48 protein-coding genes, 1 tRNA gene and 2 pseudogenes are annotated in these 50,256 nt (G+C 69.8%); 25 read left to right on the plus strand and 26 right to left on the minus strand.

Annotated features, from left to right (window positions below; all coding sequences use genetic code 11):
• Both J7E96_RS10195 and murJ read left to right on the plus strand, forming a co-directional pair.
• A partial coding sequence (locus J7E96_RS10195) for a transposase (protein ID WP_215129732.1) occupies positions 1-1,430 on the plus strand: 1,430 nt, incomplete at its 5' end.
• Between the two features lie 244 nt (positions 1,431-1,674).
• On the plus strand, positions 1,675-3,387 hold the full coding sequence (gene murJ / locus J7E96_RS10200; RefSeq protein WP_215129735.1) for a murein biosynthesis integral membrane protein MurJ: 1,713 nt from the start codon (positions 1,675-1,677) through the stop codon (positions 3,385-3,387).
• A gap of 31 nt (positions 3,388-3,418) precedes the next feature.
• On the opposite strand, the gene J7E96_RS10205 is transcribed toward murJ, so the two are convergent.
• A complete protein-coding gene (locus J7E96_RS10205) occupies positions 3,419-3,688 on the minus strand; it encodes a DUF397 domain-containing protein (RefSeq protein ID WP_215129737.1) in 270 nt (89 codons plus the stop codon).
• Positions 3,648-4,496, minus strand: a complete 849-nt coding sequence (locus tag J7E96_RS10210) for a helix-turn-helix transcriptional regulator (protein ID WP_215129739.1) — start codon at positions 4,494-4,496, stop codon at positions 3,648-3,650. Before J7E96_RS10210 ends, J7E96_RS10205 begins: the two co-directional genes overlap by 41 nt.
• An 84-nt stretch (positions 4,497-4,580) precedes the next feature.
• Between J7E96_RS10210 and J7E96_RS10215 the strand changes: the two genes are divergently transcribed.
• Positions 4,581-5,012, plus strand: a complete 432-nt coding sequence (locus J7E96_RS10215; protein ID WP_251069686.1) for an ATP-binding protein — start codon at positions 4,581-4,583, stop codon at positions 5,010-5,012.
• Positions 5,013-5,021: 9 nt separating this feature from the next.
• Here the strand turns inward: J7E96_RS10215 and J7E96_RS10220 are convergent, their stop codons facing one another.
• Both J7E96_RS10220 and J7E96_RS10225 read right to left on the minus strand, forming a co-directional pair.
• Positions 5,022-5,846 carry a serine hydrolase gene (locus tag J7E96_RS10220; protein WP_215129741.1) on the minus strand — a complete coding sequence of 275 codons (825 nt, stop codon included), beginning with the start codon at positions 5,844-5,846 and terminating at the stop codon, positions 5,022-5,024.
• Between the two features lie 19 nt (positions 5,847-5,865).
• Positions 5,866-6,336, minus strand: coding sequence for a GNAT family N-acetyltransferase (locus tag J7E96_RS10225; RefSeq protein WP_215129743.1), 471 nt, complete (start codon positions 6,334-6,336; stop codon positions 5,866-5,868).
• A gap of 87 nt (positions 6,337-6,423) precedes the next feature.
• Between J7E96_RS10225 and J7E96_RS10230 the strand changes: the two genes are divergently transcribed.
• Both J7E96_RS10230 and J7E96_RS10235 read left to right on the plus strand, forming a co-directional pair.
• Positions 6,424-6,879, plus strand: coding sequence for a MerR family transcriptional regulator (locus J7E96_RS10230; RefSeq protein WP_215129745.1), 456 nt, complete (start codon positions 6,424-6,426; stop codon positions 6,877-6,879).
• A gap of 13 nt (positions 6,880-6,892) precedes the next feature.
• Positions 6,893-7,915, plus strand: a complete 1,023-nt coding sequence (locus tag J7E96_RS10235) for an aldo/keto reductase (protein ID WP_215129747.1) — start codon at positions 6,893-6,895, stop codon at positions 7,913-7,915.
• A gap of 54 nt (positions 7,916-7,969) precedes the next feature.
• Here J7E96_RS10235 and J7E96_RS10240 read toward each other — a convergent pair whose 3' ends face one another.
• The 7 genes from J7E96_RS10240 to J7E96_RS10270 all read right to left on the minus strand — a co-directional run bounded on the left by J7E96_RS10240 (position 7,970) and on the right by J7E96_RS10270 (position 15,549).
• On the minus strand, positions 7,970-9,172 hold the full coding sequence (locus tag J7E96_RS10240) for an acyltransferase (RefSeq protein ID WP_215129749.1): 1,203 nt from the start codon (positions 9,170-9,172) through the stop codon (positions 7,970-7,972).
• On the minus strand, positions 9,172-10,191 hold the full coding sequence (locus J7E96_RS10245; protein ID WP_215129751.1) for an alpha/beta hydrolase: 1,020 nt from the start codon (positions 10,189-10,191) through the stop codon (positions 9,172-9,174). Before J7E96_RS10245 ends, J7E96_RS10240 begins: the two co-directional genes overlap by 1 nt.
• A gap of 128 nt (positions 10,192-10,319) precedes the next feature.
• Positions 10,320-10,994: a response regulator transcription factor gene (locus J7E96_RS10250; protein WP_215129753.1), complete on the minus strand. Its 675-nt coding sequence runs from the start codon at positions 10,992-10,994 to the stop codon at positions 10,320-10,322.
• On the minus strand, positions 10,991-12,331 hold the full coding sequence (locus J7E96_RS10255) for a sensor histidine kinase (RefSeq protein WP_215129755.1): 1,341 nt from the start codon (positions 12,329-12,331) through the stop codon (positions 10,991-10,993). The genes J7E96_RS10250 and J7E96_RS10255 overlap by 4 nt, the downstream gene beginning before the upstream one ends.
• Before the next feature lie 151 nt (positions 12,332-12,482).
• On the minus strand, positions 12,483-13,406 hold the full coding sequence (locus tag J7E96_RS10260; RefSeq protein WP_215129757.1) for a DUF4429 domain-containing protein: 924 nt from the start codon (positions 13,404-13,406) through the stop codon (positions 12,483-12,485).
• A 128-nt stretch (positions 13,407-13,534) separates the two neighbouring features.
• Positions 13,535-14,746 carry an alpha/beta hydrolase gene (locus J7E96_RS10265; RefSeq protein ID WP_215129759.1) on the minus strand — a complete coding sequence of 404 codons (1,212 nt, stop codon included), beginning with the start codon at positions 14,744-14,746 and terminating at the stop codon, positions 13,535-13,537.
• Between the two features lie 113 nt (positions 14,747-14,859).
• Complete coding sequence (locus tag J7E96_RS10270) at positions 14,860-15,549, minus strand: TetR family transcriptional regulator (protein ID WP_215129761.1); 690 nt, start codon at positions 15,547-15,549, stop codon at positions 14,860-14,862.
• 118 nt (positions 15,550-15,667) lie between these two features.
• On the opposite strand from J7E96_RS10270, the gene J7E96_RS10275 reads away from it, so the two are divergent.
• From J7E96_RS10275 to J7E96_RS10285, 3 genes are all read left to right on the plus strand, one after another.
• Positions 15,668-17,275 (plus strand): MFS transporter, encoded by a 1,608-nt coding sequence (locus tag J7E96_RS10275; RefSeq protein ID WP_215129763.1) that lies wholly within the window; start codon positions 15,668-15,670, stop codon positions 17,273-17,275.
• 153 nt (positions 17,276-17,428) lie between these two features.
• On the plus strand, positions 17,429-17,791 hold the full coding sequence (locus tag J7E96_RS10280; protein ID WP_215129827.1) for a peptidase inhibitor family I36 protein: 363 nt from the start codon (positions 17,429-17,431) through the stop codon (positions 17,789-17,791).
• 82 nt (positions 17,792-17,873) lie between these two features.
• The gene (locus J7E96_RS10285) at positions 17,874-18,137 is read left to right on the plus strand and encodes a DUF4190 domain-containing protein (protein ID WP_215129765.1); all 264 of its coding nucleotides are present in this window, start codon (positions 17,874-17,876) and stop codon (positions 18,135-18,137) included.
• Here the strand turns inward: J7E96_RS10285 and J7E96_RS10290 are convergent.
• Entirely contained in the window at positions 18,119-18,940 is an 822-nt protein-coding gene (locus tag J7E96_RS10290; RefSeq protein ID WP_215129767.1) for a potassium channel family protein, read from the minus strand. The genes J7E96_RS10285 and J7E96_RS10290 overlap by 19 nt on opposite strands.
• 95 nt (positions 18,941-19,035) lie before the next feature.
• The gene (gene aceE, locus J7E96_RS10295) at positions 19,036-21,777 is read right to left on the minus strand and encodes a pyruvate dehydrogenase (acetyl-transferring), homodimeric type (protein ID WP_215129769.1); all 2,742 of its coding nucleotides are present in this window, start codon (positions 21,775-21,777) and stop codon (positions 19,036-19,038) included.
• 424 nt (positions 21,778-22,201) lie between these two features.
• Between aceE and J7E96_RS10300 the strand changes: the two genes are divergently transcribed.
• The 6 genes from J7E96_RS10300 (at position 22,202) to J7E96_RS10325 (ending at position 26,709) form a co-directional block, all read left to right on the plus strand.
• A complete protein-coding gene (locus J7E96_RS10300; protein WP_215129771.1) occupies positions 22,202-22,633 on the plus strand; it encodes a DUF3052 domain-containing protein in 432 nt (143 codons plus the stop codon).
• A 140-nt stretch (positions 22,634-22,773) separates the two neighbouring features.
• The gene (locus J7E96_RS10305) at positions 22,774-23,250 is read left to right on the plus strand and encodes a peroxiredoxin (RefSeq protein ID WP_215129773.1); all 477 of its coding nucleotides are present in this window, start codon (positions 22,774-22,776) and stop codon (positions 23,248-23,250) included.
• 148 nt (positions 23,251-23,398) lie between these two features.
• On the plus strand, positions 23,399-23,974 hold the full coding sequence (locus J7E96_RS10310) for a TerD family protein (protein ID WP_215129775.1): 576 nt from the start codon (positions 23,399-23,401) through the stop codon (positions 23,972-23,974).
• A gap of 100 nt (positions 23,975-24,074) precedes the next feature.
• Positions 24,075-24,650 (plus strand): TerD family protein, encoded by a 576-nt coding sequence (locus J7E96_RS10315; RefSeq protein WP_215129777.1) that lies wholly within the window; start codon positions 24,075-24,077, stop codon positions 24,648-24,650.
• Between the two features lie 49 nt (positions 24,651-24,699).
• Positions 24,700-25,848 (plus strand): DUF475 domain-containing protein, encoded by a 1,149-nt coding sequence (locus J7E96_RS10320; RefSeq protein WP_215129779.1) that lies wholly within the window; start codon positions 24,700-24,702, stop codon positions 25,846-25,848.
• A gap of 117 nt (positions 25,849-25,965) precedes the next feature.
• Positions 25,966-26,709 carry a Tellurium resistance gene (locus tag J7E96_RS10325; protein WP_215129781.1) on the plus strand — a complete coding sequence of 248 codons (744 nt, stop codon included), beginning with the start codon at positions 25,966-25,968 and terminating at the stop codon, positions 26,707-26,709.
• 26 nt (positions 26,710-26,735) lie between these two features.
• On the opposite strand, the gene J7E96_RS10330 is transcribed toward J7E96_RS10325, so the two are convergent.
• The gene (locus tag J7E96_RS10330; protein ID WP_215129783.1) at positions 26,736-27,536 is read right to left on the minus strand and encodes a TerD family protein; all 801 of its coding nucleotides are present in this window, start codon (positions 27,534-27,536) and stop codon (positions 26,736-26,738) included.
• Positions 27,537-27,703: 167 nt separating this feature from the next.
• On the opposite strand from J7E96_RS10330, the gene J7E96_RS10335 reads away from it, so the two are divergent.
• The 6 genes from J7E96_RS10335 (at position 27,704) to J7E96_RS10360 (ending at position 35,277) form a co-directional block, all read left to right on the plus strand.
• Positions 27,704-28,873 (plus strand): HpcH/HpaI aldolase/citrate lyase family protein, encoded by a 1,170-nt coding sequence (locus J7E96_RS10335; RefSeq protein WP_215129785.1) that lies wholly within the window; start codon positions 27,704-27,706, stop codon positions 28,871-28,873.
• A 1-nt stretch (position 28,874) separates the two neighbouring features.
• Entirely contained in the window at positions 28,875-31,436 is a 2,562-nt protein-coding gene (locus tag J7E96_RS10340; protein ID WP_215129787.1) for a phosphoribosyltransferase, read from the plus strand.
• Positions 31,433-32,260, plus strand: a complete 828-nt coding sequence (locus J7E96_RS10345; protein ID WP_215129789.1) for an HAD family hydrolase — start codon at positions 31,433-31,435, stop codon at positions 32,258-32,260. Before J7E96_RS10340 ends, J7E96_RS10345 begins: the two co-directional genes overlap by 4 nt.
• 135 nt (positions 32,261-32,395) lie before the next feature.
• Positions 32,396-32,971, plus strand: a complete 576-nt coding sequence (locus J7E96_RS10350; protein WP_215129791.1) for an IS607 family transposase — start codon at positions 32,396-32,398, stop codon at positions 32,969-32,971.
• Entirely contained in the window at positions 32,964-34,595 is a 1,632-nt protein-coding gene (locus J7E96_RS10355) for a transposase (protein ID WP_215129793.1), read from the plus strand. The genes J7E96_RS10350 and J7E96_RS10355 overlap by 8 nt, the downstream gene beginning before the upstream one ends.
• Positions 34,596-34,617: 22 nt before the next feature.
• A complete protein-coding gene (locus J7E96_RS10360; protein ID WP_215129795.1) occupies positions 34,618-35,277 on the plus strand; it encodes an O-methyltransferase in 660 nt (219 codons plus the stop codon).
• A gap of 31 nt (positions 35,278-35,308) precedes the next feature.
• Here the strand turns inward: J7E96_RS10360 and J7E96_RS10365 are convergent, their stop codons facing one another.
• The 3 genes from J7E96_RS10365 to J7E96_RS10375 form a co-directional block, all read right to left on the minus strand.
• Positions 35,309-35,530 carry a zinc ribbon domain-containing protein gene (locus tag J7E96_RS10365; RefSeq protein ID WP_215129797.1) on the minus strand — a complete coding sequence of 74 codons (222 nt, stop codon included), beginning with the start codon at positions 35,528-35,530 and terminating at the stop codon, positions 35,309-35,311.
• A gap of 39 nt (positions 35,531-35,569) precedes the next feature.
• Entirely contained in the window at positions 35,570-36,928 is a 1,359-nt protein-coding gene (locus tag J7E96_RS10370) for a hypothetical protein (RefSeq protein WP_215129799.1), read from the minus strand.
• A 72-nt stretch (positions 36,929-37,000) separates the two neighbouring features.
• Positions 37,001-37,756, minus strand: a complete 756-nt coding sequence (locus J7E96_RS10375; protein WP_374196653.1) for a DUF4097 family beta strand repeat-containing protein — start codon at positions 37,754-37,756, stop codon at positions 37,001-37,003.
• A 196-nt stretch (positions 37,757-37,952) separates the two neighbouring features.
• On the opposite strand from J7E96_RS10375, the gene J7E96_RS10380 reads away from it, so the two are divergent.
• A tRNA-Val gene (locus tag J7E96_RS10380) sits at positions 37,953-38,027 on the plus strand.
• A 263-nt stretch (positions 38,028-38,290) separates the two neighbouring features.
• Here J7E96_RS10380 and J7E96_RS38415 read toward each other — a convergent pair.
• Positions 38,291-38,356, minus strand: a pseudogene (locus J7E96_RS38415) (integrase); the annotation flags it as partial.
• A gap of 213 nt (positions 38,357-38,569) precedes the next feature.
• Positions 38,570-39,172 (minus strand): hypothetical protein, encoded by a 603-nt coding sequence (locus J7E96_RS10390; RefSeq protein WP_215129803.1) that lies wholly within the window; start codon positions 39,170-39,172, stop codon positions 38,570-38,572.
• A gap of 513 nt (positions 39,173-39,685) precedes the next feature.
• On the opposite strand from J7E96_RS10390, the gene J7E96_RS10395 reads away from it, so the two are divergent.
• Entirely contained in the window at positions 39,686-40,003 is a 318-nt protein-coding gene (locus tag J7E96_RS10395) for a 4a-hydroxytetrahydrobiopterin dehydratase (RefSeq protein WP_215129805.1), read from the plus strand.
• 260 nt (positions 40,004-40,263) lie between these two features.
• Here J7E96_RS10395 and J7E96_RS10400 read toward each other — a convergent pair whose 3' ends face one another.
• The 3 genes and pseudogenes from J7E96_RS10400 to J7E96_RS10410 form a co-directional block, all read right to left on the minus strand.
• Entirely contained in the window at positions 40,264-40,476 is a 213-nt protein-coding gene (locus J7E96_RS10400; RefSeq protein WP_215129807.1) for a hypothetical protein, read from the minus strand.
• Positions 40,477-40,563: 87 nt separating this feature from the next.
• Entirely contained in the window at positions 40,564-41,406 is an 843-nt protein-coding gene (locus J7E96_RS10405) for a helix-turn-helix transcriptional regulator (RefSeq protein ID WP_215129809.1), read from the minus strand.
• Positions 41,403-42,143: pseudogene (locus tag J7E96_RS10410) on the minus strand (DUF6879 family protein). The gene J7E96_RS10405 and the pseudogene J7E96_RS10410 overlap by 4 nt, the downstream one beginning before the upstream one ends.
• Before the next feature lie 603 nt (positions 42,144-42,746).
• Between J7E96_RS10410 and J7E96_RS10415 the strand changes: the two are divergent.
• The 3 genes from J7E96_RS10415 to J7E96_RS10425 all read left to right on the plus strand — a co-directional run bounded on the left by J7E96_RS10415 (position 42,747) and on the right by J7E96_RS10425 (position 44,622).
• Positions 42,747-43,673: a MurR/RpiR family transcriptional regulator gene (locus J7E96_RS10415; RefSeq protein ID WP_215129811.1), complete on the plus strand. Its 927-nt coding sequence runs from the start codon at positions 42,747-42,749 to the stop codon at positions 43,671-43,673.
• Between the two features lie 315 nt (positions 43,674-43,988).
• Positions 43,989-44,357, plus strand: a complete 369-nt coding sequence (locus J7E96_RS10420) for a hypothetical protein (protein WP_215129813.1) — start codon at positions 43,989-43,991, stop codon at positions 44,355-44,357.
• A 19-nt stretch (positions 44,358-44,376) separates the two neighbouring features.
• Positions 44,377-44,622 carry a DUF2277 domain-containing protein gene (locus J7E96_RS10425; protein ID WP_215129815.1) on the plus strand — a complete coding sequence of 82 codons (246 nt, stop codon included), beginning with the start codon at positions 44,377-44,379 and terminating at the stop codon, positions 44,620-44,622.
• Here the strand turns inward: J7E96_RS10425 and J7E96_RS10430 are convergent.
• From J7E96_RS10430 to J7E96_RS10445, 4 genes are all read right to left on the minus strand, one after another.
• Complete coding sequence (locus J7E96_RS10430) at positions 44,619-45,260, minus strand: DedA family protein (protein ID WP_215129817.1); 642 nt, start codon at positions 45,258-45,260, stop codon at positions 44,619-44,621. The two genes, J7E96_RS10425 and J7E96_RS10430, sit on opposite strands and share 4 nt — an antisense overlap.
• Before the next feature lie 183 nt (positions 45,261-45,443).
• Positions 45,444-47,390, minus strand: coding sequence for an FAD/NAD(P)-binding domain-containing protein (locus tag J7E96_RS10435; RefSeq protein WP_215129819.1), 1,947 nt, complete (start codon positions 47,388-47,390; stop codon positions 45,444-45,446).
• A gap of 176 nt (positions 47,391-47,566) precedes the next feature.
• The gene (locus tag J7E96_RS10440) at positions 47,567-49,267 is read right to left on the minus strand and encodes an alkaline phosphatase D family protein (RefSeq protein ID WP_215129821.1); all 1,701 of its coding nucleotides are present in this window, start codon (positions 49,265-49,267) and stop codon (positions 47,567-47,569) included.
• Positions 49,268-49,340: 73 nt separating this feature from the next.
• On the minus strand, positions 49,341-49,997 hold the full coding sequence (locus J7E96_RS10445; RefSeq protein ID WP_215129823.1) for an HNH endonuclease family protein: 657 nt from the start codon (positions 49,995-49,997) through the stop codon (positions 49,341-49,343).
• Positions 49,998-50,256: the final 259 nt, after the last annotated feature.

Here is a 50,256-nt window from a genome sequence, read left to right on the forward strand (position 1 = left end):
GGCGCAAGCGAGCGCTGACGGGGGTGTCGTCGTCTCGGTGGGCGGGGGCGGTGACGAAGGCTTCGCATGATCAGTGGGCGTTGGCCCGGCGCTGCCAGGCCGCGCACATCCGGGGTCTTGAGGCGGGGATCGGGATGCTTCGGCACCGCCTGTCACTGCCGGTGGGTGAGCGCGGCTCGAAGAAGGCGCCGGGAGGTTACCGGTCGCGGCGGGAGTGGCATGCGAAGTCCCGGCGCCTGGCCGCCTTGGAGGCCCGGCATACTGCCGCCGTCTCGGACTGGCGTGCGGGCCGGGTGCGGGTGGTGCGGGGTGGCAAACGTCTGCTGCACACCCGCCACCATCTCGCCGATGCCCAGCTCACCGAGGCGCAGTGGCGGGAGCGTTGGGAGGCGGCGCGCTGGTTCCTGTCGGCTGATGGTGAGTCGGGGAAGCGGTACGGCAACGAGACCATCCGCGTCAGCCCCGACGGCCAGGTGTCGATCAAGCTCCCGGCGCCGCTGGCCGGGCTGGCGAATGCCCCGCACGGCCGGTACGTGCTCGCCGCGAAGGTGCGGTTCGCGCACCGGGGTACCGAGTGGGCTGATCGTGTTGAGGCGAACCGGGCGGTCGCCTACCGCATCCACCACGACACCCAGCGCGGCCGCTGGTACCTGACAGCGTCCTGGCAGATCCCGCCCGCCCCCACGCTCCCGCTGGAGGCGGCGCTCGCGCACGGGGTGATCGGTGTCGATACCAACGCCGACCATCTCGCCGCCTGGCGCCTCGATGTCCATGGCAACCCCATCGGCCGGCCCCGCCGCTTCTTCTACGACCTGTCCGGCAACGCCCAGCACCGTGACGCGCAGGTACGTCACGCCCTGTCCCGGCTGCTGAACTGGGCGAAATCCTGCCAGGTGGCCGCGATCGCGGTGGAGGACTTAGACTTCCAGGCGGAGAAGACCCGCGAGAAGCACGGACGCAAGCGCCGCTTCCGGCAGCTGATCTCCGGCATGCCCACCGGAAAGCTCCGCGCCCGCCTCACCTCCATGGCCGACCAAACAGCTATCGCCATCATCGCCGTCGACCCGGCCTACACCAGCAAGTGGGGCGCGCAGCACTGGCAGAAGCCCCTCACCAGCAAGGCACGTAAGACCACTCGCCACGACGCTGCCGCCGTGGCGATCGGAAGGCGCGCCCAAGGACACCCGGTCCGGCGACGGACGGCACCGCCCCACAACGACCAGAGTGATCGTCGTGGGCATCGGACCGTCCAGGCCCCATCGGGCACCCTCGGGCGTGAGGAAACCCGCCCCCGCATTCCCGGACCACGGACACGATCCGTGCCGCCCGGACGCGGAGCGAACGCGGGAGACCAGAACGCCCAAAACCGTTCGGGGCGTTCGGCTGAGCATGCGTTCTGGCAACAGGACTCACTCCCGCTCAGTCTCTAGGCCCGGACTTCGCGGGTCGCTGAAAAGGTTCGCCGCAGCGGCTCTTCGGCGTCCGAACCCGACCGGATCGGACCGGCATTGCGATCGCCGTTGCGGACCGGACTGAGCGGCGATCGGTCGTGACCAGTTGATCTTCACGATCGGGTGACCTGCGAAGTACGGGTCTAGGAACGGTACCCTCCACGTCTTGATCCAGACGACCGCGGGTACGGGTTGCCGCGCTGGAAGCTCGGGGGGATCACCAATGACCGGGACCACCAACGACACGCACGCTGAACCGCGCCTCCCAGGCGTACCTGGCCCGCCGATTAGCGCCACGACCACGCCCACCGCGCCCAAGTCGTCGTCCGTGCTGCGCAGCGGCGCCCTCATGGCCGCGGGCTCGGTGGTCTCGCGCGCCACCGGGTTCGTACGGTCCGCGATCGTCGCGGCGGCCCTCGGTATCGGCCTGACCGCCGACGGCTACGCGGTCGGCAACTCCGTTCCCACCATTGTCTACATGCTGCTCCTCGGCGGCGCCCTCAACGCCGTCTTCGTACCCGAGCTGGTCAAGGCAGCCAAGGAGCACGAGGACGGCGGGGCCGCCTACACCGACCGGCTGCTCACCGTCTGCGTCGTGGCGCTGCTGCTGATCACCGCCGGGGCGGTGCTCGCGGCGCCCGCCATCGTCGCGGCGTACACCGACTACACGGACGCGCAGGCCACCATGACGGTCGCCTTCGCCCGCTACTGCCTGCCGCAGATCTTCTTCCTCGGGCTGTTCACGCTGCTCGGCCAGATCCTCAACGCGCGCGGCCGGTTCGGCGCGATGATGTGGACGCCCGTCCTCAACAACGCCGTCGTCATAGCGGTGTTCGCGCTCTACCTCGCGACGAGCACCCACGGAGCGCTCACCCCGGCGCAGACCGCCCTCCTCGGGTGGGGCACCACGGCCGGCATCGCCGTCCAGGCGCTCGCGCTCGTCCCCGCCCTGCGCGCGGCCCGTTTCCGGTGGCGGCCCCGGTTCGACTGGCGGGGCAGCGGACTGACCAGGCCGATGCGCGCGGCCGGCTGGCTCGTCCTGCTGGTCCTCACCAACCAGGCCGCGTACTGGGTCGTGACCCGGCTGGCCACGGCGGCGGGTCAGCGCGCGGCGGCCCAGGGCATCGACGGCGGCGTCGGCTTCAGCGCGTACAACAACGCCTACCTCCTGTGGGCCGTGCCGCACGGGATCGTGACCGTGTCGCTGGTCACCGCGCTGATGCCGCGCATGAGCGGGTCGGCGGCCGACGGGGACAAGGCGGCCGTACGCCGCGACGTCTCGTACGCGCTGCGCACCAGCGCCGCCGCCGTCGTCCCGGCGGCCTGCGCGCTCCTCGCCCTGGCCCAGCCACTGATGGCGGTCGTCTTCCAGTACGGCAAAACCGGCGCCGACGACATCGCCGCGATGGCGGGCATCCTGATGGCCTTCGCGCCGGGCCTGGTCGCCTTCTCGGGCCAGTACGTCCTCTCCCGCGCCTTCTACGCGCTGCGCGACACCCGCACGCCCTTCCTCCTCAACCTGCTTATCGCCGGACTCAACGCGGGCCTGTCCACGGCCGCGTATCTGCTGCTGCCGGCGCGCTGGGCGGTGACGGGCATGGCGGGGGCGTACTCGCTGGCGCTCTGCGCGGGCTGGGCGCTCACGGCGTACACCCTGCACCGCCGCCTGCGGACCCCGGCCGCCCCGGCCACGGGCCTCTGGCGCTCGTCCGCCGCCGCCGCGCAGGCCCGGCTGCTGACCGCCGCCGTACCCGCCGCGACCCTCGGCCACCTCACGGCCGGATGGGCGGCCGGCGCGGGAGCCGTCGCCGGGGCGGCGGCGGGCTCGGCCGCGATCCTCGCGGTGTTCGCCGTACTGGCAAAGCCCCTGCGCCTCGCGGAAGTCGAAGCCCTGCTCGCCGGCTCGGCCCGGCGGCTGCGCCGGACGCGGCGATGAACGGCCCGGCCGTATCGAGCCGGCCTGTGGGCTAGCGGAGTCCGTCCACGAAGGCTCGCCAGGCGTCCGCTCCTACGACCAGGACGGGGCCGGTCGGATTCTTGCTGTCGCGGACCGGGACGGCGCCGACGGGGCAGCCGTCGGCAACCTCGACGCAGTCGCCACCGGTGTTTCCGCTGTACGACGACTTACGCCAGGCCGCGCCGCCAGTCACCGTGCACTCGACGCATTCGCCGCCGGTGCTTCCGCTGTAGCTGGACTTACGCCACCGCGCGTTCTTCAGGTCGGGACGGGTCTCCATAACGCTCCTCCATCACGCGGGTGATCAGTGCCGCCGAATCCTCAACGGAGAGGGCGGCGGCCTGCAAGTGAGCGTAACGGAGCGCGGCTTCCCTGACGGTCTCGGGGTTGGCGGTCATATGGCCGGAGATGAGGTCCTCTGTGTAGATGATGTCCGGGTCGTCTTCGAAGCGCATGGTGGTGAAAGAGCCATCCAGGCTGGTGTGTTCACCAGCCGCGAAGGGCAGCACCTGGATGCGCATCCACCGATGTCCGACGAACTCCAACAGGCGTGCCAGTTGCCTCCGCATGACCTCGCGGCCGCCGATCGGCCTGTGCAGCACAGCCTCGTCCAGGATCGCCCAGGCGAGCGGCGGGCGTTCCCGATCCAAGATGCGTTGGCGCTCCATCCGTGCGGCGACCAGGCCTTGGAGGTCGCCCGGCATACCGGTGGCCAGCACCGCCCGCGCGTACTCCTCCGTCTGCAACAGTCCGTACACCAACTGCGCCTGGTACGTCGAGATGTACGCGGCGCGTGACTCCATCTCCGCATACGGCTGGAACCAGGTCGGCAGTTGGCTGCGCAGGACCAAACCGACCAGCCGCGAGAAGATCCCGTCCGTGCCCAGTGCCGCGTCCACGCGCTCCGAGAAATCGCGGGTGGGTACTTTCTTCGTGGTCTCGATCTGGCCGACCAGGGAGCCCGTGCAGAAGATGATGTCGCCGAGCTGGCCCTGCTTGAGGCCGTGGGCCTCTCTCTGGCGGCGAAGCTCCCAGCCGTAGTAGTCCAACGGGGAAGCGCTGGGGTCGAGTGAGTGGACGTTGGCCACGGCGGGCACCTCCGGCCTGCAACGCCTCGCGGCGTTCGGTTCTTTACGTAGCCGAGCGTAACCGTACCGTCGCAGGCTGGTGGCATGAATCACACAACCGATCCGCAGGCGCCGGACGTTGGGGCGGGATACCGTGCCGAAATCGCCATGGGCGAGCACTCGGCGAGGCATCTGCGCCGCATTCTGCGTGTGTACCTCACCGGCTGGGACCTGCTCGATGTGGCCGACGCGGCCGAGCTTGCGCTGACCGAGCTGATCGCGAATGTCGTACGGCATGTCCCCAGCCGCCGCTGCCGCACCTGCATCCTGCTCCAGCCGGGTGGCGTGCGCGTGGAGGTCGCCGACGACTGTCCCCACCTACCCGCGCCGGCCGCCCGGGACGAACTCGCCGAGGGCGGGCGGGGGCTGCTTCTGGTCGATGCGGTCACCGACAGGTGGGGTGTGGAGCCGCACCCCGGCGGGGGCGGCAAGACGGTGTGGTTCGAGTGCGTGGCCAAGGTGGCCGACGCGCGGTAGGCGGCCCGCTCAGTGTCCGGCGGCGAACTCCGCGAGTACCGCGTCCGTGAACGGCGGCCACACCTCGGCCGCCCACGGGCCGAACGCCCGGTCCGTCAGGGCCACGCACGCCAGGCCCGCGTCCGGGTCCACCCACAGGAACGTACCGGACTGGCCGAAGTGCCCGAAGGCGCGCGGTGAGGACGAACTGCCCGTCCAGTGAGGGGACTTGGAGTCGCGGATCTCGAATCCGAGGCCCCAGTCGTTCGGGTTCTGGTGGCCGTATCCGGGCAGTACGCCCTTCAGCCCCGGATGGACGACGGCGGTGGCCTCGGCGACCGTGCGCGGGTCCAGCAGGCGCGGCGCCTGGAGCTCGGCGGCGAATCGCGCCAGGTCGTCGACGGTCGAGACGCCGTCCTTGGCGGGCGAGCCGTCCAGCGAGGTGGCCGCCATGCCCAGCGGTTCGAGCACCGCCTGGCGCAGATAGTCGGCGAAGAGAATGTCCGTCGCCTTCGCGATGTGGTCGCCGAGGACCTCGAAGCCCGCGTTCGAGTAGAGCCTGCGCTCGCCGGGCGGCGCCATCACGCGGTGCTCGTCGAAGGCGAGACCGCTGGTGTGGGCGAGGAGGTGGCGGACCGTGGACCCGGCGGGACCGGCCGGCTCGTCGAGTTCGACGGCCCCCTCCTCGTACGCGACGAGCGCGGCATACGCGGCGAGCGGCTTGGTGACCGACGCCAGTGGGAAGCGATGCCCGGCCGGGCCGTGGGCGAACGCGACGGTGCCGTCCGCCCGTACGACGGCGGCAGCCGGGGTGGGTACCGGCCAGTTCTCGATCAGCGACGCCAGGCTCTGCATGCGTACGAGCGTAAAGGCTCTAGAGGTTCAGCCGCATCCAGGGGTCGGGCTTGCGTATGAAGCCCATCGAGGCGTAGAGCGGCTCCGCCTCGGCGGACGCGGTGAGGTCGACGCTCACCACGCCCCGCCCGCGGAACCAGTCGAGCAGCGCCTCCATGCACGCGCGGGCGTGACCGCGGCGGCGCTGATCCGGGTCGGTGGCGACGCTGAACACGTAACCGATCGCGCCGTGCGGATTGCCGGAGCGCCCGATGCGGTACTCGACCGAGCCGACGACGAGCGCGGCCAGCGCGCCGGGCCGGTCGGGGTGGTCGACGACGAACGCGGCGAAGCCGTCGCCCTGCTCGGCGAGCTTCTTGCGCAGGACCGGGATGGACTCGGCGTGCCAGTCGGTGGACGTATCGGTGGTGAAGACGGAGTCGATCATCACTTGACGCAGGCGGATCAGTTCCGCGGCGTCGGAGGCGTGGGCGCGGCGTGCGGGGCTCATGACGCCGGAGGCTAGCCAGTCCGGTCGCGAAATATCTTCCCGTTTACGGTTGCTTGGAGTGCACTCCAAGGTCCTAGCGTGGAGCCCATGACCGTGACGGAAACCCCACCCGCACGCACCGATTCCTGCGCCGCCCGACCCCGGCCGCACCCGCGCCCGGAAGGCCGGGACCACTACACGATCAGCGAGGTCGCGGCGCACACCGGGCTCACGGCGTACACCCTGCGCTGGTACGAGCGGATCGGGCTGATGCCGCACGTCGACCGCTCGCACACCGGCCAGCGGCGCTTTCGCAACAGCGACCTGGACTGGCTGGCCTTCGTCGGCAAGCTGCGGCTGACCGGGATGCCGGTCGCGGACATGGTGAGGTACGCCGAACTGCTGCGGGAGGGCGAGCACACCTTCGAGGAGCGGCAGGAGCTGCTGGAGTCGACGCGCCGGGACGTGTGCGCGCGCATCGCCGAGCTCCAGGACACGCTCGCCGTGCTGGACCACAAGATCGACTTTTACGCGGACGCCCGGCGGGCGTCGGAGAGGGTCTGAAACCCACATGAGCATGAGCGGCGAAATGAACAAGATCGAAAAAGTGCGGCTCGGGACCGACGGTCCGGAGGTCGGCGTACAGGGCCTCGGCTGCATGGGCATGAGCTTCGCGTACGGGCCCACGGACGCCGACGAGGCGCGGGCGACGCTGGAGCGGGCGCTGGAACTGGGCATCACCCTGTACGACACGGCGGACGCGTATGCCGCCGGCGAGAACGAGAAGTTCCTGGCCCCGTTCTTCAAGGCGCACCGGGACGAGGTCGTCATCGCGACGAAGTTCGCGCTGGCCGTGGACCCCCGCGACCCGGCGAAGCGGATCATCAACAATGACCCCGCGTACATCCGCCAGTGCATCGAGGGCAGCCTCCAGCGTTTGGGCGTCGACGAGATCGACCTTTACTACATGCACCGGCGTGATGTGAACGTCCCCATCGAGGAGACGGTCGGCGTGATGGCCGAGTTCGTGCGCGAGGGCAAGGTCAAGCACCTCGGGCTGAGCGAGGTGACCGGGGGTGAACTGCGGGCCGCGCAGGCTGTGCACCCGATCGCGGCCGTGCAGTCGGAATGGTCACTGTTCAGCCGCGACATCGAGGCGGGCGTAGTACCGGCGGCCCGCGAACTCGGCGTCGCCCTGGTCCCGTACTCCCCGCTGGGCCGAGGCTTCCTCACCGGCTCCTTCACGAGCGCCGAAAAGGACCTGACCGAGGACGACTTCCGTCGCAACCAGCCGCGCTTCAACGGCGACAACGCGGCTGCGAACGCCTCGCTGCTCGACCCGGTACGCAAGCTGGCCGAGGGCCGCAACGCCACGCTCGGGCAGGTCGCGCTCGCCTGGGTGCAGCAGCAGGCGCAGGTGCACGGCCTGGCCGTCGTACCGATCCCCGGAACCCGCAAGCCCACCCGCGTCGAGGAGAACGCGGCGGCGACCCGGCTCCTGCTGACCGACACCGAGATGGAGCTGCTGGAGCCGATCGCAAGCCAGGTCGCTGGCGGCCGGTACGCGGACATGACGTTTACGTCGGCGGGGCGCGAGTAGGGGGCACGAGGGGTACGGGGGCACGCCGGCTGCGCCGCGCAGCGGTCGGCGGGGTCACGTCAGGCCCAGCGCGAACACCGTGAACCCCGCCGCCAGCACCCCCGCCACCGCCCGACGCCCCCTCGTCGTCTTCTCCCACGGCGTCTCGAACCCCCGCGCGTGACGCCCGATGAGAATCAGCAGCCCCGCGAACACCGGCAGCCACGCCACCCGCACCACAACCCACCCCAGCGAATCCGGCGCCGCCGTCAGCCCCGGAACCGTACCCAGGAACGAACCGGGGACGGCCGCCGCGAGCATCGCCGTCTGGTGCCAGCACAGGATCGTCATCGCCGACAGGTTGATCACGACGACCGCCGCCCACAGCGCCGGCCTGCGCAGCAGCCTCCCGATCCGCTCCCGCAGCAGGATCGCCGCCCCGCTCTGCGCCGCGGCGAGAGCGAGAACCAGCAGCGAAGGCGGGTGGGAGTTGGTGCGGGCCTCTCCCGGCACGCCGACCATAGACGCGGGGTAGTGGAAGACCACCAGCAGCGCCGCGAACAGCACGGCGCCGCCGGTCAGCAGCACCGCCCCACCGCGCCCGCCCACACGCTTCTCGCCCCAGCAGACGCCGAGTTGGTACGCGAAGAGCCAGCCCGGCAGCAGGTTCAGCACGCCCAGCCAGGACGGCATGGCCTCGGCGTACGGCCCGTACCGCAGAAAGTCGACCACAGCCACCGAGCCGACGAGAGGCGCGGCGGCCCACGCGCCCATCTTCCGGGCGGCGCGGACGCAGTACGGGGTCAGGGCGGTCACCACCATGTACACCCCCACGAACCACAGCGGCTGGATCACCAGCGTCGACCCGGTCCGCAGCGTCGCCCCCGGCACCCCCACGGCGTACAGCACCACAAGCAGCACCGCCCACACGGCGGTCACGCCGAGCACCGGCCGGCCGAGCCGCACGAGCCGCACGAGCCGGCCGCGCAGCCACGTCCCGGCCGGACCCTGGTGGCGGCGGTACGACAGGACCGACGCGTAGCCGCCGACCAGGAAGAAGATGCCCAGCATCTGGAGCACCCAGCTCACCGGCGCGAAGAAGCCGAACGAGGTGAGCGGACTGGCATTGTGCAGGGCCCCGCCGCCGTCCAGCGTGAAACCGCCGAGCATCCAGTGGCCGGTGGGGACGGCGAGGAGGGCGAGCGCGCGCAGACCGTCGATGGCGCGGTCGCGGTGGGCGGGGGTCCGCGCGTCGATCTTCGCCGCCAGAGCGCTCATCACGACTTCCCGACCGTGATCGAGGCAAAGGTACGGAGCGACTCCGTGCCCGGCGCGAAGTAACCGGTGTGGCCGTCCGCGTCACCAGCCGGTACGCGGCGGGCCCCGAAGGCCGGGTCCGTGGGGTCGGCGCCGTGGCCGAGCCCGGCGAACTCCACATTCGGGATGTTGTCGATCCAGTCGGCCGGGTCCTTGGCGGCCCACACGCGCGCGTCGGTGCGCAGGTCCGCGACGCTGTCCGCCCGCATCCCGGGGGAGCCGAGCGCGACGACGTCGGCGGCGTCCAGGCGCGGGGCGGCCAGGCCGCAGACCACGGAGCCGTAGCTGTGGCAGAAGAGGGCAGGGTCCGGGGCGCCGGTGGCGTCGAGCCCGTCCGTCAGGCGGGCGAGGCGGTCGGCCCCCGCCTCGGCGAGTTCGCCGGTGGCGGCGTCCAGGCCCACGCCGACGGGGGTGGTGTAACCGGCCCAGGCGATCACCGCGGTGCGGTGGCCCTTCGTCGCGTCGCGCAGGGACTTGGCCATGCCGGCCGGAGTGCCGTAGGCGTCGTTCGTACGGTCGAAGGTGCCGGCGTCAATGTCCGAACCGGGCACGACGACCGCCACGTGCTCCGCTTCTTCTAAATCCCCGTACACCTCGGCGACTTGACCACGCCCACGCGGGTCCAGGGCGAGGATCTGGCGGCCGGGCTCCGCGAGGCGGCCGTAGCCGTTGGCCTTGGCGGTACGGGAATTGGCGGCGTACCGCAGCTCGACGGGGGCGCCGTCGAGGTTGCCGACAACGGTGGGGTGGCGGCGGACGAGGTCCTGCCGCCGGTCGTGGCTGAGCGCCGCGAAGAAGTGGGCGACTTGGGCGGGCGTGGTCGCGGCAGGGTCGGGCAGCCCCTCGCGCTGCCAGGCGGCGGTGCCGGGGGGTGGGCCGGTGACGGGATCCTGCGCGTTGCCGGAGGCCCAGCCGGCGGTGCCCGAAACAACGGTTGTCGCGAGAGCGACCGCGACCAGGGTCCTCTTGTAGCGGCGCATGAATCCCTCTTCCTCGTATTCCTCTGCCGGTCCCGGCGGCTGATGGAGAGGAAGGTAGGAAGACGACGCCTACGGGGGCGTCACACCGGGGAGCCAAGTCGGGTGTGCTACCGGGGTACGGGGGGTCTTCACGCGCCCGGGGAGACCAGCCCGGACTCGTAGGCGAAGATCACCGCCTGCGCGCGGTCGCGCAGGTCGAGTTTGGCCAGGACGCGGCCGATGTGTGTCTTCACCGTCTGCTCGGCCAGGACCAGCCGAGCCGCGATCTCCTGGTTCGACAGCCCACGGGCGATGAGCTCCAGAACCTCCGTCTCGCGCGGCGTAAGCCCGTTGAGCCGCAGCGACGGGTCCTTCCGGGGCGCGGGCCGCTGCCGCGCGAAGTCCGCGATCAGCCGCCGCGTCACGGACGGCGCCAGCAGCGCCTCCCCGGCGGCCACCACCCGCACCGCCGAGATCAGGTCCGCCGGCGGTGCGTCCTTGAGCAGGAACCCGGACGCGCCGGCGCGCAGCGCCTCGTACACATAGTCGTCCACGTCGAAGGTCGTGAGCATCAGGACCTTCGGCCGGTGGACGACCCCGACCGGCGGATCCAGCAGCTCGCGCGCCGCCGCGAGCCCGTCCATCTCGGGCATCCGTACGTCCATGAGCACGACGTCGGGATGCGTGACCCGGCTGACCTCGATCCCCTGCCGCCCGTCCGGCGCCTCGCCCACCACGTCGATGTCGCTCTGCGCCGACAGCAGCGCGGCGAACCCCGCCCGCACCATGGCCTGGTCGTCGACGATGATCACGCGGATGGTCATGGGGAGGTGGGGTCCTTCGCGCCGAGGGGAAGCCGGGCGGCGACCCGGAAGCCGCCGTCGGGCATCGGGCCGGTGTCGAGCGTGCCGCCGGTCAACCGTACGCGCTCACGCATACCGACGAGGCCGTGTCCGCCGGCCCCGCTCGCCTCGACGGTCGAACTCGGCCCGGAGGGAGGCCCATTGACGACGAGGACGGTCAGGTCCGTGCCGTCGGAGGAGACCGAGACGCGCGTGTGGGCACCCGGTGCGTGCCGCACGACGTTCGCCAGGGCTTCCTGCACGATGCGGTACGCCGACAGGTCGACGGTCTGCGGCAGTTGTCCGGGTAGGGCGAGGCCCGCGGTGAGGGACAGTTCGGCCGGCACCCCCGCCCGTACCGTCGCTTCGACGAGCTGCTGGAGCCGGTCGAGGCCCGGCTGCGGGGCCCGCTCGCCCGTCGCGTTCTCGCTGCGCAGCACGGACAGGAGCCGCCGCATCTCGGTCAGCGACTCGCGCGCGCTCGCGGCGATGGAGGTGAACTCCTCCCGTGCCTCGGGGGAGAGGCCGCCGACGCGGTACGGCGCGGAGTCCGCCTGGACGGTGATCACGGACATGTGGTGGGCGACGACGTCGTGCAGCTCGCGGGCGATACGGGTGCGTTCCTCGAGCAGCGTGCGCCGGGACCGCTCCGCCTCGCTGATGGTCTCCTGCTCGACGAGCCGCCGCTGCGCTTCGCCGCGCTCGCGCAGCGCGCCGCCGATGACCAGGACCACGGCGCTGAGCACGATCAGCAGGACATTCGTACCGTTGCTCTGCCCGGTGAAGAGCCGGCCGAGAACGAGGCCCGTCGCGCCGGTGACGATCCAGACGCCGATCAGGGTCTGACGCGTCTCGCGCAGTGCCAGCGCGAGCATCAAGAACAGATACGCGACGATGGCGGGCGTGGTCCAGGGCCAAATGTCGTCCCGGCCCAGCCCGTTGAGGAGGAACAGCGCGCCGACAGCATCCGCGGGCAGGATGATCCACCAGGCCTGGAGCGGCCGGTGAGCGATCATCAGCAGCGGAACGGTCTGCGCGGCGGCAACGGCCCCGGCGAGCCCGCCTGCCACGCCGTAGTTGGTGGTGAGGACGGAGATCGTGACGGGGAGGAACGTGGCGACCAGAACCACCACAGCGGCGTACGGCAGCGCCCTCTGCCACCGCTTCGGGGCGTCGGCGAACAGGGGCGTCGGCGCGTGCGAGGGGTGCGTGACGGCATGGCCGAGGGCACGCAGATTGCGCCGCCCGGCGCTGATGAGTCCGTCGGTGGGGGGCGGCTGGACCGGAGCGGGGGCCGGGGGAGCGGAAGTTTCGGTCATGTCCGGGCCAGCGTAGGCAGCAGCCCGCGGTACGGGCGTCATACCGAGGTCGGGACACCGACCTCATACCGGGGTATGACACCAAATCCAGCCCGTCCGGCGTTTGCGGACCGCAGGGGAGCGCCGGCGCCAGCACTCGCGCCCCGCCCCCTTACAACTCCGCCAGCAGCTCCGCCTTCTTCGCGGCGAATTCCTCGTCCGTGACGAGACCCGCCTCTCGCAGATCCCCGAGGTGCCGTATCCGCTCCGCGATGTCCGCCGGGTCGCGCCGCCCCGCCACTGGCACGGCCACCGGCACCGGCGCCGCCTCCACGGCCACCACGCCGCCGGGCGACGCACTGCCACTGCGTACCGCCCCCAGCACCGCCGCCGCGAACGGCAGCGACTCGTGCACCGGCCCGTACCCGAGGCCGAAGACGACAGCTGCCGGATCCTGATCGGCCTGGGCCGGCTGCGGCGGCCCGGAGTACGGGGTGAGGCCGCCACCGGCCCCGCCCTCGCGCCGCAGCAGCCGCAGATACCCGTCGAAAACGTCGGGGGACCGCCACTCGACGCCGTTCAGCTCCTGCACGGGGAAGCTCTGATCGCCCGCCTTCCACTTCGCGGACGACGCCCCCGTCCAGAACCAGCGAAACGACACCCGCGCCCCGTCGAAGGACGCCTTGCCGTCGTACGCCTTGAACTGCAGCGGCGCCGACGGCGCGGCCACCAGAAACTTCTCGGCGGGCACCTTCGCCTCGGGAAGAAGCAGCACGCGCAGCTCATCGGCGTAGTACTCGGCGAGCACCTCGCGCTCGGCCGGCAGCACGAGCCGGTACGGATCGGAGCCGTCCCGCAGCTGTCCCGCCGCGGCCTCCATCAGCGGATCGGCACCCGGTCTTGGGATCGCGTGCAGAACGACTGTGCCGCGCTTCCCCGGCGTCAGGGTCACCGACGCCAGCGCCTCGAGCGGGATGCGTCGCTCGCCGATCGCCTGGAACAGCTTCGGCGTGCGGATCCCCCGTTCGAAGCGGATGAGCACGGAGTCGCTTTCGAACTCCCAGGTGGCATGAATTCCGGCCAGCACATCACCCATGCGGCTCATCGTATGCGGCGTGCACCCGGGCGTCGCCCCTAGGAGCCGCCTGGACCCCATCGGTGCCGGGCGCGGTGTTTCCGGCTATGTTGCGGCCGGGCTCCGGTCGCCACGGGCTTCTACGCGCGTCAGTTCGCTTCCGCGCCGGAAATTCCACTTCGGCACGCCTCGCCGTCGCCCGCGCAGCTCACCGAGTCGTACGAGCCGACGCCTATGCCGGCGAAGTTGCTGAGACTTTCTGTCCCCGGCTCGAAATAGCCCGCGTGCCCGACCGCACCCTTCGCCGAGAAGACCCGCGCCCCGAATTCCGGTGTCACCGGGTCCGCGCCGTGGCCGAGCCCGCCGACCTCCAGGTTCGGCACGTCCTGGATCCAGTCGTCGCCGTCCCGGGTGGCCCACACGCGCGCCCCGGTACCGAGTTCCTTCGCGCTCTCGACCCGCATGCCGGGGCTGCCGGCGACCGCGATGTCGGCGACCCGGGCCGGCAGCGCGCGGGCGGCGACGCCGCACACCACCGAGCCGTAGCTGTGGCAGAAGAGCGACACCGCGGAGTCGCCGGGCAGGCCCCGGACGAGGGAGTCCAGGCGCTGCGAGCCGGCCCTGGCGAGCTTGCCGATCGCCGCGTCCATGCCGACGCCCGACGGCGAGGTGTAGTCGGCCCACGCGATGACGGCGGTACGGGTACGGGGCGACGCCGCGCGCTCGGCGGCGTACAGCGACTTCGCCATGCCGACCGGCGCGCTGTACTGGCGGCGCGTCCGCTCGAAATTCACCACATCGGTGTCGACACCGGGGACGACGACCGAGACCCGCTCGGCGCGCCCGAGGTCGCCGAAGACCTCGGCGACCCGCCCGGAGCCCGTGGGGTCGAAGGCGAGGATCTGCCGCCCGTCGCCCATCAGCGACTCGAAGCGCCGCATTCTGCGGTCCGCCCAGGCGCGGCCGGAGGCCGTCAGCCGTTCGTCGTGCGTACGCTCCAGCTCCACCGCCCGCGCCTGGGCGAGGGCCAGGTGGTTCGCCCGGTAGCGCAGCGTGAGCGGGACGCCGTTGAGGTTGCCGACGACCAGCGGGTAGCGGTCGACGAGCCGGCTGCGCTGGGAGGCGGTGAGGCCGGCGAAGAACCGGGCGAGCCGGTCGGGCGTGGATCCTGCCTCCGGCAGCTGACGGCCGTCGATGCCGCCCGTCGCCCAGGCGGCCAAGGACGCCGCACGGACGTCGGAGCCGCCCTCGTGGTCGCGTATCGCGGTCCAGCCCGTGGTGGCCAGCAGGACGAACACCACGGCGAGAGCCAGCAGCGCGCGCCATGCGTTGAGGGTGGGGGAGGTGTCGAAGGAAGTCACTGCTTGCCACCCTAGGAGAAACGTGAGGCTCACCGCGAAATCCGTGACGCACATCACGTTTAAAGTAAGGGTTTCTGAGCCTCCGTCACGCTCGCGTACGCCCCCTGCGCTTCCTACGCCCTTGGCGCCCGCAAGCCCGGCGTACGCGCCGGAGCGCGCCAGTCCGCCGCGAGCGCCGGTTCGAGGTGGTCCAGGTAGAGCTCGGTCAGCGCCCTGATCGACTCCAGGCTGGTGTCGTCGCCCTGCCCCCACAGCCTCCCCGTTACGCGCATCACGCCGGTGAACGCGGCGACGGCGATGCGCGGCCGCGGGTCGGCGTCCAGGTCGAGCCCTTCGCGGTCCGCGATGATCCGGGCGGTCCTCTCCTCCAACTCGGTGGAGCGGCGCAGGTGGGCGGCGAGCAGGGCGGGCGTCGACTCGATCATCAGGTAGGTGCGCATGTGCAGTTCGACCGGGATGACGGCTTCGATCGCCTCGCCGATGGTGTTCCACGCGCACAGCACCGCGCTGCGCATGGCGGCGAACGGGCGCTCCTCGGGCGGGCGTACGGCCAGCTCCGCCAGGAAGTGCGACTCCACCATGTCCTGTACGGCGAAGGCGACTTCCTCCTTGCTGGCGAAGTAGCGGAAGAAGGTGCGCTGGGAGACCTCGACGGCGTCGGCGATCTCGTCGACGGTCGTCTGCTCGTATCCCTGGGTGGTGAAGAGCTCGAGCGCGACCCGCACCAGGGCGTCGCGGGTGCGCTGCTTTTTGCGCTCGCGCAGTCCCGTCGTCGCCTCGGTCGCCGCCTGCTGCCCGGTCATGTGAGAGGTAGCCTCTTTCGCCTTTTTGTCCAGCTCAGGATACCTGTGAGCTTCGTGACAGTTACGTGCTTGTGAATTCGTTTGTCAACTGTCAGCGACTGACATTAGCCTCGTGGGTATGACTAGTCAGACCACCATCGACAAGGCGCCGCCGCCGCAGGATCCGGCGCCCGCGCCCGCCAAGGGACTCCGTGGCCACCCCTGGCTGACGCTCTTCGGAGTTGCCATCGGCGTGATGATGGTCGCGCTCGACGGCACGATCGTCGCGATCGCCAACCCCGCTATCCAAAAGGACCTCGGCGCCTCGCTCGCCGACGTCCAGTGGATCACCAACGGCTACCTCCTCGCCCTCGCCGTCGCCCTGATCACCGCGGGCAAGCTCGGCGACCGCTTCGGCCACCGCCAGACGTTCCTCATAGGCATCGCGGGCTTCGCTCTCGCCTCCGGGGCCATCGGCCTCTCCAGCGAGATCTCCCTGGTCATCGCCTTCCGCGTACTCCAGGGCCTGTTCGGCGCGCTCCTCATGCCGGCCGCGCTCGGCCTGCTCCGCGCCACCTTCCCGGCCGAGAAGCTGAACATGGCCATCGGCATCTGGGGCATGGTCATCGGCGCTTCCACCGCCGGCGGCCCGATCGTCGGCGGTCTGCTCGTCGAGCACGTCAACTGGCAGTCGGTCTTCTTCATCAACGTGCCCGTCGGGATCGTCGCGCTGGTCTTCGGCCTGGTGATCCTCAAGGACCACCGCGCGGCGAATGCCCCCCGGTCCTTCGACATCCCCGGCATCGTGCTGCTCTCCGGCGCCATGTTCGCCATGGTCTGGGGCATCATCAAGGCCGGCGAGTGGGGCTGGGACAGCCCCAGCACCTGGGCCTGGCTGGGCGCTTCCGTCGTCCTCTTCGTGGTCTTCGCAGTCTGGGAGACGAAGGTCAAGGAACCGCTCATTCCGCTCGCCATGTTCCGGTCCATTCCGCTCTCCGCGGGTGTCGTCCTCATGGTCCTCATGGCGATCGCCTTCATGGGCGGGCTGTTCTTCGTGACGTTCTTCCTTCAGGGAGTGCACGGCATGAGCCCGGTCGAGAGCGGTCTGCACCTGCTGCCGCTGACCGGCATGATGATCGTCTCCTCGCCGCTGGCGGGCGTGCTCATCACCAAGTTCGGCCCGCGGGTCCCGCTGGTCGGCGGCATGGTCGCCACCGCGACCGCCATGTTCGGCATGACGACACTCACGGCCGACACCAGCACGTTCATGATGTCGCTGTGGTTCGGCCTCCTCGGCCTCGGCCTCGCGCCGGTCATGGTCGGCGCCACCGAGGTCATCGTCGGCAACGCCCCCATGGAGCTCTCCGGGGTCGCCGGCGGTCTCCAGCAGGCCGCCATGCAGGTCGGCGGCGCGCTCGGCACCGCCGTCCTCGGCGCGATCATGTCCTCGAAGGTCAGCGCGGACTTCGCGGGCAACTGGAAGGAAGCGGGGATCCCGATTCCGGCCGACCCCAAGCTGGAGGAGGCGGCCGAGTTCGCCTCCGTGCCGGCGAAGGAGCTGGCCAGGGCGGGCCTGGAGCCGCCCGTGATCGACAAGATCGGTGCCGTCATCCATGACACTTTCGTGTCGGGCATGCACCTGGCCTTCACCGTCGCGGGCGTCGTCGCGGTCGTGGCGGCGCTGGTCGCCACCTTGACGAAGCGCGGCGAGAACGCTGACGCGGGTGCGGGCGGCGCCCACATCTGACGTCAACCCAGTACGTACGACAGCCCCGCCGGCCGGTTCCGGCGGGGCTGTCGCCTATCCGGGTGGAACACCTCCCGGCCCCTTCCGCAGCCACGTTCCCGCAGCTCAGGCTGAGGCCAAGTGATCCACTGCAAACGGGGGTTGATTCCGATGATGCGTACGACCGTTCTCGCGGCCGGAGCCCTGGCCGTCACCGCACTGCTGCCGCAGCCCGCTCACGCGGGGCCGCCGCGCCTGGGGGCCTGCGCGACCGGGGAGTTCTGTCTCTGGGCCAAGCCGGACTTCAGGGGCGGCCGCCAGACCCACGAACTGTCCGGCACGGACATCGAGAGCTGCGTCGCGCTCCCACCCGGCACCGACGCCCAGTCCGTGGCCAACCGTACCGGCCGGCCCGTCACGACGTACCAGTCCGCGGAGTGCGCGGAGACGGGTGAGTTCGAGACGTATCCGGGCGGCGGGACGTGGGTGCCTCAAACCCCCTACCGGGTGCGGGCGTTCAAAGTGTGGGAGAACTGAGGGGGATGCGCGCGGGAAAGCGGGGCAAGCGGTGGTCAAGCCCGGATCACACGAATTCCAGGGCACGACTCAGGGAGTGACCATGGTGAGCAACAGCCGCGCACACAGCCCGTCCAACACCAGCGCCCTCAGCTGGGTCTCACTCGTCTGCGGCATTGTCGGCTTCTTCACCCTCGGCATTGTCCTCGGTCCGATCGCGCTGATCACCGGCTGGATCGCCATGGGCAAGCGCTTCAACACCGGCAATGTGCCGGCCGTGATCGGATTCGTACTCGGTCTGATCATCACCGTCCTCGCGATCATCGCGCTGATAGGCGGCGCGGCCGTCTACGGCATGTCGATCTGACGCGCTGCGCAGGATGCTTGTGGCGCAGGGGCCGTCCCCACGGGCGGCCCCTCAGGCGTACCGGGGGCCGGGACCGCCGCCCCCGACGCCAGCTCCGCGACCTGCGCCCGCAGGGCCCGCACTTCCTCCGTGAGCAGCGCGATCGCGGCCGTCTGGCGGCGCTCCTCCACGTCGTCCCGCTCGAAGCGGGAGATGAACCAGGCAGCGATGTTCGCCGTCACCACACCCAGCAGCGCGATCCCCGAAAGCATCAGCCCCACCGCCAGCACCCGGCCAAGACCAGTGGTGGGCGAGTGGTCGCCGTACCCGACCGTCGTCATCGTCGTGAACGACCACCACACCGCGTCACCCAGCGTCTTGATGTTCCCCCCGGGCGCCCCCCGCTCGACCTCCAGTACCGCCAGTGAGCCGAACATCAGCAGCCCGATCACCGCGCCCCCGACGTACGTCGTGAGCTGGATCTGGGGAGCCATCCTGGCGCGTCGGCCGACCAGCAGCAGCGTGGAGACGAGCCGGAGCAGCTGAAGCGGCCGCAGCAGCGGCAGCAGCACCGCGAGCAGGTCCAGCGGATGGCTGCGGATGAAGAGCCGCTTGCTGGGGGACAGCGACAGTCGTACGACGTAGTCCAGGGCGAACGCGCCCCACACCACCCACTCCGTCACCAGACAGATCCGCCGCACCACACCGGTCGCGTCGGGCGCGACGATCGGCACCGCGTACGCGACGGCGAAAGCCACCGCCAGTCCCAGCAGGAGCCCCTGTGTGCGCTGTTCCCACTGGACCTGCGCGGTCTGCGTCTTCATGCCCGAATCATGCCCGAATCGCAAGGGACGCCGAAGGGCGGCGAGCCCCGAGGAGGTCCTGCGGGTCCCGCCGCCCTTCGCGACCGACAGGTCGGTTACGCGTCGCCCCCGGCCGCACCGGGGTCCGCCGCCGTCACGTCCAGCAGCTGGTAGCGGTCGACCGCCTGCTTCAGCGACGAGCGGTCGATCTTGCCCTCCCGGGCCAGCTCCGTCAGCACAGCCAGCACGATCGACTGCGCGTCGATGTGGAAGTACCGGCGGGCCGCACCACGCGTGTCGGCGAAGCCGAAGCCGTCCGCACCCAGCGAGGAGTACGTACCCGGAACCCAGCGCGAAATCTGGTCCGGAACCGAACGCATCCAGTCGGAAACGGCCACGAACGGACCCGAAGCCCCGGAGAGCTTCTGCGTCACGTACGGCACGCGCTGCTCCTCCTCCGGGTGGAGCAGGTTGTACTCCTCCACCGAGACGGCCTCACGCCGCAGCTCGTTCCAGGAGGTCGCGGACCAGACATCCGCCTTGACGTTCCATTCCTCGGCGAGCATCCGCTGCGCCTCGACCGCCCACGGCACCGCCACACCGGAGGCCATGATCTGGGCCGGAATCGCGCCCTTCTCGCCCTCCTTGAAGCGGTAGATGCCCTTGAGGATGCCCTCGGCGTCCACGTTCTCGGGCTCCGCCGGGTGCTGGATCGGCTCGTTGTAGACGGTCAGGTAGTAGAAGATGTCCTCGTTCTCGTCGGCGGTCCCGCCGTACATCCGCTTCAGACCGTCCTCGACGATGTGCGCGATCTCGTACCCGAACGCCGGGTCATAGCTGACACAGCCCGGGTTCGTCGAGGCGAGCAGCTGCGAGTGGCCGTCCGCGTGCTGGAGGCCCTCACCGGTCAGAGTCGTACGACCGGCGGTCGCGCCCAGGACGAATCCGCGCGCGAGCTGGTCGGCCATCTGCCAGAACTGGTCACCGGTGCGCTGGAAACCGAACATCGAGTAGAAGACGTAGACCGGGATCAGCGGCTCGCCGTGCGTCGCGTACGCCGAACCGGCCGCGATCAGCGACGCCGTGCAGCCCGCCTCGGAGATGCCGTCGTGCAGCATCTGCCCCGTCGGCGACTCCTTGTACGCGAGCAGCAGATCGCGGTCGACCGCCTCGTACTGCTGACCCAGGGGGTTGTAGATCTTCGCACTCGGGAAGAACGCGTCCATACCGAACGTGCGGTACTCGTCGGGCGCGATCAGCACGAAACGCTTGCCGATCTCCTTGTCCCGCATGAGGTCCTTCAGTACTCGCACGAACGCCATCGTCGTGGCGATCGACTGCTGACCGGACCCCTTCTTCGCAGCCGCGTACGTCTTCTCGGCCGGCAGCGGCAGCGGCTTCGCCCGTACGACACGGGTCGGTACGTACCCGCCCAGCGCATTGCGCCGGTCGTGCATGTACTGGATCTCCTCGGACTTGCGGCCCGGGTGGTAGTACGGCGGGTAGCCCTCGTCCAGCTGCTTGTCCGTGATCGGGATGTGCAGCCGGTCGCGGAAGCGCTTCAGGTCCTCGACCGTCAGCTTCTTCATCTGGTGGGTCGCGTTGCGGCCCTCGAAGTTCGGCCCAAGCGTCCAGCCCTTGACGGTCTGGGCGAGGATCACGGTCGGCTGGCCCTTGTGCGCCTTGGCCGCCGCGTACGCCGCGTACACCTTCTTGTGGTCGTGACCGCCACGCCCGAGGTGCAGGATCTGGTCGTCGGTCATGTTCTCGACCATGGCGCGCAGCCGGTGGTCGTCACCGAAGAAGTGCTGGCGGATGTACGCGCCCGTCTCCGTGGCGTACGTCTGGAACTGGCCGTCCGGGGTCGTGTTGAGCTTGTTGACCAGCACGCCGTCGCGGTCCTGCGCGAGCAGCGGGTCCCAGCTCCGGTCCCAGACCAGCTTGATGACGTTCCAGCCGGCGCCCCGGAACTGCGACTCCAACTCCTGGATGATCTTGCCGTTGCCGCGTACCGGGCCGTCGAGGCGCTGGAGGTTGCAGTTGACGACGAAGGTCAGGTTGTCGAGGTTCTCGCGGGCGGCGATCGACAGCTGGCCGAGCGACTCGGGCTCGTCCATCTCGCCGTCGCCGAGGTACGCCCAGACATGCGACTTGGAGGTGTCGGCGATGCCGCGCGCCTCCATGTAGCGGTTCATCCGCGCCTGGTAGATCGCACCGAGGGGGCCGAGACCCATCGAGACGGTCGGGAACTCCCAGAAGTCCGGCATCAGCCGCGGGTGCGGGTACGACGACAGGCCGTACGGAGCCTTCGACTTCTCCTGGCGGAAGGCGTCGAGCTGCTGCTCGCTCAGCCGGTCCAGCAGGTACGCGCGGGCGTAGATTCCGGGGGACGCGTGGCCCTGGAAGAAGATCTGGTCGCCGCCGTCGCCCTCGTCCTTGCCCCGGAAGAAGTGGTTGAAGCCCACGTCGTAGAGGGAGGCGGAGGAGGCGAACGTGGCGATGTGACCGCCCACGCCGATACCCGGGCGCTGCGCACGGGATACCATCACGGCCGCGTTCCAGCGGGTCGCGTTCAGGACCTTGCGCTCGATCTCCTCGTTGCCGGGGAAGAACGGCTCGTCCTTGGTCGCGATCGTGTTGACGTAGTCCGTACTGCGCATCTCGGGGACGGCGACACGCTTCTCACGCGCGCGCTCGATGAGGCGGAGCATCAGGTAGCGGGCGCGCTCACGGCCCCGCTCGTCGACGGCGGCGTCGAGGGAGTCGAGCCATTCCTGGGTCTCTTCAGGATCGAAGTCCGGGACCTGGCTCGGAAGGCCGCCAATGATGATCGGATTACGATCGGATCCGGAAGCCACGCTGTTCCTTCGCTCGTTGGGTCTTGACTGAGGGACTTGAGGGGTGTCGCGCCGCCTCCATCGTGTACCCCTGGATGGCAAACGTCACCTCTACCGAGGGGTAACCAGGGGGGGCGAGGATGGGTCCGGCCAAATCGCAACCTTACGCCCAACGCGTTTATGTGTTCCGTAAGGCTGTTCGGGTCCGATTGGCCTATCGAAGCCGCGTAGGCTTACAAACGTGTCGCAATGGTGTGGGATGGATCACCGGGGCCTTCTCCGGCCGGGTCTGGAGTTGCGGTGAACCGGCCCCATCCGTCACCGTTTCGGCTGTCTCCACGGCCGGGTACTTGCGCGATCGGTCCCGCACGTGTGGACTACGGCCAACGCCCACGCACGCGCGTGGACTGAAGGTATTCCCCAAAACATGATCAGGAGGCAATCCGTGAGCGCGACCGCGGACCACGCGGAGGAGCGAACCAACCCGGCAGTACGCCTGGGGTTCGTGCCCGGACAGGTGGTCCAGGAGATCGGCTACGACGAAGACGTCGAGCAGGAACTCCGTGAGGGCATTGAGGCGATCACCGGCCAGGAAATCGTCGACGAGGACTATGACGACGTCGCTGACGTCGTTCTTCTCTGGTTCCGTGACGAGGACGGCGACCTTACGGACGCGCTGGTGGACGCCATTGGTCTGCTTGAGGAAGGCGGCGTCGTACTGCTGCTGACTCCGAAGACCGGCCGCGACGGCTACGTCGAGCCCAGCGACATCAGCGAGGCCGCCCAGACGGCAGGTTTTTCCCAGACGAAGACCTTCAGCGCGGGCAAGGACTGGAGCGCAGGCCGGCTGGTGACCCCGAAGGCAGGCAAGCGCTGAGCCACCGCCGCGTCCGAGCAGACTCCTCATGAGCAGGCTGCGCCCAAGGCGAAACAGGGCCCCCGCCGACATCTGTCGGTGGGGGCCCTGTGCGTAGGCTGTCCGGACACAAATGGCCCAACGAGGGGATGACGCTTCCCATGGCGATCGAGGTCGGCACCCTGGCCCCGGACTTCGAGCTGAAGGACAACCACGGCCGGACGGTCAAACTGTCCGACTTCCGGGCCCCCGGTGACGCCCGGAATGTGGTCCTGCTCTTCTACCCCTTCGCCTTCACCGGTGTCTGTACGGGCGAGCTGCGCGCGCTGAGCGACGAACTGCCGCAGTTTGTCAACGACGACGTACAGCTGCTCGCCGTGTCCACCGACTCCATCCACACCCTGCGCGTGTACGCCGAACAGGAGGGCTTCGAGTACCCGCTCCTGTCGGACTTCTGGCCGCACGGAGCGGCCTCGCGGGCGTACGGCGTCTTCGACGAGGACAAGGGCTGCGCGGTGCGCGGCACCTTCGTCATCGACAAGGAGGGCGTGGTGCGGTGGACCGTGGTGAACGGTCTGCCCGACGCGCGTGACCTGAACGACTACCTCAAGGCGCTCAAGACGCTCGGCACGCTCTGAGGCTTTCCGGGCGAGTTGACCGAACGCCCGAAAAATCGGGACACCGGGCATGCTGCGCACGGGAACCGGTCACTAGGATCGACTCGTTGATCCGATGCCGGCGCATTAACGGGGGTCCTCGTGCCCCTCGACACACTTGGGAGGACTCGTGGGAGTCAGCCTCAGCAAGGGCGGCAACGTCTCGCTGACCAAGGCCGCCCCCAACCTGACCGCGGTCATCGTCGGTCTGGGCTGGGACGCTCGTACCACCACCGGGGGTGACTTCGACCTCGACGCCAGCGCGCTGCTGACCAACGCGGAGGGCAAGGTCACCAACGACTCGAACTTCGTCTTCTTCAACAACCTCAAGAGCCCCGACGGCTCCGTCGAACACCTCGGTGACAACACCACCGGTGAGGGCGAGGGCGACGACGAGGTCATCAAGGTGAACCTGGCCGGTGTGCCGGCCGACGTCGCCAAGATCGTGTTCCCGGTCTCGATCTACGAGGCCGAGGCGAGGCAGCAGAGCTTCGGCCAGGTCCGCAACGCGTACATCCGCGTCGTGAACCAGGCCGACAACACGGAGCTGGCGCGCTACGACCTGAGCGAGGACGCCTCGACCGAGACCGCGATGGTCTTCGGCGAGCTGTACCGCAACCAGGCGGAATGGAAGTTCCGGGCCATCGGCCAGGGTTACGCCTCGGGCCTGCGCGGCATCGCGCAGGACTTCGGCGTCAACGTCTGAGCGAGACCCCCCCCTCACCACCGTCCGGCGCCGCACTCGCACGTGCGGCGCCGGACGCGCCTCACCACTCATTTCCGTACCGCGGGGAGGAAGCAAGATCATGGGTGTCACGCTCGCCAAGGGAGGCAATGTCTCCCTCTCCAAGGCCGCACCGAACCTCACTCAGGTGCTCGTCGGGCTCGGCTGGGACGCGCGCTCCACCACCGGAGCCGACTTCGACCTCGATGCCAGCGCGCTGCTGTGCCACAACGGCCGGGTGCTCGGCGACGAGTACTTCGTCTTCTACAACAACCTCAAGAGCCCCGAGGGCTCGGTCGAGCACACCGGCGACAACCTGACCGGTGAGGGCGACGGCGACGACGAGTCGATGATCATCGACCTCTCCCTGGTGCCGGAGAACTGCGACAAGATCGTTTTTCCGGTCTCGATCCACGACGCCGACAATCGGGGCCAGACGTTCGGCCAGGTCAGCAACGCCTTTATCCGGGTGGTGAACCAGGCCGACGGCCAGGAACTGGCCCGCTACGACCTCTCCGAGGACGCGTCCAGCGAGACCGCGATGATCTTCGGAGAGGTGTACCGATACGGCGGCGAATGGAAGTTCCGAGCCGTTGGACAGGGGTATGCGTCGGGTCTGCGAGGCATCGCCCTAGACTTCGGGGTCAACGTTTCGTAAAGCCGCGCACGGCGCGGGGGAGACCCGTACTTACACGATGGGGTAGCCAGTGGTTCTGAAAACCTTCGGCTGGTCGTTTGCCGTCACGGCACTCGGTCTAGCTTTCGCCGCCTGGCAGTGGGGGTGGGAGGCGTTCGGGGTCGTACTGATCCTGTCGATCCTCGAGATCTCACTGTCCTTCGACAACGCGGTCGTCAACGCCGGAATCCTGAAGAAGATGAATGCCTTCTGGCAGAAGATCTTCCTCACGATCGGCATCCTGATCGCTGTCTTCGGTATGCGGCTGGTCTTCCCTGTCGCCATCGTCGCGATCAGCGCCAAGGTCGGTCCCATCGAGGCGATTAAGCTCGCGATGGACAACCCCGAGCGGTACGAAGCCCTGGTCACGGACGCCCACCCGGCGATCGCGGCCTTCGGCGGCATGTTCCTGCTCATGATCTTCCTGGACTTCATTTTCGAGAACCGGGACATCAAGTGGCTCGGCTGGCTCGAGCGTCCGCTGGCCAAGCTCGGCAAGGTCGACATGCTGTCGGTCTGCATCGCACTCATCGTCCTGCTCGGTACGGCGATGACCTTCGCGACGCACGCGCACACCAGCACGGGATACCAGGACAAGTCGGCCACGGTACTGCTCGCCGGCGTCGCCGGTCTGATCACGTACCTCGTGGTCGGCGGTCTCTCCAGCCACTTCGAGAACAAGATCGAGGAAGAAGAGGAACGCGAGCACGAGGAGGAGGAGAAGGCCCTCGCGGAGGGCAAGGAAATCTCCGCCGTTGGCCTGGCCGGCAAGGCCGCCTTCTTCCTCTTCCTCTACCTGGAAGTCCTCGACGCCTCGTTCTCGTTCGACGGTGTCATCGGCGCCTTCGCCATCACGAACCACATCTTCTGGATGGCGCTCGGCCTCGGTATCGGCGCGATGTACGTACGTTCGCTCACGGTCTACCTGGTCCGCCAGGGGACCCTGGACGACTACGTCTACCTGGAGCACGGCGCGCACTACGCGATCGGCGCGCTCGCGGTCATCCTGCTGATCACCATCGAGCACCAGATCAGCGAGTTCATCACCGGTCTCGTCGGTGTCTTCCTGATCGCCGCCTCGTTCTGGTCCTCGATCCGCCGTAACAAGGCGCTCGCGGCAGCCGAAGGGGGAGACGGTCCGGCCTCGGGGGACAAGACTGAGGTCCCGTCCGGGGTGTGACCCCGTAGGGATTGAGGAACGCTCCTCAGCGGGGCGGTCACGAGGCGTCGGCCTCGGGGCCGCCTCGCGGCGTTACCCGGCTTATACGAGCACGAGCCACCTGGGGGGTGGGGCGGGATGGCCATCTGGGACAGCCTGCGGCGGGACAGGTCGGCCGAGCAGTTCGCGTCCGGCAGCGCGGCGAGCAACGCGATCGAACTGACCAAGCGGAACCCGTCGGTCTCGCTCACCAAGCAGGGCGCGACCACCGGCAATCTGCGCGTCAATCTTTCGTGGCGGATGCGGACCTCGGACATCGGGGGCAACAAGCCGCGGCGCAGTGGCAGCGTGCTGCGCCGGCCGTTCAAGTTCTTCCAGCCGGAACTCGTGCAGGCGCACACCCAGGGCGTGGTCAACGTCGACCTCGACCTCGGCTGCCTCTACGAGCTGGTGGACGGTACGAAGGGCGTCGTACAGCCGCTGGGCAGCTTCTTCGGCAGCCTGAACGAGCCGCCGTACGTCAAGCTCAGCGGCGACGACCGCTTCGGCTCCCCGTCGGGCGAGACGATCTACGTGAACCTCGACCACCGCGAGGAGATCAAGCGGCTGCTGGTCTTCGTCTACATCTACGACCAGACGCCGGCCTTCGACCGCACGCACGCGGTGGTGACGCTCTACCCGAGCAACGGGCCCCGGATCGAAATCGAACTGGACGAGCGCGCCCCGCAGGCGCGCTCGTGCGCCGTCTTCACCGTCGAGAACGCCAAGGGCGACCTGATGGTGCGCCGCGAGGTGAAGTTCGTCTACGGCTTCCAGGCAGAGCTGGACCGCCTGTACGGATGGGGTCTGCAATGGGGCCGCGGCTACAAGACGAAGGCGTGAGCAGCACCGCCCCCTACTGACCGCCCCTACTGACCGCGCACGAACTGCGGCCCCTGCGGCGGCAGCCGGAAGTTCGGGTCCGGAGCGAAGGCAGCGGCAGCGGCCGGCTGCGGATAGCCGTAGGCGGGCTGAGTCGAAGCCGACTGGGGGAAGCCGTAGGCGGGCGCAGGCGCGGCCGCGGGCTGCGGATAGCCGTACGCCGGCTGCATCGGCTGTGTGGGCTCCGAGGGCGCCGCCTGAGCAGGCGGCTCCGCCGGCTGAGCCGCCCCCTCCGTCTCGTCCACCGAGATCCCATGATCCGTGGCCAGCCCGATGAGCCCGTTCGAGTAGCCCTCGCCCAGCGCCCTGAACTTCCAGCCCTCACCGCGCCGGTACAGCTCCCCGCAGATCAGTGCGGTCTCCGCACCCGTCTCCGGCTTGACCTCGAAGTACGCGAGCGGCTCACCGCTCCCGGACGCGGTGGCGTCGTACACCTCGATGCACAGATCCCGCACGCGCTCGAACGGCACATCGTCCGTCGAGGCGACGATCAGAACCCGGTCCACGGCCGGCTCCAGCGCCGCGAGATCCGTCTGCACGGAGTCCGTCACGCCGTCGGGCAGGCGCTTCTTGCCCAGACTCCGCACCAGCCCGGAGGGGTGGCGGGGCTGGTTGTAGAAGACGAAGTCCTCGTCGGAGCGTACGCGCCGGTCGACGCCGAGCAGCAGGGCCGAGGCGTCCACTTCGGGGACGTCCGGGCCGGGGGTCCAGCGCAGCACAGCCCTTACGGCGGTGGCATCGAGCGGGACGTTCGAGCCCTTCAGCATGGCGTGCGTCATGTCGGTCATCCTGCCTCCCCAGGCCTCCCCCGGACAACGCGGGGCCCCTTCCAGGCATAGCTGCTTTCACGTGGGTAACCTGAAATTCACGTATGCGGGGAACTCTTGACACCACCCCTACGTACTATTACCGGCCATACAAGGATGCGCCGACACGGCGGCACGGGGGGTTTTTCATGCGTCATTTCGGACATATTCCGCCCCCTGTCCGGGAGAATCTCTTCCATCAGGAGCCCGTGGCGTTCGATGCCGGGTCCTCGGCCCGTACGCTCTCCGCCGCTCTCGGCGCCACGCTCTACAGCCCGGCCACCCGGCCGCGACTCGCTGACGACGTGGCGAAGCAGGCGGGGCGCGGAGTCGTCTCGATGGTGCTCTGCCTGGAAGATTCTATCGACGACGGGGAAGTCACCGGCGCCGAGGAGAACCTCGTCCGGCAGTTCGCGGAGCTCGACGCGCGCGGCCTGGAGCTGCCGCTGCTGTTCGTCCGGGTCCGGGAGCCCGCCCAGATTCCCGATCTGGTGCACCGGCTCGGCCCCTCGGCCCGACTGTTGTCCGGATTCGTACTGCCGAAGTTCACCGAAGAGCGGGGCGTCGCCTTCCTGGAGGCGCTCACGGCCGCGGAGGCGGTGAGCGGTCACCGCCTCTTCGCGATGCCCGTACTGGAATCGCCGCAGCTGCTCCACCTGGAGAGCCGGGCGGAGACACTCGCGGGCATCGCCCGCACGGTCGACAAGTACCGGGAGCGGGTGCTGGCGCTGCGGCTGGGCGTCACCGACTTCTGCTCGGCGTACGGGCTGCGCAGGTCGCCCGACATGACGGCGTACGACGTCCAGATCGTGGCCGGGGTCATCGCTGACGTGGTGAATGTGCTCGGACGCTCGGACGGCACGGGCTTCACGATCACCGGCCCGGTGTGGGAGTACTTCCGCGTCCAGGAGCGGATGTTCAAGCCGCAGCTGCGCCGCAGCCCCTTTGTGGGGCAGGCGGAGGCGCTGCGCGCGTCGCTCATCGAGCACGACATGGACGGTTTGCTGCGGGAGATCTCGCTCGACCGCGCCAACGGGCTGCTGGGCAAGACCTGCATCCACCCTTCACACGTGCTGCCCGTGCACGCGCTGTCGGTGGTCAGCCACGAGGAATTCAGCGACGCGCAGGACATTCTGCGGCCGGAGCGGGGCGGTGGCGGAGTGATGCGTTCCGCGTATACGAACAAGATGAACGAAGTGAAGCCGCACCGCGCGTGGGCCGAGCGCACGCTGCTGCGGGCCGAGGTCTTCGGGGTGGCACGCGAGGACGTCGGTTTCGTGGAGCTGCTGACAGCGGGAATAGCGGGAATAACCGACTGAGATGGGGACGGACGAAGTGGTGTGGTCGGGAACGTGGGTCGCGGAGCGGCTCGGCGTCGAACTCGTCGGTGACGGCGACGGGCAGGGGCCGGGCGGGCTGCACGATCTGCTGGGCCTGGCCCTGCGCCGCAACCCGAAGCGGGCCCATCTGCTGGTGTCGAACGTGCTGGGCAAGCACGTACCGCAGCTGCCGTCGCGGGTGTACGGCGCCGGATTCGCGCTCGGCGAGGACGTACGGAAACTGCTGGGCGAAGAGGCGGCCCGGCGCGCCGTGGTCCTCGGGTACGCCGAGACGGCGACCGGGCTCGGCCACGCGGTGGCGGACGGCGTCGGCGTAGCGCCGTACCTCCACTCGACGCGGCGGCCGGTGGACGGCGTCGCGACGGCGGGCGGCTTCGAGGAGTCCCACTCGCACGCCACCTCGCACCTGCTGCTGCCGGAGGATCCCGCGCTGCTGGCCGGGGAAGGGCCGCTCGTCCTCGTCGACGACGAGTTCTCCACCGGCAACACGGTGCTCAACACCATCCGCGACCTGCACGAGCGCTACCCGCGCGAGCAGTACGTGATCGTGGCCCTGGTCGACATGCGCTCGGTGCGGGACCGGGAGCGGCTGGAGGAATTCGCGCGGGAAATCGGCGCCCGGGTCGACCTGATCGCGATGGCCTCGGGCACGGTCCGCCTGCCGGCGGACGTACTGGCGAAGGGCCAGGCCTTGGTGGCGCGGTACGACGACACGGCTGCTGCTACCGCTGGGGCTCCTGGGACGGCCATGGGCGCCCCAGGAGCCCCAGGAGCCCTACAGGGGCTCCTGCACGCCCCTCCCGTGGCTGCCACGCCCGCCCGCGTCGAGCTGGGCTGGCCCGGCGGCGTGCCCGACGGGGGACGGCACGGGTTCGGTCCCGCGCACCGGGCCCTGCTGGAGGACTCGCTGCCGGGTATGGCGGAACGTATCGCCGGGGAGCTGCCCGAAGACGCCCGCCGGGTGCTGGTCCTCGGTTTCGAGGAGCTGATGTACGCACCGCTCAGGCTGGCCACCGCCCTGGAGGAGCGGGTCGACGCCGAGGTGCGGTACTCGACCACCACCCGCTCACCCGTGCTCGCCGTCGACGACCCGGGCTACGCGATACGCACGCGGATCGTCTTCCCCGCGCACGACAACCCCGCCGACGGCCCCGGCGCGCGGTACGCCTACAACGTCGCGGGCGCCGGCTTCGACGTGGTCGTCGCCGTTGTCGACTCCGCCGCCGACACCCCCGAACTGCACGCCCCGGACGGCCTGCTCGCCCGCCTCGCCGCCCATACCGGGCACGTGGTGCTGGCGGTCGTCCCTTCGTACACACCCGGCCCTTCGCACATGCCCGGTCCTTCCCGCATCCCCGGTGTCCCCCAACGGCAGGAGCCGCCCATGCCCGAGCCCCTCCGCGGCCCCGCCTTCTCCTCCTACGCGCCCGAGGACGTCGGCTGGCTCCTCCAGGACCTCTCGGACGTCGAGCTGGAGGCCCCGACGGAGGAGCGCGAGGAGGCGATCCAGAGCGGCGGCGCCCACTACGCCGAGTCGCTGCCCGTCGAGTACCAGCCGAGCCCCCAGTACCAGCAGCTCTTCATGGCGGCCCTGGAGACGTCGGCGGCCCGTATCGCCCGCGCCGTGGCCACCGTCACCGAGACGGTCCTCGCCGAGCGCTCACCGCGCCCCGTGCTGGTCTCCCTCGCCCGCGCCGGCACGCCCGTCGGCGTACTGATGCGCCGCTACGCCCAGCACCGGCACGGGCTCGACCTCCCGCACTACGCCGTCTCCATCGTCCGCGGCCGCGGCATCGACGAGACCGCCCTGCGCTGGCTCGCCGCACACCACGACCCGGCCGATGTCGTCTTCGTCGACGGCTGGACGGGCAAGGGCGCGATCACCCGTGAACTCGCCGAAGCGCTGGACAACTTCGCCGCCACCACCGGCATCGGCGGATTCGACCCCGAGATCGCCGTCCTCGCCGACCCCGGCGGCTGCGTGAAGACGTACGGCACCCGCGAGGACTTCCTCATCCCCTCCGCCTGCCTCAACTCCACTGTCTCCGGCCTGATTTCGCGTACGGTCCTGCGGTCCGACCTGGTCGGCCCCGACGACTTCCACGGGGCGAAGTTCTACCGCGAACTCGCCGACAACGACGTGTCCGGTCACTTCCTCGACACCGTCGCCGCCCGCTTCGACGAAATCGCGGACGCCGTGGACGCCGACGTGAAGGAGCTGCTCTCGGCGGACCGTGCCCCGACCTGGGAGGGCTGGGCGGCGGTCGAGCGGATCAGTGAGGAGTACGGCATCCACGACGTGAACCTCGTCAAGCCCGGTGTCGGCGAGACGACTCGCGTCCTGCTGCGCCGCGTCCCCTGGAAGATCCTCGCGAAGCGCGACGCCGGCGCCGACCTCGACCACGTGCGTCTCCTGGCGGAGCAGCGCGGCGTACCGGTCGAGGAGGTCGACGGCCTCCCGTACACCTGCGTCGGGCTGATCCACCCCAAGTACACACGTGGCGCCACCGGCGCGGACGGCAAGGCGGTGGCAGCGAAGTGACCAGCCACCCTCCCGTCCTGATCGCCAGCGACCTCGACCGCACCCTGATCTACTCCACCGCCGCGCTCGGCCTGCGCATGCCCGACGCCCAGGCGCCGCGCCTGCTGTGCGTGGAGGTGTACGAGAGCAAGCCGCTCTCGTACGTCACCGAGACCGCCGCCGCCCTGATGGCGCAGCTCGCCGCCGGGACCTGCTTCGTACCGACGACCACCCGCACCCGCGAGCAGTACCACCGGATCCGGCTCCCCGTCCCCACCCCCGCCTTCGCGATCTGCGCCAATGGCGGCCACCTGCTGGTCGACGGAGTGTCCGACCCGGACTGGCAGGCTCAGGTGGCCACGACACTCGCGGACGAGTGCGCCTCCCTGGCCGAGGTCCGCGCCCACCTCGTCGCCGCGGCCGACCCCGCCTGGCTGCTCAAGGAGCGGGTGGCGGAGGACCTCTTCGCGTACCTCGTCGTCGAACGCGCGCTGCTGCCGGACGAATGGGTCAAGGAACTCGGCGAGTGGGCGGAGGAACGAGGCTGGACGGTCTCCCTCCAGGGCCGCAAGATCTACGCCGTCCCGAAGCCGCTCACCAAGAGCGCGGCCATGCGCGAGGTGGCCCGCCGCACCGGCGCCACCCTCACCCTCGCCGCAGGTGACTCCCTCCTCGACGCGGACCTGCTGCTGGCGGCGGACTACGGCTGGCGGCCGGGACACGGCGAGCTGGCCGACACGGGCTGGACCGCCCCACAGGTCACCGTGCTGCCGGAGGCCGGTGTCGCGGCGGGCGAGGAGATCCTGCGCTCCTTCATCCGCGCGGCCGGCCGACACCCGCTCTGAGCACCCGGCGGCGCAGAGGGGAGTATGCAAAGCTCGCCGGGGGACCTGACAGCTCGCCGGGGGGTATTCAACTGCTGTTGGACATGGTCGTTTGAGTGAGCGTAACCATGAGGTGGTGAGTGTCGTTGTCGTGGTGTGAATCTGACGGAATGGGCGAAGGCGCAGGGTGTGCATCCGCAGACCGCGTATCGCTGGTTTCGTGAGGGGACGTTGCCGGTACCGGCTCAGAGGGTCGGTCCGCGCACAATCCTGGTGAACATGGAGTCCAGCACCACGCGCGGGCGGGTTGGTGGTGTCGGCCTGTATGCCCGGGTGTCCTCCCACGATCAGAAAGCGGATCTGGAACGTCAGGTCGCACGCTTGTCGGCGTGGGCCGTGAAGGCCGGACACCGTGTCGTGCGGGTCGAGTCCGAGATCGCCTCGGGCATGAACGGCTCCCGCACGAAGGCCCGTCGCCTGCTGGCCGACCCGGACGTGACCTGCGTGGTGATGGAGCACAAGGACCGGCTCGGCCGCATGAATGTGGAGCTGGTCGAAGCAGCCCTGTCCGGGACCGGGCGTCGCCTGATCGTTCTGGATGACGGTGAGATCGAAGACGACCTGGTGCGCGACATGGTGGAGGTGCTGACGTCGTTCTGCGCCCGCCTGTATGGCCGCAGGTCGGCGAGGAACCGGGCCATGAAAGCTGTGGAGGCGGCCGAGCGTGGCTGAACTCCGCCCGATCGCTTCCTCGTTCGTCGCGTCCGGCCCATCAGGCGTGGCGGTACGCGATCGTCTCAAGCACCTCACGCCGGCGGATGAGAAGATCCTGCGCCTGGTCGGTGAGCACATGGGTGCGCTGGCATCCCGTGACCTCAAGGCCCGCTGCGCCGATGGCCTGGAGCATTCAGCGGACGCGTGGGCGGTGCGTAAGCGGGAGCTGACACCGCTGTCGTCGTCGCGGTGGGCGGGTGCGCTCACCAAGGCCACGCACGATCAGTGGGCGCTCGCCAGGCGTGGCCAGGCGGCGCACATCCAGAACCTGGAAGCCGGGGTCAAGACGGTCGCGCACCGCTTGTCCCTGCCGCTCGCAGCCAAAGCCAGCAGGCACGCCGGTGGTGGATACCGGTCGAAGCGGGAGTGGCATGCGAAGACGCGTCGTCTGCACCTTCTCGAGGACCGGCTCAACCGTGCGCGAGCCGACCGCGACGCCGGTCGCGTGCGGGTCGTGCGGGGCGGTAAGCGCCTGCTCAACACCCGTCACCACCTGGCCAAGGCCCAGCTCACCGAGGCACAGTGGCGCAAGCGGTGGGAGGCGGAGCGCTGGTTCCTCGCCGCTGACGGCGAATCCGGCAAACGCTTCGGGAACGAGACGATCCATGTCACCGGCGACGGCGAGTTGAGCATCAAGCTTCCCGCTCCGCTCGCGCATCTGGCCAACAGCAAGCACGGCCGGTACGTCGTCACCGGCAAGGTTGCCTTCGCTCACCGGGGTACGCAGTGGGCCGACCGTATCGCCGCGAACCAGGCCGTCGCCTACCGCATCCACTACGACGTGCCCCGTGGCCGCTGGTACCTCACCGCGTCCTGGCAACGGCCCCTCGTCCAGACCGTTCCACTCAAAGCAGCACTCGCAGGCGGTGTCATCGGCGTTGATACGAACGCCGACCACCTCGCCGCCTGGCAGCTCGACACCCACGGCAACCCGATCGGCGAGCCAAGGCGGTTCTCCTACGACCTGTCGGGAGCCGCGACGCATCGCGACGCCCAGATCCGGCATGCTCTCACCCGCCTGATCACATGGGCACAGCGCGTCGGCGTGAAAGCCATCGCCATTGAAGACCTGGACTTCACGGCGGACAAGACCCGCGAGAAGCACGGCCGCAAGCGCCGCTTCCGCCAATTGATCTCCGGGATGCCCACCGGGAAACTCCGCGCCCGCATCGTCTCCATGGCCGCCGAAGCCGGACTGGCAATCGTCGCGGTCGATCCCGCCTACACCAGCAAGTGGGGCGCACAGCACTGGCAGAAACCCCTCACCAGCACCAACCGCAAGACCAGCCGCCACGATGCCGCGAGCATCGCGATCGGCAGGCGCGCCCTCGGACACCCGATCCGGCGACGGACAGCACCGCCCCGCGACGACCAGAGAGATCACCGCGGGCATCGGACCGTCCAGGCCCGACCAGGCAACCGAGGACGCGAGGAAACCCGCCCCCATTATCCCGGACCACGCACCCGATGCGCGCAGCCGGACCATGGAGCGAAAGCGGGTGACCAGCGTGCCCAACACCGTTCGCGGCACGCGGCTGAGCATGGGCCCTGGCAACAGGACTCACTCCCGCTCAGTCTTTAGGAACGGTCTGACAGGGAGTGCGATGAGCATGGGAAAGAGCACCACGGTCACCGACGAGCTGTACGCGTACATGCTGGCCCACAATCCGCCGCTGGACGCCGTCCAGCGGGAGCTCGTCGAGACGACCCACCGGCAGCTGCCCGAGCAGGCGCGCATGCAGTCCGCCGCGGAGCAGGGCCCGTTGCTGGCCTTCCTGGTCCGGCTGATCGGGGCACGTCACATCGTGGAGATCGGTACGTTCACCGGCTTCTCCGCGCTGTCGATGGCGCAGGCCCTGCCCGCCGACGGCCGGCTGATCACGTGCGACGTGTCGCAGGAGTGGACGGCGTACGCACGCGAGGCCTGGGCGAAGGCGGGCGTCGCCGACCGCGTCGAGCTGCGCATCGGGCCCGCCCTGGACACGCTGCGCGCGATGCCGGCGGAGCCGCACATCGACTTCGCCTACGTGGACGCCGACAAGGAGAACTACGTCCCGTACTGGGAGGAACTGGTGCCCAGGATGCGGCAGGGCGGAGTGATCGCCGCCGACAACGTCTTCTGGGGCGGCGGAGTCACGGACCAGGACGCGACAGGCGCGGCGGCCGCGATCAAGGAGTTCAACGACCGGGTGACGGCCGACGCGCGGATGGAGAGCGTCATGATCCCCGTCGCGGACGGCATGACGCTCTCCAGGAAGCGCTGACCCTCAGCCGCAGCACCCTCAGCCGCAACCCTCAGCCGCAGCACCCGCCGCCGCAGCACCCGCCTCCGCCCCCACCGGAGGGCGCGGGAGCGGCGGACGACTTGGCCGTCCCGCCCACGGCGACGGCGGACAGCAGCTTGACGGTGTCGTCGTGCCCGTCCGGGCAGGTGGCGGGCGCGGAGGACTCGGCCATGGGCCGGTTCAGCTCGAAGCTGGTGCCGCAGGAGCGGCAGCGGTACTCGTAACGGGGCATGCGAACAGGTTACTGACTCTTGCCGAGCCGCCGGCCGGCTCAGGAGCCCGCGCCCCGTTCCTCCCGGATGTCCGAGACGACCCGCGCCACTGTCCGCCGTACCCCCTCCATCTCGGTCAGGAAGTGCCAGTAGTCGGGATGGCGGCCTTCCAGACCGGCGACGGCCCGGTCAAGCCGGGCCACCGAATCGTCCAGAGGGCGGGCATGCCGCGGATCGGGCGTACTGCGCCCGGCCATGGCCAGCCGCTGGGCGTCCCTGATCGCGAACCGCGTCCGCTCGATCTCCCGCTGCGGGTCCTTGGACACGGCGTTGAGCCGCTGCAACCGGTCACCGGCGGCCGAAACCGCCTCGTCGGTGGAGTTGAGCAGCGCCCGGACCGTACTGAGCAGGGAGACGGCGTCCGGCCACCGCTGCTCGTCCCGCGCCTTCGCCGCTTCCCTGATCTTCTCCTCGGCCTGCCGGACCGTGCTCGCCGTCTGCGCGGGTACGCCCTGAAGGTCCTGCCAGCACGCGGCCGTGAACCGGCGGCGCAGCTCGCTCAGGACCGGCTCGACCTTGTCCGCCCGGGTCGTCAGCGCCTGGGCCCGGGTCCGCAGGGACACCAGCCGCCGGTCGATCTCCGCCGCGCGCTCCGGCAGCCGCTCGGCCTCGGTCCGTACGGCGTCGGCATCGCGCAGCACCTGGTCCGCGCGCTGAAGCGTCTCCGGTACGCCGTGCCGCCCGGCGCCCTGGTTGAGCTTGGTGAGCTCGGGCGCGAGGGCCGCGAGGCGCGCCGCGAGATCGTCGGCCCTGAGCCCGGAGGCCCGTACCGCATCCAGTGCGTTGCTCGCCGCGAGCAGTGTCTGGCGGGCCCGTTCCACGGCGGGGGCGAGCCGGGCGAGCTGCGTCTCGGCGGTTTCGAGCAGTGGCCCGAGCCCCGCCGCGTACCGGTCGAGCTCGCCCTTGACCCGTACCAGCTCGTCCTTCGCACTGCTCAGCTCCGCGCGCGCCTTGGCGGCCGTGGAGGCCTCCAGGTCGTCGCGGTCGAGGTCGTGGGCGTCGACGGCGGTGATGTACGCATGACTGACCTCGTCGATACGCCGCCCGAGCGCCGCGAAGTCCTCGACGGCCTTGCGCGCGGCCGGCGTACTGTCCACGGCCGTGATCGTCTCGATCGAGATCCGCAGGTCGCGCTGGGTGGTGTCCAGCTCGTAGAAAGCCGCGGCGGCCGCGTCCTTGGCGGCCTGCGCGTCGGCGCGCACATTCTCCCCGCGCCCGCCGAACCAGCGCCTCGTACCGCCGCCCGCGAAGGCGAGGGGAAGCGCGACGAGAAGCGGCACCGGCAGCAGCAGGAGCGCGACGACATCCCTGACGGCACGTACTCGCTGCGTGTACGGCTGCGCGTGTGTCGCCGTCACATCCCACTCCCGTGCTGTGTCCGCCCTGCCCGGTTCATTCTCCCACCAGGTAATGACGAACACAGGGGCCGGTTAGTTCGCGCTTCGCACGGTAACTTCCCCGTTGTCGCTGCGAGCCCGTACGACATGCGGACTGCTCGGATCGCGCGGCACGTCGATCCGGACGTCCCCGTTGTCGCTCTTCGCCGTAACGCTGTACGTGGCGCGGGGCAGTTCGATGCCGATCTCGCCGTTGTCGCTGGTGGTCTCCACCAGGTCCGGGACGACCGTGAACGCCATCCGCACGCTTCCGGAGTCGGAGGTCGCGTTCACCCGCTCGGACGAGATTCCCTCCCCGACGATTTCCCCGTTGTCGCTGGTCAGCTCCAGCGGCCCGCTGGAGTCCTTGACGGTGACCTCGCCGTTGTCGGACCGAAGCGTCAGAGCGGTGTCGAACCCGGCGGCCGTCACGCTCCCGTTGTCGTCCTTCACCGTGACGGCGACCCCGCGCGGCACCTTCACCCGGTGCCACGACTCGCAGTCGCTGACCATCGCCGTGCAGTGCTGCCGCAGGACGAGCTTCGCGCCCTTCATCTCCCAAGTGGACTCGGGCCCCTCCCCGAGAAACACCCACCCGTCGGCCCGCCGCGTGACCTCCACGTCCTTGACGTCGGCCGGAACGAGCTCGAGGGCGGAGTTGTCTGCGTCAATGGTCAGCGTGTCCCCACTGAACCCAAACGACCGCTGCTCGGCGGGAGCGTCCTTGGCCTCGGCGCCACAGCCACTCAGAGCCACCACGCCGACGAGGGCCCCGCCGACGGCCAGAAAGGTGCGGGTACGAAGTGCCACGGTGATCGATCCCCCAGGTAGTCCCACGTGCGAACCTTCACCGTACGAACGGCCCCCGCCCCAGCACGATGCGGACCACCACCGAACCGGGGTGGGGTTATCCCCACCAGCCCCGCCCCCGGCACACCACAGCGCCCCACCAGGCAACCGATTGCAATCCCACCGCCCACTCGATGTACGCTGTTGCCTCATCCACGGGTGCGTAGCTCAGGGGTAGAGCGCTGCTCTTACAAAGCAGATGTCGGCGGTTCGAAACCGTCCGCGCCCACCAGCAGGAAGCACGACAAAGGCCCAGGTCACCGGTAGTAATCCGGCAGCCTGGGCCTTGATCGTTCTTCGGTCGTACGGCCGAGAGAGGGGCGTCGTGCCAGCTACGTGCCAGATACGTCTTCTGACTCTGCCGGCCGGACCTTCCTGACCCTTCCTGATCTGCTCGTCGACGTGAGCGGCGATCGCGTGATCCCGACCGTTGACCAGGTGCTGATAGATCAGCGCCGCCCGCACCGACGAGTGCCCCATGCGCTGCATCAGCTCACGCGTGGTTGCACCGCCGGTCGCAGCGAGCGTGTTCCCCGTGTGGCGGAGGTCGCGAAAATGCACGTCCCCCAGCCTGGCCTTTTCGACAGCCCGGAGCCAGATGCGGCGGAAGTTGTTCCGGCGCGCAGCTGGCCACCCCGTGCCCCGGTGAAGACCTGCCCGTACGACTTGGCTCGGCGTACAGGTCGAGATGCACAGCCAGCTCAGCCGTCAAAGATCCTGCAGCTCAAGCCCAAAGCCGCTCCACCGACCTCGCGCGTCTGTGGAGGTTTCGACCTAACCCGCTGACCATGCAGGTTCACCGATGGGATCCAAGCCCATCTCGCCAAGTCGGCGCCGAACCTTCCTGATGTCGGCATTGGTCAAGACCGCATCCCCCAGAGCAGCAAATGCCCGTGCAGAGTCGCCGTCGTGGATCTCCCCCAGCTGGGTTTCCAGAGCCATCTTGATCGCGGGCAGGTCCTGTGACCAGTTACGAACGTGCCATCCCAGCATGTCCGCGAACTCCCGGCTTGGCCGTACGCCGACCACGCGGCGGTCGGCCCAGATCACCTTGTAACCATTCCAAACCCTCTCAAAACACCACAGCAGGATGAAGTAGTGGTGACGCAAGTCCGCAGCCTCAGCGCTGCTCTCTCTCAGCGCCTTCTCCAGGTCGGGACTGACTCTGTCGGCTTCCCACTCGCTTCTGACTGCGAACGCCAACTCTCCGAGTGGTTTCCGCGCGTCTGCCACGACGCCCGAGGTTAAATCGATGTGGAGGGCACGGGCGATCTCCATATTGGCCCTCCGCCTCTGGGCCACTGTGGCCACGAGCGAGAGCGCGAGTGCCACGATCGACACGGCCAACGCTACGAGGGGCATTACCTGGTTGGACACGCGTGCCTCCAAAACGGTGTGGCGATCTGCTCCGTACAGGGTTGCGGATCAAGCCGTGAGGCGAACGACGGTTTCCAAGTTTGCGCTCTTCCACCGTCACCTCCGCGAGGGCCTGAGGTGCAGCAGCGGAGTACAGCAACCGCACTGACCGCAGTCGGCCTCCACCGGCCCCAGGAAGGCGGCTGGCGGGCCCAGCAGGCCTCAGCGACCGCCCCGCCGGTAGCCGTGCAGGGCAAGCATCCGGAGCCAGCGTTCCGGCGGGCGGCCCCAGCGAGGCATAGTCACCTTGCCCGCGCGCGCCGCGTCGACACTGAACCGACCGCCGGGCGGGAACTGGTCGGACCAGGCCGTAGAGATCGCGCGGCAGGTGGCACAGATTGCCGTCGAGACCCGGTCAGCCAGGATGCGCCGGGAGTTGAAGGCCGTGGAGCGGGCGGATGCGGCCGTGACAGTATGCCCCGATCGGCCAAGAGCTCGACGAGCTGCTGGCCTCAGTGACCGAAAGGGGATGACGTGGCGCAGGGACTGGTACCGCTGACGGACCAGGAGATAGCGGAGCGCCTGGAGCACCTGCCCGGCTGGGAGCAGGTCGGGAACGAGATCACCCGCAGGTACGACGTTCGGTATCACGCGGGTGTCGCCGTGATCGTGCACGTGGCGGACCGGGAACGCCGGATCCAGCACCACGCAGACATCGACCTCCGGATCGACCATCTTCGCTTCGGCATCACGACCCACGACGCGGGCCACGTGCTGACCGCGGCAGACTTCGACCTGGCCGCCCGCATCGACGCGATCGTGGAGGCGCACCAGGCGATCCCACTCGACTGACCCCGGACGCACACGACAACGCTCCCTGCCCTGGCCGAAGCCGGAACAGGGGGCGGCTCCAGGTTACTTCCCTGATCACGGACCGCGTGCTCACTGCTTGTCACCCGCACGGCGGGGCCAGGAGGCACCCGAGTATTCGTGGTAGTGATCGCTGTTGTGGTTCGGGTCCTTGAGGGTGCAGCACCGAGCCGGGGTGTCAGGCTTCGGCGACCAGCAAATCGTGAGCCCGGCCGGCCGTACAGTCTCCGCCGTCGTGCCCCTCACGACGCCGGCCGTTCCGGAGCGCCGGCGGCGGGGACGAGGCCGCGCTGCTCACGGCACGGAGCGCAGGCGTACTTGGCATAGCCCGGTCCGGACGTCTGCTCGACGGCGTCGATGAGGGCGGCGGTCAGCGATGGGCCCTTGTGCCAGTGGCACCAGGTGCCGGGCAGTCCCGCTCCGGTGGCCCCCGAGGGGCGGGTTCCTGTCGTCATGAGGACGACGGTAGGGACGGCGGTTGCGCCGTCGCGCGCCGATTGCGCCGGATTGCGCGAGTCGGTCTGCGAGTTGTTGGTGATTGCTTACCCGTGGTCGAAAGAGGCTCTTGCGCGGCCAATGATCCGCCTTGCCTGCTGCCCATGAACAGCGGCTTCGGCCAGCCAGTCCCACGCGCGGCCGTACAACTGGATCGTGTCTTCGTCGTCGAGCCACATCTCCGTGCCCAGGGTCTCGACGATGACCAACCGCTGGTCGTAGATCCAGAAGCCGTGAGTCGGGGCTCGGCGCAACTGGGCGCCGAGCGGGATGATGCCGAGCTCGATGGTGTCGAGGCCGATCAAGCTGACGAGCCGATCAAGCTGTGCGGCCATGACCTCGCGGGGGCAGGTGAGGACGTACAGGGCGCCCTCCCACACGAGGAAGCGGAAGCGGCGGCCAGACTCGTACAGGGACCCTTGGCGGCGGATGCGGGCCCGCACTGACTCCTCGATGTCCCTGGGGACCTGCCGGAACTCGGCGTTCGCTTCGAATGTGGCGCGGGCGTATGGGGCCGTCTGGAACAGCCCTGGGATCCGCGCGACTTCAAGGCCCCGGATGGTCTGCGTGGCTGCCGTCTCCACGATCCCCAGTTCCTGCCGGGCACGGTGACCACCCGCCAGTTGCCTACGCCACGAACGGTACTGCGTCTCAAGCCCAGCCAGTCGGCCCTTGAGCTCTCCTGCCAGATCCGGCCGTCCGACCGCGTCGGCCCACAAAGCCAGGTCCGCCGCCGACGGAGTCTGTTTGCCGCTCTCCAGCCGCGACACCTTGGACCGCTGCCAGCCCAGCCGCTCTGCGATGCCCTTACCGTCCAGACCGGCCTCGGTCCGCAGCTCACGCAGCCGCGCACCAAGGACGACCCTTGCGCTCTGGAAGTCGGTGCTCACACGGTGGAACGTACCCGCCCGGCGAACTCTGCGGTACGGACAGCGTGGTGCCAGGCGGCGTCACGCGCTTGGCACGCGGCGAGGACTTCGGCAGGGTCTTCGGTCATCACGACGCCGAGGGTGGTGTCGTCCTCGTCGAAGACGAAGCGTACGAGGAGCCGCGAGTCGAAGAGCCAGAAGTCGTGGTCGGGTAGACCTAGCCGTACGGCTTCCTTACGGGGCAGGTTGCGGATGTCCTAGCCCGCAGCAACGTTGCTCGGCGCGGTGGCGAGGAGGAACCGTTGCCCCTCGGTCGGCGGGTTGTCGACGATGCATACGCGCTCGAACCGCCGGCCCTGCGCGGTCGCTCGCTGCACGTTCAGCCGCCACTCATTGAACGGTTCGGTCGCCAAGTCCTCGCCCGCCCGCCACCGCTGCCACTTCGGACTGTTGCGATCGGAGGCGTAGCCGCGGCGGGTTTCCAGTCGCCATGCGGTGTGCTTGAAGTCCCTGAACAGGTGCGCGACTTCCGTGAACGGGACGACCTCGGGTGCACTGCCCTGCGGGGCGAAGCGGGTGAGGAGATCACGTGGCACGATGACGAAGGTCTCCGTCTCTCTTACGTCACGAAGCTTGGCGAGGTGCTCGGGGTCTGCCACCTTGTCGCCCTGGACGAGGATCTCGCCAGTCTCTTCGACTTCGTACAGCGTGGGGCAGTCTCCGTCATCACAGGTGGTACCGAGGAACCTGAGCGCCATGTCGCCCTCCATCTGCGCTGGTTGGGGAACAAGGATGCGCCGGATAGCACGCGGCCGCCCGCTGATTGCGGCAGATTGCGGAGCGGGTACGAGCTCCTGCGGTTGCGTGCAATCTGGACGCACGAAAGCGCCCCTGCCCTACCCGAAGGGTGAACAGGGGGAAACGCTTCTGGCGCCCCCTGGCGACCGGAGGGGGGCGTTGTGCACCGGTTGGGGGAGTGGTGCGCCTTCCGGCTGCGGCGTAGGACCCGTAACCCTGGACTGGTTCGCACGACAGGCGAGGCCAAGGGGGAATCGTGGCTCGTACGCAGTCCAGGTGTGGAGCGCTGACGGAGAAGGGGACACGGTGCCGGCGGCTGGCGATGGTGGACGCATCGCGGTGCGATCTGCACCGCGGCGACTGGTCCTCGTACACCGTCCAGAGGCGCAAGGAAGCCGAGCGGAAAGCGAAGGGGCGGTGGAGGTGCGAGTGACAGCGGTCTGAGCGAAACGTCGGTGCTGCCGCAGGAAACACCTGGTGAAAGGCTGACCGTGACGGTTTCCGTGGGGGGTGCGGGCGGTCGGCTATGTTGAGCGTCAGTGGGACGAGAGGGAGGCACACCGGTGCCATCACATCAGCAGGCACGCGCACAGGCGTCTGCGATTACGCGTGGAAAGCAGGCTCCGGAAGGGGACGGATCCCCGGAGGGATCTCCTGCGGACCGCGTGCGCGCGCTGTTCGGTGGGCACCGGCTTTCCCCCGCCCAGCGGCGTATCGCCCAGTACATCATCGATCACCTCACCGAGGCCGCGTTCCTGTCCATCACCGACCTGGCGGAGCGGGTCGGGGTGAGCCAGCCGTCCGTGACGCGCTTCGCGTCGTCGTTGGGGTTCAGCGGGTTCCCCGCGCTCCGTGAGGCTCTGCAGCCCATCGCGCTCAGCTCCGTCTCCGGTTCGCGGGAGGAAATCCGGCGCAACGAGCTTCAGGCAGCCGTCGATGCCGAGATCGAGAACCTGGAGAGCCTGCGGCGCACCCTTGCCGACCCCGGGCGGGTCCTCGACGTGGGGCGCGAGCTCGCCCGGTCGATGCCTCTGACGGTTCTGGGGCTGCGGATCTCCGTGTCTTTGGCCGAGTACTTCGCCTACGCGGCCCGTCGTATCCATCCCGACGTACGCCTGGTGACCCGCGGCGGAAGCGTCGCCTACGACGCGCTGCTCCAGTCGCGGGAGGCCGGCGGGACGTGGGTGGTGGCGTTCGCGATGCCGCGGCATGCCAACGAGACGCTGGCGGCGATGCAGGCCGCCCGCAGCACGGGGCTGCGCGTCGCGCTGATCACCGATCTGACGCTCGGGTCCCTCGTGGACGAGGCCGACGTGGCGCTCACCGCCCGCACCGGATCCCGTCTCGTCTTCGACTCCTATTCGGCGCCGGGGGTCCTGTCCTGCGCCGTCCTCCAAGCCATGGCCGACGCCGACCCCGTGCGCACCCAGGCGCGGCTGGAGGGGTACGAGCAGGTCGCGGACCAGCACAAGTTCTTTCTCGACGACTGAGACGCCCGTCTGTTCCATGGTTACGGAGCGTCCTTTCATCGCACGCAGGGTATGAATTTTTTCATACCCTTGCGTACTCGGCGGTATATATGTTTACTGCCTGTGGCTGTCACAGCCCTTGCACGTCACATCAGTGGATACCCATGAGCGGCGCACTCCTCCTCACGTCGCCCACGGGTGTTCTCTCCGGGTAGTCCGCTTTCCTCGGCGGACGGCCCCTTGGCGGTCCCGGTCTACCCCTGGGCCGGGACCGCCCACATATCTCCGCGGCACCCCGCGAACAGAGCCCGTCCACCACCCGCCGGAGCGACGACGATGTCCCAGACCCTCTCCACGCTCAGCCCGGACTGGCCGTGTCAGGTCAAGGCCCCGGGCAGCCACGACTGGGAGCGCACGGCGGCCCGTTGGCTGCGGGACCTCCTGCCGGCCCGCTACGCCGGATACTCGACGCTCACCCGCCACCCCGTCCTCCTCGCCCGCCACGCGCAGCTCCAGGTCGAGCACGAGATCCGCGCCGTCCGGGTGGCGCTGCGTACCTGCCGCGCCGAGCTGCCCACCCTCGGAGTCTCCGAATCGGTCATCGAGGGCACCATCAGGCTCTACGCCGTCGAGCTGGAACAGCTCAACCGGCTCGCCCGCGCCGTCCGGCTCATCACCGAAGCGCTCCTCGCCGGCAACCGCTGACCGGCGATACCGTCGTTGTATGTGCCGCAGCATCAAGACGCTCCGTCCGCCCGTCCTCCCCGAAGAGGCCACCGACGAGGACATCCGCGCGGCTGCCTTGCAGTACGTACGCAAGGTCTCCGGGTTCCGGGTGCCCGCCGCTCACAACCGTGAGGTCTTCGACCAGGCCGTCGACGAAGTTGCCGAGGCGACCCGCAAACTCCTCGCCGGTATCGAGGTGCGAGGGGGAGGAAGAGGGGGACCTGTGGTTACGCAGGAGGCTTAAAGCGTGACTGTTGCCGGCGTCGCCGCTACCGGACGGCGTACGAACAGGGCCGCCAGCGAGCCCGCCGCGAACAGCGCCAGCAGCGACACCGCCGCGCCCAGCCAGGACGCGCCCAGCCACTGCGCGCCGAAGTAGCCCAGCCCCACGCTGTAGCCGGCCCACGCCATGCCCGCCAGGACCGACCACGGCAGGAACTCCCGCACCTTGCGGTGCGCGGCTCCCGCGCCCAGCGAGACCACGGAGCGGCCCGCCGGGGCGAAGCGGGCGATGACGACGAGGATGCCGCCGCCGCGGCTGAGCGCGGTGCCGAGACGTTCCTGCGCGGTGGTCAGGCGGCGTGAGCGGGCGATGGCCCGGTCGAGGCGTTCGCCGCCGCGCCAGGCCAGCCGGTACGCCACGAAGTCACCCAGTACGGACGCGGTGGTCGCGCACGCCAGCAGCGCGAGGATGTCGGGCACCTGGTGCGCGACCTGGCCGGCGGCGACGACGGTGGTGGAGCCCGCCGCGGCGGCGGTGGCCGCCGTGATCACCAGTACCCCGCTGGGGAGGACCGGCAGGAAAACGTCCATGACGACGGAGACCGCGACCACAACGTAGATCCATGGGCTGCCGGTCAGCGCCCCCACACTTTCGAACAACGTGACTCCCCGGTTCGTGACAACGCCGCGACGTCGCAGGGGAGCGGCAGGGGCGGCTGTACAGCCATACAGCGTACGCCTGCGATATCGGCGGAGATCGTCAGGGGCGCGACGATGTTGGACATGTCACGTTCAAGGGGTTTTCGGGAATACGGGTGGGAACAGGGGGCCGTAAAGCCCCGCTCAGGTCGGTGTCCGGTTCGTCTGTGGCGCGCCGATTGCCGCCGTCGTACGTACCTTCACCGCCGCCCGCAGCGCCGCGCGCGCCACCGCGTCCGCGTCCGTCAGCGTCACCGAGTCCACCCCGGGCCTCGCGCCCGCCGCCGTCACCCAGTGCACGCCCTCCGTGGGCACTCCGAACGCGAAACGGCGCAGGTGCGGCCGCCCCTGACTGTCTATCAGGTGGTACGGGCGGCGCGTGACGTCCAAGCCGCCCGTCTCGTAACCGTCAACCGTGTGCGGGCGGCACTGGCCGGTCTTCAGGAGCCGTGCGAGGAGTTCGTCCGCCGTACGCCGCAGATCGGGCTCCGGCAGCCGCGCCTCGATGAGGGTCGTGGCCGAGACCTCGGAACCGGGTATGTCGGGGGAGGCGGCGATGAAGGCGTCGCTCGACGTTTCCACCGTCATGCGCGGGCCTATGACGTGCAGCACGCCCGCCTCTATCAGCGCCGTCATCTCCTCGATCCGCCTGCGCGGCGGGCCGATCGAGAGAAAGGCGTTCAGCGGCGTGTACCAGCGGTCGAGGTGGTCGCGGCGCGACGCGCCCGGCAGACCGGCGTGGTCCACGATCTGCCGCAGCTCGTTGCGCAGGTCGCGCAGTACGTCGAGGGCGGCCTTGCGCGGGCCCGCGACGTTCCCGAGCGCCGCGTGCGCCGCGTCCCGCCGCAGGTGGCGCAGCAGCCAGGCGCGGTGGTCCGCCGGGTCACGGAAGGTCTGGCCGGTGTACGGGCGGGCCGTCACGTCCCAGCACCAGCGCTCCTCGTGCGGCACGCCGAACTCGGCGAGTACGTCCGCCTCTTGGGCACTGCGGTGCGCGGTCGCGAGGAAGCGGACGCGAAAGCCCTCGCGTCGCGACGTGGCCTGCGTGCCCAGCAGCGTCTCGTAGTAGACGGTCTCCACCTCCTTCGCGACCAGCGGCCATATCTCGGCCAGGAAGTCGGGCGGATCGCCCGCGTCCGCGCGGGCGCGGAAGGCCGCGATCACGCCGGGCGTGAGGAGCAGCGGCTGGTGCCTGCCGTACGGGCCCTTCGCGTTGTCGCCGCGCGCCTGGTGCGGTACGCCGCGCCGCGACCCCGCGTACAGCAGCGGCTCGCGGCCCGACGGGTGGTAGACGAGGCCGCCGCCGGGGGCGCGGGTGAAGGTGCCGCCGCGCCCTGCGGTCAGCAGCGCCATGTGGTCGAAGAAGTTGAGGCCGAGACCGCGCAGCAGGACCGTTTCGCCGGGGGCCAGGGCGGAGAGATCGAGGTCGGCGGGGTTCGCGGGCGGCAGGTGGCGCAGGCCGTGGCGGGCGGCGTAGGAGGCGAGGTGCGAGTCCGACTGGTCCGGGTGCACCGGCAGATGGCCCTGGGCGAGGACGACCGCGCTCAGCCCGGTGAGCGTCTCGCCGTTGTCGAGGGCGAGGGTCTGGGTGGAGTCCGGCCGGCCGTCGTGGGCGTCCTGGAGGCTTACGGCGCGTGCCTGATGCACCCGTACGGTGACCGATTCCGGTGCGCAGCCCACCACTTGGCGGAACACCCACTCCAGGTAGCGGCCGTAGCAGGCGCGGGTCGGGTAGTCGTCGGGACCGAGCGGTGCGTGGGGACCGAGCGGTGCGTCGGCGCCGAGCGGTGCGTCGGCGCTGTGCGAGGCCGCCCACTCGTACAGGCTCGGCCCCGGGCGTATCGGGCCCTCGCAGGCGACGCTCGCGTCCGTGAAGAGCGTGACCTGCGAGGCGACCGTGTTCATCAGCAGCTCGGCGGGCTGTCCGGTACGCCACACCCGGCCCGCCCCCGGCGGTGCGGGGTCGACGACATGCACCGTCAGCCTGGTGTCCGGTGCCAGGGCGGGCACGGAGGCGCAGAGCCTTTCGAGCACGCTGGTGCCGCGGGGGCCGGCGCCCACGACAGCGAGGGCTTGGTGCACTGCGGACAAAGCGGTGACTCCCGGGGCGAGCGTGGTGTGGGGGGCGCTGGAAGCGGAGGGTCCGCATCATCATGCCGGTGGAGTGCGGGAAGTCGTAGCCCTGCTGTGCAGGATCTCCGCCGCTGTGGGAAGGATCACGGTGGGTGACCACCGGGGGTGCGGGGCTCTGCCCCGGAGTCCGGCTCTCAATCGCCGGCCGCGCGGACCGTGTCCGGCACGGCCGGGTCCGTCAGGTCCCTCTCCAGTACGGTCGCCAGCCCCGCGTTCCCGCCCCTCCTCGCCCGCGCCTGATCCAGCCGCAGTACCGCCGAACGGCCCCGCAGCGTCAGTGTCATCAGCTGGTTGCCGAACCACGGGCCCGACGTCTTCCGCCAGTCGATCCGCGGCTCCCCGGCCCGCCCGTGCCGTGCCAGGAAGCGGCCGAGGCGCCGGCCCGTCCTGCTCCAGCCGAAGCGGAAACCGAGGCGTATCGAGGCGGGAATGGTGTTGTGGACCGGGGAGCAGGTCAGCTGCAGTACCCGCGCAGACGGGCCGGCCGCGCCGCGCCAGTCCGGTTCGGCGACGTACGCGTGATGCACATCGCCCGACAGCACACACACCGTCGCCGGGGCAGCCGGGCCCGAACCCGCCTCCGCGATCAGATCCGTCAGCTGCTCGAAGGACGCCGGGAACGCCGCCCAGTGCTCCAGGTCGGAGCGTCTGCGCAGGTCCTCGGCAAAGCGCGCCCACCGGCCGCCCGGCCCGCCCCGCTCGCCCCGGCACAGCGCCGCGTTCCAGCCCTCCGCGTCGTGGATGAGCGGCGGCAGCAGCCAGGGCAGCGAGGTGCCTATGAGCAGGTGGTCGTACGAGCCCGGGTCCTCCAGCGCCTGATCGCGCAGCCACCGCGCCTCGGCGTCGTCGAGCATCGCGCGCCGGTCCTCCTCCAGGACGCGGGCCGCCCGCGTGTCGACCATGAGCAGCCGCACGCGCCCGAAGTCGCGCCGGTAGCTCCAGCGCACGCAGGCCGGGTCGGCGTCGGCCCGCGCCGTGAATTCCCGCAGGCGTTCCGTCCCGTCGGGCAGCGCCCGTACGGCCGCGTACAACTCGTCGGATGCGAGCTCGGACGGCGAGAGGTTGCCGAGGTGCTGGTAGACCCAGTACGACATCAGGCCGCTGAGGATCCGCTCCCGCCACCAGGGGGTGGCGCGCATCTCCGCCAGCCAGGAGGCGCTGGTGTTCCAGTCGTCTATCACGTCGTGGTCGTCGAAGATCATGCAGCTGGGGACGGTGGAGAGCAGCCAGCGCACCTCCGGGTCCAGCCAGGACTCGTAGTACAGGCGGGCGTATTCCTCGTAGTCCGCGACCTCCGCGCCCGGCGGCTCGCGCAGATCGCGCCGCGCGGCCAGCCAGCTCCGCGTCGCCTTCGATATCTCGTCGGCGTACACCTGGTCGCCCAGCAGGAGCAGCGCGTCGGGGCGTATCGCCGTCGGGTCGGCCGCGAGGCTCGTGGCGAGCGTGTCCAGCGCGTCGGGGCCCACGGGGTCGTGCTCGCCCTCGGCCGGTGCGGCCCAGCGGCACGAGCCGAAGGAGACGCGCACCTCCTCGCCGCCGACAGCGGGTGTACGGATGGTGCTAGGCGGGAAGCGGGAGCCTTCCAGTGGCCACACCCGCCGCCCGTCGAGCAGCACTTCGTACGCCGTCTCCGAGCCGGGGCGCAGCCCGGTCACGGTGATCAGTGCGTAGTGGTGTCCGGCGATCTGGAACGTACGGGACAAACCGCCCGAATCGCCCTCCTCGCACCGCACTTCCGCCGTGCATGGCCGGCTCGTCTCGACCCACACGGTCGCGGTGTCACCGGCCTCGCGGTCGACGTACCGCAGCAGTGGTCCCAGGCGCAGCGCGGCCATAAGTCGTCCTCCTCTGTCGCCCCGTACGGTACGGAACGACAGGGGAGGGTGGCGAGGTTCCTGGTCAGCGGTTTCAGCAGTTGTTGAGCACGCCCTGGAGCGCGCTCTTCTCGGCCGGGTCCACGGTCAGGTTCCAGTGGTGCTTCACATGCACCCACATCCGGGCGTACGTGCAGCGGTAGGTGGTGCGCGGCGGGAGCCATTCCGCCGGGTCGAGGTCGCTCTTGGCCTGGTTGACGTCGTCGGTGACGGCGATGAGCTGCGGGCGCGTCAGGTCGTTGGCGAAGGACTGCCGCTGCGAGGTCGTCCAGCCGCTCGCGCCGGAGCGCCAGGCCTCGGCGAGCGCCACGACGTGGTCGATGTCGACGTCGGACGCGGCGCGCCAGGTGGCGCCGTCGTACTCGGAGTACCAACTGCCGCTGACCGCCGCGCAGCCGGCGTCCTGCTGGACGTTCGTACCGTCGCGCTTGAGGACGACCTCGCGGGTGTTGCAGGCGCCCGACTGGGTGCTCCAGTGCGGGAACAAGTCGCGGCTGTAACCGGAGGACGAGCCTTCGGCCCGTTCGGTCAGCTGGCCGAGGTACGTGCGGGCGGTGGCGGCGCTCACGGGGGTGGGCGGGGACGCCTGGGCGGTGGGGGCGGTGAGCAGGACGCTCGTGCCGGTGAGGGCGGCGGAGGCGGCGAGGACGGCTATTCGGCGGGCGGTTCGACGCGCGTAGACACCTGACATGCGGACTCCTCTGATGTGGGGGGCCTGACCGGATGCCCGTCACCATGCCGGGCTCGGTCATCGTGGCGGCGCCAGATTGCCGGGGGATGGGCGCCAGGTAACAGCCTGACGACATGAGCACGTCACATCAAGGGTTCTGACATCCCGACACCGTTCCTCCACCGCCCTAGACCCGTACTTCGCGGGTCGTTGATTCGTATGGTGTGACCGGTCCGGGGGTGTCCTCGGGCCGGGGTGTGGCGTTGGGTGGGGTGTGTCG

It is taken from the genome of Streptomyces sp. ISL-96, assembly GCF_018614035.1.
Taxonomy (GTDB): Bacteria; Actinomycetota; Actinomycetes; order Streptomycetales; family Streptomycetaceae; genus Streptomyces.

What these genes read in the sequence shown, in the direction of transcription:
- J7E96_RS10400 (WP_215129807.1), bottom strand. Translation starts at nt 40,476, where the DNA reads ATGACGACAGGAACCCGCCCCTCGGGGGCCACCGGAGCGGGACTGCCC.
- J7E96_RS10330 (WP_215129783.1), bottom strand. Translation starts at nt 27,536, where the DNA reads ATGACCGACATGACGCACGCCATGCTGAAGGGCTCGAACGTCCCGCTC.
- J7E96_RS10235 (WP_215129747.1), top strand. Translation starts at nt 6,893, where the DNA reads ATGAGCGGCGAAATGAACAAGATCGAAAAAGTGCGGCTCGGGACCGAC.
- J7E96_RS10225 (WP_215129743.1), bottom strand. Translation starts at nt 6,336, where the DNA reads ATGAGCCCCGCACGCCGCGCCCACGCCTCCGACGCCGCGGAACTGATC.
- J7E96_RS10360 (WP_215129795.1), top strand. Translation starts at nt 34,618, where the DNA reads ATGAGCATGGGAAAGAGCACCACGGTCACCGACGAGCTGTACGCGTAC.
- J7E96_RS10205 (WP_215129737.1), bottom strand. Translation starts at nt 3,688, where the DNA reads ATGGAGACCCGTCCCGACCTGAAGAACGCGCGGTGGCGTAAGTCCAGC.
- J7E96_RS10315 (WP_215129777.1), top strand. Translation starts at nt 24,075, where the DNA reads ATGGGTGTCACGCTCGCCAAGGGAGGCAATGTCTCCCTCTCCAAGGCC.
- J7E96_RS10285 (WP_215129765.1), top strand. Translation starts at nt 17,874, where the DNA reads ATGGTGAGCAACAGCCGCGCACACAGCCCGTCCAACACCAGCGCCCTC.
- J7E96_RS10305 (WP_215129773.1), top strand. Translation starts at nt 22,774, where the DNA reads ATGGCGATCGAGGTCGGCACCCTGGCCCCGGACTTCGAGCTGAAGGAC.
- J7E96_RS10290 (WP_215129767.1), bottom strand. Translation starts at nt 18,940, where the DNA reads ATGAAGACGCAGACCGCGCAGGTCCAGTGGGAACAGCGCACACAGGGG.
- J7E96_RS10280 (WP_215129827.1), top strand. Translation starts at nt 17,429, where the DNA reads ATGCGTACGACCGTTCTCGCGGCCGGAGCCCTGGCCGTCACCGCACTG.
- J7E96_RS10365 (WP_215129797.1), bottom strand. Translation starts at nt 35,530, where the DNA reads ATGCCCCGTTACGAGTACCGCTGCCGCTCCTGCGGCACCAGCTTCGAG.
- J7E96_RS10215 (WP_251069686.1), top strand. Translation starts at nt 4,581, where the DNA reads ATGAATCACACAACCGATCCGCAGGCGCCGGACGTTGGGGCGGGATAC.
- J7E96_RS10220 (WP_215129741.1), bottom strand. Translation starts at nt 5,846, where the DNA reads ATGCAGAGCCTGGCGTCGCTGATCGAGAACTGGCCGGTACCCACCCCG.
- J7E96_RS10445 (WP_215129823.1), bottom strand. Translation starts at nt 49,997, where the DNA reads ATGTCAGGTGTCTACGCGCGTCGAACCGCCCGCCGAATAGCCGTCCTC.
- J7E96_RS10425 (WP_215129815.1), top strand. Translation starts at nt 44,377, where the DNA reads ATGTGCCGCAGCATCAAGACGCTCCGTCCGCCCGTCCTCCCCGAAGAG.
- J7E96_RS10325 (WP_215129781.1), top strand. Translation starts at nt 25,966, where the DNA reads ATGGCCATCTGGGACAGCCTGCGGCGGGACAGGTCGGCCGAGCAGTTC.
- J7E96_RS10240 (WP_215129749.1), bottom strand. Translation starts at nt 9,172, where the DNA reads ATGAGCGCTCTGGCGGCGAAGATCGACGCGCGGACCCCCGCCCACCGC.
- J7E96_RS10275 (WP_215129763.1), top strand. Translation starts at nt 15,668, where the DNA reads ATGACTAGTCAGACCACCATCGACAAGGCGCCGCCGCCGCAGGATCCG.
- J7E96_RS10230 (WP_215129745.1), top strand. Translation starts at nt 6,424, where the DNA reads ATGACCGTGACGGAAACCCCACCCGCACGCACCGATTCCTGCGCCGCC.
- J7E96_RS10420 (WP_215129813.1), top strand. Translation starts at nt 43,989, where the DNA reads ATGTCCCAGACCCTCTCCACGCTCAGCCCGGACTGGCCGTGTCAGGTC.
- J7E96_RS10440 (WP_215129821.1), bottom strand. Translation starts at nt 49,267, where the DNA reads ATGGCCGCGCTGCGCCTGGGACCACTGCTGCGGTACGTCGACCGCGAG.
- J7E96_RS10260 (WP_215129757.1), bottom strand. Translation starts at nt 13,406, where the DNA reads ATGGGTGATGTGCTGGCCGGAATTCATGCCACCTGGGAGTTCGAAAGC.
- J7E96_RS10340 (WP_215129787.1), top strand. Translation starts at nt 28,875, where the DNA reads ATGGGGACGGACGAAGTGGTGTGGTCGGGAACGTGGGTCGCGGAGCGG.
- J7E96_RS10335 (WP_215129785.1), top strand. Translation starts at nt 27,704, where the DNA reads ATGCGTCATTTCGGACATATTCCGCCCCCTGTCCGGGAGAATCTCTTC.
- J7E96_RS10270 (WP_215129761.1), bottom strand. Translation starts at nt 15,549, where the DNA reads ATGACCGGGCAGCAGGCGGCGACCGAGGCGACGACGGGACTGCGCGAG.
- J7E96_RS10250 (WP_215129753.1), bottom strand. Translation starts at nt 10,994, where the DNA reads ATGACCATCCGCGTGATCATCGTCGACGACCAGGCCATGGTGCGGGCG.
- J7E96_RS10245 (WP_215129751.1), bottom strand. Translation starts at nt 10,191, where the DNA reads ATGCGCCGCTACAAGAGGACCCTGGTCGCGGTCGCTCTCGCGACAACC.
- J7E96_RS10255 (WP_215129755.1), bottom strand. Translation starts at nt 12,331, where the DNA reads ATGACCGAAACTTCCGCTCCCCCGGCCCCCGCTCCGGTCCAGCCGCCC.
- murJ (WP_215129735.1), top strand. Translation starts at nt 1,675, where the DNA reads ATGACCGGGACCACCAACGACACGCACGCTGAACCGCGCCTCCCAGGC.